Source organism: Chryseobacterium sp. MYb7 (assembly GCF_002979455.1).
Taxonomy (GTDB): domain Bacteria; phylum Bacteroidota; class Bacteroidia; order Flavobacteriales; family Weeksellaceae; genus Chryseobacterium.
On the sequence record NZ_PCOU01000033.1, the window covers coordinates 1 to 57,671 of the forward strand.

General features: G+C 35.6%; 52 protein-coding genes (1 of these 52 running past the window's edge). 35 read left to right on the forward strand and 17 right to left on the reverse strand.

The window, feature by feature from the left end; all coding sequences use genetic code 11:
* Positions 1-137: 137 nt before the first annotated feature.
* Positions 138-1,676 carry a SulP family inorganic anion transporter gene (locus CQ046_RS20375; protein WP_105704027.1) on the forward strand — a complete coding sequence of 513 codons (1,539 nt, stop codon included), beginning with the start codon at positions 138-140 and terminating at the stop codon, positions 1,674-1,676.
* A gap of 161 nt (positions 1,677-1,837) precedes the next feature.
* On the opposite strand, the gene fusA is transcribed toward CQ046_RS20375, so the two are convergent.
* Entirely contained in the window at positions 1,838-3,904 is a 2,067-nt protein-coding gene (gene fusA / locus CQ046_RS20380; RefSeq protein ID WP_105704079.1) for an elongation factor G, read from the reverse strand.
* Between the two features lie 626 nt (positions 3,905-4,530).
* On the opposite strand from fusA, the gene CQ046_RS20385 reads away from it, so the two are divergent.
* The 9 genes from CQ046_RS20385 to CQ046_RS20425 all read left to right on the forward strand — a co-directional run bounded on the left by CQ046_RS20385 (position 4,531) and on the right by CQ046_RS20425 (position 11,867).
* Positions 4,531-5,199 carry an HAD family hydrolase gene (locus tag CQ046_RS20385; protein WP_105704028.1) on the forward strand — a complete coding sequence of 223 codons (669 nt, stop codon included), beginning with the start codon at positions 4,531-4,533 and terminating at the stop codon, positions 5,197-5,199.
* An 8-nt stretch (positions 5,200-5,207) separates the two neighbouring features.
* Positions 5,208-6,032 (forward strand): phosphoribosyltransferase family protein, encoded by an 825-nt coding sequence (locus tag CQ046_RS20390; protein WP_105704029.1) that lies wholly within the window; start codon positions 5,208-5,210, stop codon positions 6,030-6,032.
* Positions 6,022-6,579, forward strand: a complete 558-nt coding sequence (locus CQ046_RS20395) for a TerD family protein (RefSeq protein ID WP_105704030.1) — start codon at positions 6,022-6,024, stop codon at positions 6,577-6,579. Before CQ046_RS20390 ends, CQ046_RS20395 begins: the two co-directional genes overlap by 11 nt.
* Before the next feature lie 2 nt (positions 6,580-6,581).
* A complete protein-coding gene (locus tag CQ046_RS20400) occupies positions 6,582-7,757 on the forward strand; it encodes a toxic anion resistance protein (RefSeq protein WP_185126219.1) in 1,176 nt (391 codons plus the stop codon).
* A gap of 16 nt (positions 7,758-7,773) precedes the next feature.
* A complete protein-coding gene (locus CQ046_RS20405; protein ID WP_105704031.1) occupies positions 7,774-8,721 on the forward strand; it encodes a hypothetical protein in 948 nt (315 codons plus the stop codon).
* A 69-nt stretch (positions 8,722-8,790) separates the two neighbouring features.
* Positions 8,791-9,399: a TerD family protein gene (locus CQ046_RS20410; protein ID WP_047382295.1), complete on the forward strand. Its 609-nt coding sequence runs from the start codon at positions 8,791-8,793 to the stop codon at positions 9,397-9,399.
* Between the two features lie 85 nt (positions 9,400-9,484).
* Complete coding sequence (locus CQ046_RS20415; RefSeq protein WP_105704032.1) at positions 9,485-10,531, forward strand: TerC/Alx family metal homeostasis membrane protein; 1,047 nt, start codon at positions 9,485-9,487, stop codon at positions 10,529-10,531.
* Between the two features lie 391 nt (positions 10,532-10,922).
* Positions 10,923-11,450, forward strand: coding sequence for a TetR/AcrR family transcriptional regulator (locus CQ046_RS20420; protein WP_105704033.1), 528 nt, complete (start codon positions 10,923-10,925; stop codon positions 11,448-11,450).
* Positions 11,451-11,453: 3 nt separating this feature from the next.
* Positions 11,454-11,867 carry a DUF1348 family protein gene (locus tag CQ046_RS20425; RefSeq protein WP_105704034.1) on the forward strand — a complete coding sequence of 138 codons (414 nt, stop codon included), beginning with the start codon at positions 11,454-11,456 and terminating at the stop codon, positions 11,865-11,867.
* 106 nt (positions 11,868-11,973) lie between these two features.
* Here CQ046_RS20425 and CQ046_RS20430 read toward each other — a convergent pair whose 3' ends face one another.
* The gene (locus CQ046_RS20430; RefSeq protein WP_105704035.1) at positions 11,974-12,981 is read right to left on the reverse strand and encodes a catalase; all 1,008 of its coding nucleotides are present in this window, start codon (positions 12,979-12,981) and stop codon (positions 11,974-11,976) included.
* A 297-nt stretch (positions 12,982-13,278) separates the two neighbouring features.
* On the opposite strand from CQ046_RS20430, the gene CQ046_RS20435 reads away from it, so the two are divergent.
* The 5 genes from CQ046_RS20435 to CQ046_RS20455 all read left to right on the forward strand — a co-directional run bounded on the left by CQ046_RS20435 (position 13,279) and on the right by CQ046_RS20455 (position 17,187).
* Positions 13,279-13,713, forward strand: a complete 435-nt coding sequence (locus CQ046_RS20435) for an FKBP-type peptidyl-prolyl cis-trans isomerase (protein ID WP_105704036.1) — start codon at positions 13,279-13,281, stop codon at positions 13,711-13,713.
* Positions 13,714-13,858: 145 nt separating this feature from the next.
* Positions 13,859-14,809, forward strand: a complete 951-nt coding sequence (locus tag CQ046_RS20440) for a hypothetical protein (protein WP_105704037.1) — start codon at positions 13,859-13,861, stop codon at positions 14,807-14,809.
* Positions 14,810-14,874: 65 nt separating this feature from the next.
* A complete protein-coding gene (locus CQ046_RS20445; protein ID WP_105704038.1) occupies positions 14,875-15,285 on the forward strand; it encodes an Rrf2 family transcriptional regulator in 411 nt (136 codons plus the stop codon).
* A gap of 59 nt (positions 15,286-15,344) precedes the next feature.
* Positions 15,345-15,998, forward strand: a complete 654-nt coding sequence (locus tag CQ046_RS20450) for an NAD(P)-dependent oxidoreductase (RefSeq protein WP_105704039.1) — start codon at positions 15,345-15,347, stop codon at positions 15,996-15,998.
* A gap of 16 nt (positions 15,999-16,014) precedes the next feature.
* Positions 16,015-17,187 carry an MBL fold metallo-hydrolase gene (locus tag CQ046_RS20455; RefSeq protein ID WP_105704040.1) on the forward strand — a complete coding sequence of 391 codons (1,173 nt, stop codon included), beginning with the start codon at positions 16,015-16,017 and terminating at the stop codon, positions 17,185-17,187.
* Between the two features lie 218 nt (positions 17,188-17,405).
* Here the strand turns inward: CQ046_RS20455 and CQ046_RS20460 are convergent, their stop codons facing one another.
* Positions 17,406-18,431 carry a M23 family metallopeptidase gene (locus CQ046_RS20460; RefSeq protein ID WP_105704041.1) on the reverse strand — a complete coding sequence of 342 codons (1,026 nt, stop codon included), beginning with the start codon at positions 18,429-18,431 and terminating at the stop codon, positions 17,406-17,408.
* A gap of 224 nt (positions 18,432-18,655) precedes the next feature.
* Between CQ046_RS20460 and CQ046_RS20465 the strand changes: the two genes are divergently transcribed.
* Positions 18,656-19,696, forward strand: coding sequence for an NAD(P)H-dependent glycerol-3-phosphate dehydrogenase (locus CQ046_RS20465; RefSeq protein WP_105704042.1), 1,041 nt, complete (start codon positions 18,656-18,658; stop codon positions 19,694-19,696).
* An 87-nt stretch (positions 19,697-19,783) separates the two neighbouring features.
* Here the strand turns inward: CQ046_RS20465 and CQ046_RS20470 are convergent, their stop codons facing one another.
* On the reverse strand, positions 19,784-20,248 hold the full coding sequence (locus CQ046_RS20470) for a hypothetical protein (protein WP_105704043.1): 465 nt from the start codon (positions 20,246-20,248) through the stop codon (positions 19,784-19,786).
* A gap of 298 nt (positions 20,249-20,546) precedes the next feature.
* Here CQ046_RS20470 and mqo point away from each other — a divergent pair, with 298 nt between their 5' ends.
* The 3 genes from mqo (at position 20,547) to CQ046_RS20485 (ending at position 23,389) form a co-directional block, all read left to right on the forward strand.
* Entirely contained in the window at positions 20,547-22,052 is a 1,506-nt protein-coding gene (gene mqo / locus CQ046_RS20475; protein WP_105704044.1) for a malate dehydrogenase (quinone), read from the forward strand.
* A gap of 67 nt (positions 22,053-22,119) precedes the next feature.
* Positions 22,120-22,521 carry a hypothetical protein gene (locus CQ046_RS20480; RefSeq protein WP_105704045.1) on the forward strand — a complete coding sequence of 134 codons (402 nt, stop codon included), beginning with the start codon at positions 22,120-22,122 and terminating at the stop codon, positions 22,519-22,521.
* Position 22,522: 1 nt separating this feature from the next.
* Positions 22,523-23,389: an AadS family aminoglycoside 6-adenylyltransferase gene (locus CQ046_RS20485; RefSeq protein ID WP_105704046.1), complete on the forward strand. Its 867-nt coding sequence runs from the start codon at positions 22,523-22,525 to the stop codon at positions 23,387-23,389.
* 2 nt (positions 23,390-23,391) lie between these two features.
* On the opposite strand, the gene CQ046_RS20490 is transcribed toward CQ046_RS20485, so the two are convergent.
* Complete coding sequence (locus tag CQ046_RS20490; RefSeq protein WP_105704047.1) at positions 23,392-24,972, reverse strand: GMC family oxidoreductase N-terminal domain-containing protein; 1,581 nt, start codon at positions 24,970-24,972, stop codon at positions 23,392-23,394.
* A gap of 131 nt (positions 24,973-25,103) precedes the next feature.
* Between CQ046_RS20490 and CQ046_RS20495 the strand changes: the two genes are divergently transcribed.
* The 4 genes from CQ046_RS20495 to CQ046_RS20510 all read left to right on the forward strand — a co-directional run bounded on the left by CQ046_RS20495 (position 25,104) and on the right by CQ046_RS20510 (position 29,851).
* Entirely contained in the window at positions 25,104-25,721 is a 618-nt protein-coding gene (locus tag CQ046_RS20495; RefSeq protein ID WP_105704048.1) for a DUF1684 domain-containing protein, read from the forward strand.
* Between the two features lie 4 nt (positions 25,722-25,725).
* Positions 25,726-26,199 carry a GNAT family N-acetyltransferase gene (locus CQ046_RS20500; RefSeq protein ID WP_228407006.1) on the forward strand — a complete coding sequence of 158 codons (474 nt, stop codon included), beginning with the start codon at positions 25,726-25,728 and terminating at the stop codon, positions 26,197-26,199.
* A gap of 73 nt (positions 26,200-26,272) precedes the next feature.
* The gene (locus CQ046_RS20505) at positions 26,273-27,082 is read left to right on the forward strand and encodes a glucose 1-dehydrogenase (RefSeq protein WP_105704050.1); all 810 of its coding nucleotides are present in this window, start codon (positions 26,273-26,275) and stop codon (positions 27,080-27,082) included.
* A 99-nt stretch (positions 27,083-27,181) separates the two neighbouring features.
* Entirely contained in the window at positions 27,182-29,851 is a 2,670-nt protein-coding gene (locus tag CQ046_RS20510) for an MGH1-like glycoside hydrolase domain-containing protein (RefSeq protein WP_105704051.1), read from the forward strand.
* Between the two features lie 14 nt (positions 29,852-29,865).
* On the opposite strand, the gene recO is transcribed toward CQ046_RS20510, so the two are convergent.
* Genes recO through CQ046_RS20530 form a run of 4 tightly spaced genes read right to left on the reverse strand, consistent with a single transcriptional unit; the run spans position 29,866 to position 34,521 of the window.
* Positions 29,866-30,552 carry a DNA repair protein RecO gene (gene recO, locus CQ046_RS20515; RefSeq protein ID WP_105704052.1) on the reverse strand — a complete coding sequence of 229 codons (687 nt, stop codon included), beginning with the start codon at positions 30,550-30,552 and terminating at the stop codon, positions 29,866-29,868.
* 3 nt (positions 30,553-30,555) lie between these two features.
* Positions 30,556-32,808: a hypothetical protein gene (locus CQ046_RS20520; protein ID WP_105704053.1), complete on the reverse strand. Its 2,253-nt coding sequence runs from the start codon at positions 32,806-32,808 to the stop codon at positions 30,556-30,558.
* Position 32,809: 1 nt separating this feature from the next.
* Positions 32,810-33,760: a bifunctional metallophosphatase/5'-nucleotidase gene (locus CQ046_RS20525; RefSeq protein WP_105704054.1), complete on the reverse strand. Its 951-nt coding sequence runs from the start codon at positions 33,758-33,760 to the stop codon at positions 32,810-32,812.
* The gene (locus CQ046_RS20530) at positions 33,760-34,521 is read right to left on the reverse strand and encodes a 5'-nucleotidase C-terminal domain-containing protein (RefSeq protein ID WP_105704055.1); all 762 of its coding nucleotides are present in this window, start codon (positions 34,519-34,521) and stop codon (positions 33,760-33,762) included. Before CQ046_RS20530 ends, CQ046_RS20525 begins: the two co-directional genes overlap by 1 nt.
* A gap of 107 nt (positions 34,522-34,628) precedes the next feature.
* Between CQ046_RS20530 and dapA the strand changes: the two genes are divergently transcribed.
* The 4 genes from dapA (at position 34,629) to CQ046_RS20550 (ending at position 37,522) form a co-directional block, all read left to right on the forward strand.
* Positions 34,629-35,501 carry a 4-hydroxy-tetrahydrodipicolinate synthase gene (gene dapA, locus CQ046_RS20535; protein ID WP_105704056.1) on the forward strand — a complete coding sequence of 291 codons (873 nt, stop codon included), beginning with the start codon at positions 34,629-34,631 and terminating at the stop codon, positions 35,499-35,501.
* Positions 35,502-35,703: 202 nt separating this feature from the next.
* A complete protein-coding gene (locus CQ046_RS20540) occupies positions 35,704-36,216 on the forward strand; it encodes a GNAT family N-acetyltransferase (RefSeq protein WP_105704057.1) in 513 nt (170 codons plus the stop codon).
* A 285-nt stretch (positions 36,217-36,501) separates the two neighbouring features.
* Entirely contained in the window at positions 36,502-37,083 is a 582-nt protein-coding gene (locus tag CQ046_RS20545) for a helix-turn-helix domain-containing protein (RefSeq protein ID WP_105704058.1), read from the forward strand.
* Positions 37,076-37,522: a response regulator gene (locus CQ046_RS20550; RefSeq protein WP_105704059.1), complete on the forward strand. Its 447-nt coding sequence runs from the start codon at positions 37,076-37,078 to the stop codon at positions 37,520-37,522. The genes CQ046_RS20545 and CQ046_RS20550 overlap by 8 nt, the downstream gene beginning before the upstream one ends.
* Positions 37,523-38,131: 609 nt before the next feature.
* Here the strand turns inward: CQ046_RS20550 and recG are convergent.
* The 6 genes from recG to CQ046_RS20580 form a co-directional block, all read right to left on the reverse strand.
* On the reverse strand, positions 38,132-40,225 hold the full coding sequence (gene recG / locus CQ046_RS20555; RefSeq protein ID WP_262498058.1) for an ATP-dependent DNA helicase RecG: 2,094 nt from the start codon (positions 40,223-40,225) through the stop codon (positions 38,132-38,134).
* Positions 40,226-40,383: 158 nt separating this feature from the next.
* Positions 40,384-40,917 (reverse strand): thioredoxin family protein, encoded by a 534-nt coding sequence (locus CQ046_RS20560; RefSeq protein ID WP_105704061.1) that lies wholly within the window; start codon positions 40,915-40,917, stop codon positions 40,384-40,386.
* 41 nt (positions 40,918-40,958) lie between these two features.
* The gene (locus CQ046_RS20565) at positions 40,959-42,470 is read right to left on the reverse strand and encodes a peptide MFS transporter (RefSeq protein ID WP_105704062.1); all 1,512 of its coding nucleotides are present in this window, start codon (positions 42,468-42,470) and stop codon (positions 40,959-40,961) included.
* Positions 42,471-42,554: 84 nt separating this feature from the next.
* Positions 42,555-42,953 carry a DUF1016 N-terminal domain-containing protein gene (locus tag CQ046_RS20570; protein WP_228407007.1) on the reverse strand — a complete coding sequence of 133 codons (399 nt, stop codon included), beginning with the start codon at positions 42,951-42,953 and terminating at the stop codon, positions 42,555-42,557.
* A 58-nt stretch (positions 42,954-43,011) separates the two neighbouring features.
* Entirely contained in the window at positions 43,012-44,766 is a 1,755-nt protein-coding gene (locus tag CQ046_RS20575; protein WP_105704064.1) for a peptide MFS transporter, read from the reverse strand.
* A gap of 132 nt (positions 44,767-44,898) precedes the next feature.
* The gene (locus CQ046_RS20580) at positions 44,899-46,554 is read right to left on the reverse strand and encodes a peptide MFS transporter (RefSeq protein WP_105704065.1); all 1,656 of its coding nucleotides are present in this window, start codon (positions 46,552-46,554) and stop codon (positions 44,899-44,901) included.
* Positions 46,555-46,838: 284 nt separating this feature from the next.
* Here CQ046_RS20580 and CQ046_RS23725 point away from each other — a divergent pair, with 284 nt between their 5' ends.
* From CQ046_RS23725 to CQ046_RS20595, 3 genes are all read left to right on the forward strand, one after another.
* On the forward strand, positions 46,839-46,997 hold the full coding sequence (locus CQ046_RS23725; RefSeq protein ID WP_165790564.1) for a hypothetical protein: 159 nt from the start codon (positions 46,839-46,841) through the stop codon (positions 46,995-46,997).
* Positions 46,998-47,069: 72 nt separating this feature from the next.
* Positions 47,070-48,632: a vitamin K epoxide reductase family protein gene (locus CQ046_RS20590; protein WP_105704067.1), complete on the forward strand. Its 1,563-nt coding sequence runs from the start codon at positions 47,070-47,072 to the stop codon at positions 48,630-48,632.
* A gap of 7 nt (positions 48,633-48,639) precedes the next feature.
* On the forward strand, positions 48,640-49,458 hold the full coding sequence (locus CQ046_RS20595) for a GLPGLI family protein (protein ID WP_165790565.1): 819 nt from the start codon (positions 48,640-48,642) through the stop codon (positions 49,456-49,458).
* 68 nt (positions 49,459-49,526) lie between these two features.
* Here the strand turns inward: CQ046_RS20595 and CQ046_RS20600 are convergent, their stop codons facing one another.
* Entirely contained in the window at positions 49,527-51,656 is a 2,130-nt protein-coding gene (locus CQ046_RS20600; protein WP_105704069.1) for a S9 family peptidase, read from the reverse strand.
* Between the two features lie 223 nt (positions 51,657-51,879).
* Here CQ046_RS20600 and CQ046_RS20605 point away from each other — a divergent pair, with 223 nt between their 5' ends.
* Positions 51,880-52,353 (forward strand): hypothetical protein, encoded by a 474-nt coding sequence (locus CQ046_RS20605; RefSeq protein ID WP_105704081.1) that lies wholly within the window; start codon positions 51,880-51,882, stop codon positions 52,351-52,353.
* An 11-nt stretch (positions 52,354-52,364) separates the two neighbouring features.
* Positions 52,365-52,553: a DUF6496 domain-containing protein gene (locus tag CQ046_RS20610; RefSeq protein WP_105704070.1), complete on the forward strand. Its 189-nt coding sequence runs from the start codon at positions 52,365-52,367 to the stop codon at positions 52,551-52,553.
* Between the two features lie 66 nt (positions 52,554-52,619).
* Here CQ046_RS20610 and glgP read toward each other — a convergent pair whose 3' ends face one another.
* Positions 52,620-54,284: an alpha-glucan family phosphorylase gene (gene glgP / locus CQ046_RS20615; protein ID WP_105704071.1), complete on the reverse strand. Its 1,665-nt coding sequence runs from the start codon at positions 54,282-54,284 to the stop codon at positions 52,620-52,622.
* A 205-nt stretch (positions 54,285-54,489) separates the two neighbouring features.
* On the opposite strand from glgP, the gene CQ046_RS20620 reads away from it, so the two are divergent.
* The 3 genes from CQ046_RS20620 to CQ046_RS20630 all read left to right on the forward strand — a co-directional run.
* On the forward strand, positions 54,490-55,287 hold the full coding sequence (locus CQ046_RS20620) for a hypothetical protein (protein ID WP_105704072.1): 798 nt from the start codon (positions 54,490-54,492) through the stop codon (positions 55,285-55,287).
* Positions 55,288-55,477: 190 nt separating this feature from the next.
* Positions 55,478-57,580 carry a T9SS type B sorting domain-containing protein gene (locus tag CQ046_RS20625; RefSeq protein ID WP_105704073.1) on the forward strand — a complete coding sequence of 701 codons (2,103 nt, stop codon included), beginning with the start codon at positions 55,478-55,480 and terminating at the stop codon, positions 57,578-57,580.
* Between the two features lie 88 nt (positions 57,581-57,668).
* A protein-coding gene (locus CQ046_RS20630; RefSeq protein ID WP_105704074.1) for a DUF1572 family protein crosses the window boundary here: on the forward strand, positions 57,669-57,671 show its beginning. It continues 588 nt past the right edge of the window; 3 of the gene's 591 nt are visible here — the first part of the coding sequence; its start codon is at positions 57,669-57,671; its stop codon lies off the right edge, out of view.

Genomic DNA, 57,671 nt, shown 5'->3' on the forward strand with positions numbered 1-57,671 from the left:
TAGAAGAACTATGGCATTTTGGACAATCCATTTTTTTTATTCCAAAAATATAAAATCTATTTTATTTTAACAATACCAAAAAAGGATAAAAAGAAAAAATTGTATACCAGTGAGACAGTCCATACCTTTGCAAATCAATGAAAAATACTATAAGCTTATTCGACTTTTCGAAAAAAATAAACTACAAGAATGAATTGCTTGCCGGTTTTACTGTGGCAATGACAATGATTCCTGAGTCGCTGTCATTTGCTATTCTTGCCGGTTTATCTCCACTTACAGGGCTTTATGCAGCTTTTATGATGGGACTCGTGACGGCAGTTTTAGGTGGACGTCCGGGAATGGTTTCCGGTGGAGCGGGAGCAACCATCGTTGTACTGATTGCTCTTATCCAATCTCATGGAGTAGAATATCTTTTTGCCACCGTAGCACTTGCCGGAATACTTCAGATGGCTGTAGGAATCTTTAAGCTTGGAAAATTTGTAAGACTGATTCCACAGCCTGTTATGTACGGCTTCCTGAACGGATTGGCCATTATTATTTTTATGGCACAGGTAGAACAGTTCAAAATTACAGACAGCAGTGGAGCGGTAAGCTGGCTGCAGGGAATACCTTTGTATATCATGGCAGGTTTAACTGCGCTTACAATTGCCGTAGTCTATTTTTTTCCAAAAATCACAAAAACAGTTCCTGCCTCTCTGGTAGCCATTATAGTTGTCTTTGCTGTAGTTCTTGGGTTTGATATTCCAACAAAAACGGTAGCAGATATAGCTCATATCAGTGGAAATCTTCCAAGCTTTCATATTCCGCAGATTCCTTTTTCTCTGGAAACTTTACAGATTATTTTCCCTTATGCCCTCATTATGGCTGGTGTAGGTCTTATTGAATCTCTTTTAACATTATCCATGGTAGATGAAATTACCAATACTAAGGGAGATACAAATAAAGAATCCTTAGCTCAGGGGTTGGCGAATATTACCAATGGCTTCTTTGGCGGAATGGGCGGATGTGCAATGGTAGCACAGACACTGGTGAATCTGAATGCGGGTTCCAGAGCAAGATTATCCGGAATAATAGCATCACTGTTAATTCTCATCATTATTTTGTGTGGCGCGCCTGTTATAGAGAAAATTCCTATGGCGGCTTTGGTAGGAGTGATGATGATGGTTGCGATCAGTACTTTCCAATGGGTATCCATCAGAATTGTGAATAAAATGCCAAAATCTGATATTTTTGTTGGAGTTACTGTAGCATTAATTACGGTGATTTTGCATAACCTGGCTTTAGCGGTTTTAATTGGAGTGATCATTTCAGCATTGGTTTTTGCCTGGGATAATGCTAAAAGAATCAGAGCAAGAAAATATGTTGATGAAAACGGGATAAAATATTACGAAATATACGGACCTTTATTTTTTGGTTCAGTGACGGCATTTACAGATAAATTTGACCCAATGAATGATCCGGAACAGGTGGTTGTTGATTTTAAAGAAAGCAGAATTGTAGATATGAGTGCTATAGATGCTCTGGACAAATTATCCAAACGTTATAAGCAATATCATAAAACATTTCATCTGCGTCATCTCAGCGAAGACTGCAGGAAAATACTCAAAAATGCAGAAGCTGTAGTGGAAGTCAATATTCAGGATGACCCTACGTATAAGGTGATGCCGGAAAAATAAGGGGAGAGGTTAATAAGTGAATTTTGCTTCGCAAGTGAATGGTGAATTTTTGCAGTATGGAAACATTGACAAGTGTAGCGAATTGACGATTGACCTTTCACAATAAAACTCCTCAATAACAAGACAAGGACTGTAAGAAAAAATCTACAGTCCTTGCTTGTTTAGGTTATTAATGTATTGATGATAAAATCAGGTACTAAAGCATAGTGCGATAATTTCATGCTGATGGAAGCTCTTCCGCTCGTCAATGTTCTCAGGTCAGAAATATACCCGAAAGTTGAAGCTAACGGAACTTCCGCTGCAAAGATCTTTCTTCCTGATTTTTCATCAATTGAAGTAATGATTCCTCTTCTTCTGTTAATGTCCGCAGTAACAGCACCTGTGTATTCCTCAATACTCTGGATTTCTACCTGCATGATAGGTTCCATCAGTCTAGGACTACATCCTTTTGCCGCTGCTTTGAATCCTTCTCTTGCTGCAATTTCGAAATCGAATGCGGCAGAATCCTGAGCGTGGAAAGAACCATCCAGAAGAGTCACCTTCATATTTTCCAGAGGATATCCTTTCAACGGTCCATGATCCATAGCTTCTCTGAATCCTTTTTCAACAGAAGGAATGAATTCGGAAGGAATAACACCTCCTTTGATTATATTGACGAACTCCAATCCGTATTCATTATCATTTCCTGGCCCGATTTCAAAAGTGATATCAGCGAACTGACCGCTTCCCCCGTTTTGTTTAGAAAGCTTTTCTCTGTGAATTTGGTTTTCCGTTAAGATCTCACGATAAGAAACTTTAGGTTTTCCCTGATTGATTTCAATACCATGATTCAGACGGATTTTCTCCAGTGTAACCTCGAGATGAAGTTCACCCAATCCACTCAATAAAGTTTCTCCGGTCTGCGGGTCTCTCTCCATAACCAATGAAGGATCTTCTTCCTGAATTTTTGCCAGTACCAAACCGAAAGATTTCTCATCACCATTGGTTCTGGGTTCAATAGCAACTCTGATCACAGGAGTCGGAATGGTAATGGCTTCCAGTAAGATCGGCTGTTCTATAGAAGATAAAGAATCACCAGTTTTGGCATCCTTTATTCCCGTTAAAGCAACAATATCTCCTGCCTTAGCTTCATCCAGTGATAACGTTTTATCAGACTGCATCTGTAAAATCCTCGAAATTCTGAAACTTTCACCCGTCCTTACGTTCAATATTGTATCTCCGGATTGTATCTTTCCGGAATATACACGAAGCATAGCCAGCCTTCCCATATGTTTATCAATCACTACTTTGAAAACAAGCCCAGAAAAAGCTGCCATTTCATTTCTTTTCAATGTTACTGTTTCTTCTGTCTGAGGATCTCTTCCCTGCAGGTCAGCGAGTTGATCCGGAGCTGGAAGATAAGTGACCACAGCATCAAGAAGAGGCTGGATTCCTTTATTCTTAAAAGCAGAACCACACAGAACAGGAACGGCTGATCCTGATCTGCACACTCTTTGTACCGCTTGTGAGATCATGTCGACAGTGACTGTTTGTTCACTATCCATAAAAATCTCAAAGAACTTCTCGTCATTTTCTGCCAGGGTTTCCATTAATTTTATCTTGTATTCATCAGCTTCAGAACTATAAAGATCGGGAATTTCTTTTTCCGCAATGGTTTCACCTTTTTCATCGATCCAGTATAATGCTTTCATTCTGACAAGATCAATAACGCCTTCAAAATGTACTTCAGCACCCATCGGAATCTGAAGTGCCAGAGGAAGAGCATTCAGTTTGGTTTTTATCTCATTGAGAACCGCAAAGAAATCTGCACCAATCCTGTCCATTTTATTGATGAAACAGATTTTGGATGTTCCGTGCTTTTCAGCCTGGAACCAAACATTTTCAGTCTGTGGTTGTACCCCTGATGAAGCACAGAAAACAGCGACAACACTGTCCAGAACTCTTAGAGAACGTTCTACTTCCACTGCGAAATCAATGTGTCCCGGTGTATCAATAATGTTGATATTATAAACTTTACCGTCTTTTTTCCATGCTGTAGAAACTGCAGTGGAAGAAATGGTAATCCCTCTGTTCCTTTCCTGAATGTCTTTATCCATGGTGGTATTTCCGACATCTACATTACCGATTTTATGAATGAGCCCTGTGTAATATAAAAGTCTTTCCGTTAATGTTGTTTTTCCCGCATCTACATGTGCTATAATCCCTATATTTCGTGTGTTGTATTTCATTTTGTTCGATTTAAATTGTTGATTTTTAGATCTGTGTTGAGAAAAGATTCTGAAAAAAATGAGCACAAAATACACTCCAGTCTTATAAAGCCGGCAAAACATTTTTCGTATTTCGTATCAAAGGAAAATTTTCAGAGATCTTAACAAACAACAGATTTTTTTGAATTGTTAAAGTCTGAAATCAGGGCAGCAAAAAAGACCTATCCGAATAGACAGGTCTTCAATATATTTTTTAGTATAAAAGATCTATAGAACTATTCAGATAAATATTCAGTGCTGCCAAAGAACACAGCTCTGACAGGATTGCTTAAAGTTATAATATTTATCATTTTTGTTGACATTGTTGATTTTTAATCGGTTGCGAAATTATAATTTTTTTTTGATTTCCAAAGAATTTTTCAAAATATTTTTTTGTGAACGGAAATTAAACGATTCATAAATCATCTTCTGTGGGGCTGTGAAATTCGTCAATTTTCATAAAAATATCTTAAAACAGACAATGAACGTAATGCTTTTATGATAAAAATTTTATCTTTGGGAAGAATAGTCTTGTAAACACTTTTTGATGAATGAAAATTTTAAATCTTTTTCAAGAAGCTAAATAAAAACTTTTAACTTAAAACCTATTGAAAACAGATATCGACATTCATAACCATTGTCATTTTTCCTTTGACCTGTGGCTTACCCTAATCAAATCTCACCCTGAATTTAAAGCAAAAAGAGTTGAGCTGTTCTCCTCATTTTTCAACGTAGATAAACCAATTGAGGAGGTTGCGAAAACCGTAAAATATTATGATGATCTTTGCAATACGATTAATGAGGTTACAGGAGGGAATATTGATACTTTTGAAATTTACCTGATGATTCTGGGTGCTTTGAATGTAGATATAAAACAATTGAATAAGGAAGAACTCAATGCGTTTTACAACAAAAGTGAAGAATTGTTTCTGGAATATAAACCGGTTGTGATTTTTGAAAATGTTCATGGTTTTTTTGAGAATATCAAAAATCAGGGAAAAACTATTAATATTCTGAGCAATACAGGATTTATCAAAGGAAAAACGATGAGAAAATTTCTGATTCATGAAAATCTGGATCAGTACATCGATTTTCATATCTATTCTGATGAAATCAACTGTTCCAAACCGAACCCGCTTATTTTTCAGGAAGTGAAGAATAAGATCAAAGATCAGGACTTGCCACTCAATCAGATTCTGCACATCGGAGATAATCCTGTAGCAGATTATAAGGGAGCAAAAGACTTCGGTTTCAGTGCCCACTTACTTAAACACTAAAAATAAACATGAATACAAGGTATAGCTTACACCACATTCATTCGGCGGTTGAGTTTAGTTTCTCACCTGCGGAATACAGCTATTTCAAGTATGGCGATAAGTCGTATGCTGAAAAATTTGCAAGAGAATTATTTGACGGATTTATTTCCGAAAATGGAGAACTTTTAAATACGGATAGAGAGATTGTCATACTTCCTAGCCCGTATATGGCGATTCCTACAGCATCCAATTTTTTATGTTTTTATTTTAAAAAACATTTGGATTTTTATCTTTTTCAAAAAGGAAAGAAGTCCAGTATTTTATCTAAAATCAATCGTAATCATACGTATATCACAGATTATGGGAATCTTAATTTTGAAGACCGTAAAAATCTGATCGCAAATGATACTTATTATATCGATAAAGATTTTTTGAGAGGAAAACTTTGTATTTTTATAGACGATATAAAAATCACGGGAAGTCATGAATATACAGTGAACAGAATCCTGAATGAATATAACGTTGAGGCTGACTTTATGTTCCTGTATTATGCAGAGCTGATGAATTTTAACCTTGATCCGAAAATTGAAAACTTTTTCAACTATTATGCCGTAAAAAATGTAAATCATGTTGCAGAAGTGATGAATAAAGAGAGTTTTCAGTTCAATACAAGGATTGTAAAATATATTTTAGGCCTGGATTCAAGTAATTTTGATTATCTTACGTCTAAAGTAAAAAAGGAACAGATGGACCTGCTTTTGGAGCTGGCGATCAGTAACAATTATCATTTAATAAAAGAATACGAAAATAACATCAATACTTTAACACAAACGGAATTATATTATGGCTATTAACTTACAAAAAGGACAAAGAGAAAACATTAACGCACCTAAATTTACTGTAGGTTTAGGATGGGATATCAATAATACTTCTACAGGAACAGCTTTCGACCTTGATGCATCTTTATTCTTGCTTGGGGACGATAAAAAATTAGTTTCAGATAATCACTTTATTTTTTATAACAACCTTGAGTCTCCAGATAAATCTGTAATCCACACCGGAGATAATCTTACAGGAGAAGGATCTGGAGATGATGAGCAGATCAAAATTGATCTTACAAAAATAGATGATGCTATCAAAGAAATTGCAGTAGTAGTAACCATTCACGAAGCAGATTCTAGAAAGCAAAACTTTGGACAGGTAAGAAATTCTTTCATCAGAATTTTCAATACAGATACGAATGAAGAAATCTTAAAATATGAATTAGATGAAGATTTCTCAATCGAAACCGCTGTAAAATTCGGAAGAATCTACAACAGAAACGGAGAATGGAAATTTGAGGCTGTAGGGGCAGGACAGAGAGACGGCCTTGAGAAATTTGTATCAATTTATCAGAAGTAATCATGGACAATCAGGAAAATCAGCCCATAGATCCACTAGGATCAATAGAACCTCTTAAGACCTTTGAACCTACTCCAATGGTTCCTCCAACTCCGGCACAGCCTGTTCAGAATGCAGCACCGGCAGTTCTTGTGGATAGAGAGGGAAATGTAAATCTTACTCAGCTGCAGTCAGAAGAACGTGAGAAATATGAAGTTCTTGCCAATTCTATTGATGAAACCAACCCTGGTTCCATCGTGAATTTCGGAGCGGAACTTCAGAAAACATTAACGAATCAGAGTGACAGCTTCTTAGGTAATGTAAGAAGATCAAACTCTGGGGAAGTAGGAGGGCTTATCAATGATCTTTTGGTAGAACTTAATTATGTGGATGTAGAAGAGCTTAATGGAAATAAAGTAAAAAGTTTCCTGAGTAAATTACCATTCATGAAGAAAGTAATGACTCAGGTTGAGAACTTATTTGCAAAATATGATAAGATCATCAACAATATCGAGCAGATCTCTTATAAAGTAAACGCAGGAATCATTACTTCTACAAAAGATAATGCTGTACTTCAGACTATTTTTGAAAGTAATGTAAATTCTATCAAGCAGATTGAAGGTCTTGTGATTGCAGGAAATATAAGAATGGAAAGAGCTGCAGTAGAATTGGCTCAAATGGAGGCCAATCCTCAGGATTTTCAGGATTATCAGATTGCTGATAAGAGAGATTTCATTGCAAGGTTAGACAGAAGAATGGCAGATCTTAAAGTGGTACGCGTGATCATGATGCAGTCGCTTCCACAGATCAGACTGGTACAGAATAACAATGTTTCCATTGCTGAAAAGGCACAAACGATTCTTACCACTACACTTCCTGTTTGGAAAAACCAGCTTTCATTGGCTGTAGCGATGTACAGACAGCAGCAGAATATTGAAATTCAGCAGAAAGTATCTTCTACTACAGAAGAGATCTTAAGAAAGAATGCAGAGCGTCTTGGGCAGAACTCAATTAATGTTGCAAGAGCTAATGAGCAGACTATCGTATCTGTGGAAACATTAAAAGAAACAACATCAATGTTGATCAATACATTGAATGAAGTGAAACAAATCCAAAAACAGGGAGCAGATAACAGAAGAAAACTGGATCAGGATCTTCAGACATTGGAGCATGAACTTAAAGCGAATGTCAGAGGTTAATTTATAGCATACTAAGGTGGGGGATGATGCAGCAACCATATTGTCGCAAAGCAAAAGAAGATTAACAAAGCTTAAGCTTCTCGCTAATTTTTTTGAACATATTGACATTATATCTATTTACATCAAAACAGATATTATTCACAATCTGTTCCAGGAAAATACGGCTTTAGATTACAATAAACTGGAACTTTTCCACCTGCAGTATACGGACAGTCTCATAGAACTTCTGACTAAAATTAAAAAGCAGAAGGAAAATGATATGCTGGCGGTCATCAATGAAATTAACATCAATGGTAAATATATTTCAGGTTTTGAAGAAAGACAGGTAGACAGTTTTCAGACCGACAGGAAAATGTACAGCGGTGTATTTTCACAACATCTTAAAACGTTGTATAAAGATCTTACTGAAGATAGTTTTACAGCCAATTGGGAGAATGTATTGTACTTTCATAAAAAGTATGCCCAGGAATTTTACAGAACAGATGCAGATGAAATGCTACTAAAATCTGGTTCTTTTCCTACCTATCAGTATAAGGATTATTCCATTGAAAGAAAATTGTTGGGAAGGCTTAATATACAGGGATTTAAAGTTCGTTTTGTCTGTGGCTACCTTTTCGGAACCCATGATTATGAGCTTTTCAAAATCTTTCAGTCGGATGATCATTTTATTTTCAGTGTAGACGAAAAGAAATTGTATCTTTTTGACAAAGAATTGGATAAGCTGGATACTTCTGAAAATCAATCGAATCAGAGTTCCATTATTGATCAGCTGAGAAGCAAAAATGAGCAATTGGAGCACAGTATGAATGAAAGGAAACATACGTTACCACCAGAAGTAGAAGGAGTTTTAAAAGATTATATTAAAAACCTGGAAAATATGGACATTATGAGCAAGATATTTGACTTCGATGAAGAAACAAATATTCTGCGCGCAATGCTTAATTTGAATTTGAATAATAACTAGAACGAAATTTGAAAAGCAAAGAAGATTCACTTTTTTGCAAAATAGTAAATAACAACTAAACATAAAAAGATGGCTATCAACTTACAAAAAGGTCAGAGAATAAACCTTAAAAAAGAAAATGGAGCTGAACTTTCCCAGGCTTGTGTAGGAATCAACTGGGGAGCAATTGAAAAGAAAGGATTTTTTGGAACTAAAAAAGAAGCAGTAGACTTAGACGGAAGCTGTATTTTATATGATTCAAACAAAAACGTGACTGAAGTAATCTATTTCGGAAACCTTAAATCTAGAAACGGATCTGTAAGACACAGTGGAGACGATCTTACCGGTGACGTAGACGGAGATGACGGATTGGATAACGAAGTAATCACAGTTGATTTCAGCCAGCTGGAGCCAAATGTAGAGCACGTGGCAATGGTACTGAACAGCTACAGAGGTCAGGATTTTGGAACAATTCCTTTTGCTTCTATCCGTATTTATGAAGGAACACCTACCAATGTAAGAGAAGTTTTTGCAAAATATGATATTGCGAATGATGCATCTTTCAACGGACACGTTGCCATGGTAATGGGGGTTTTCTACAAGAGAAACGGAGAATGGAAATTCAATGCAATCGGAGATCCTACGGCGGATAAAAAGCTGGAGCAGACGATCCAAACGGTACAGATGAATTACCTGTAATCAATTGACAATCAAGAGATAAATAAAATAGCAATATTTGTACGCTGTACATCTATTGCTTTTATCATATAATAACATAACTCAAGTGGATAAACATCAAAGTATTTTAGAACTGCACCCAGGTCTGGTGTGGGGATTCGCGGTAACGGTTGTTATCATGCTGCTCCTGGACTTAGGGGTATTTAATAAAAAAAGTCATGAAGTCTCTTCCAAAGAAGCGACTATCTGGTCTATCGTATGGATTTCACTTTCCATGATATTTTCAGGGGTGGTGTATTGGGTATTCAATACAGACGGGTCGCCTGAAAGTCATGCAGTAGCGGTGGAGAAATTTACACAGTATCAGGCTGCTTATTGGATTGAAAAGGCCTTGTCTGTGGATAACTTATTTGTATTTATCCTCGTTTTCGGGTTCTTTAAAGTTCCGAAATACCTTCATCACAAAGTCCTTTTCTGGGGGATTATTGGAGCCCTGATTTTCAGAGCCATATTCATCTTTGCGGGAGTAGGGTTAATTAACCTGACTTATCTTCCTGAAATGAATATCTTCGGAGAAGCTGTAAAAATAAACGTTGTCATGACATTGTTCGGATTATTCCTTGTGTATGCAGGGATCAAATCCTGGGGCGATGGTGGCGATGATGATGATGAAGATTACAGCAATACAGCAGGAGCAAGACTGATCAAAAGTTTCTGGAAAGTTTCCGATAATTATGATGGAGATAAGTTCTTCACCATCCAAAACGGAATCAAAATGGCAACTCCTCTTTTAGTAGTGGTAGGGGTTATTGAGTTTACGGACGTTCTTTTTGCAGTAGATTCCATTCCGGCGATCTTCGCGATTTCAAATGACCCTTTTATCCTTTATACATCAAATATCTTTGCGATTTTAGGATTAAGATCATTATATTTCCTGTTAGCGAACTTTATTCATATGTTCAGCAAACTTCCATACGGATTGGCCATTATCCTATCCTTCATTGGAGTTAAAATGCTTATTGCACCATGGATTCATATTCCGTCTCCGGTTTCATTGGGAATCGTAGGTGGAGTATTGGTGATTTCTGTTCTTTTATCCATCATCTTCCCTGAAAAAGAAGAAGAGAAGAAAGAAGAATTGGAAGAAAAATAATCATATTTAAAATAAACTAAAAGCCTCTGGAATGTATTTCTGGAGGCTTTTTTGTTCATTAAACTTTTTGTTGGAAAACGCAAAGGTGCAAAAAGGATAAGCATTGTGTCGCTTCTAAGACGTAAGAATATTTCGACTTCGCTCAATATTAGATTTTAGGTAAAGCTTTCGCTTAACTATTTACTTCATTAAGAGATAGTATTAGAGTTATTAAATTTTATTGGAGATAAAATCCTTGCGTCCTTAATATTCTTTATCAATAAAAATCTAGCGCCTTTGCGTTTTCAAACATTTCCCTCCAACATTCAAATAAAATATTTCCAAAATAAAACAGACAGGTCAGTCTGTTCATTGTTTTTTTTCATATATTTGTTCCATAAAAGAGAGTAATATGAAATCTCCAAGAGAAAGAATAATAGAAACCACCTTTCAATTGTTTGCGAGACAAGGTTATAACTCTACCGGAATTAACCAGATTATTTCCGAAGCAGAAGTTGCCAGAGCAAGTTTCTACCAGTATTTTAAATCCAAAGAAGATTTGTGTGTAGAATTTCTGAATGTGAGACATGAATATTGGTTCAGTGAACTCAATACTTTTTTAGCAAAAGAAAAAGATTCAACATCTAAAACAATCAAAGCTTTTGATTTTCTGATCTATATGAACGAGAAGGAAAACTTCAGAGGATGTAGCTTTCTGAATATTCTATCGGAAATACCGATGGATAATACAAAAATCCTGAATGTTATTCAGTCTCATAAAGCAGATCTCAGAAACTATTTTTTAGAATTACTGAATGATAATGAACTTTCGGATCATATTTATATGCTTTTTGAAAGCTGTATCATAGAAAGTCAGCTTTTCAGGTCTAATGAATTAATTGAAAAATCAAAAAAAATAGTCACCCATTTAATACAATAAGTTATGGAACAAAAACACCCGCTTCCGCCTTTCACCCTTGAAACGGCATTGGAAAAAATCCAACTGGCAGAAGATGCCTGGAACAGTCAGGATCCTGAAAAGGTTTCCAAGGCATATACCATCGACAGTGAATGGAGAAATAGAGATACTTTTGTGAATGGTAGAGAAGAAATTGTGGTATTCCTTCAAAAGAAATGGGAAAAAGAACTTCATTATAAGCTTAAAAAAGAATATTGGGCACACACAGATAATCGTATTGCCGTTCGCTTTGAATATGAATATCAGACGAAAGACGGAAACTGGTTCAGAGCCTACGGAAATGAAAACTGGGAGTTTGATGAAAACGGACTGATGGCGAAAAGATTTGCAAGTATCAATGATCTGGCTATCAGAGAAGAAGATAGGAAGTTTAGATAAAATGTAAAGACTGTTATTAGGACAGTCTTTTATTTTTTAGTTGGATAAAACTTTATCACACTGCGTTCAAAAATTCATCACTCATCACTCATCATTTATCATTACACTAAACGTTTTTCCCGTGCAGCAGCTTATTAATCTTCCTCCTTGTCTGCACAGAAACTTTATAAGCTTCATCACGCAGCTTTTGTATTTTTCCTACAGGCTGAAAAAAGATTTTGCTCTCAAAAGGATTGAATGAAAGAAGTTCAGTGGCACAATTATGTGAATCCAGCAATGAATTTTTATTGATTCTCACTTCACCGATTTTAATAAAAGGAGCATTCTTCCATTCAACATTCAGCCTGTTGATGGGTTGGTCTTTCAAATCATTGCAAATCTGTATCAAAACATCTGCTGTAAAATCATTCGTTTGCAGATAATTTTTTAAAGAATCTTTGACCTTTTGCTTTCGTCCAAAATTTTTATCCACAGATTGAGGACATAGTTTTATTTTGATAATCTGGTCTCCCAAACGGTAGGCACCTACAGAATAATAATCAAACGACAGAATAAAATCATTTCTCTTCCCGATAAGCTTTATCATATTGCGGAGCATATCGCCAGTGAATAAAGAAGGAATCATTTTAACCATCTGAATATACATAGGAAATACTTTTCTCCATTGCTTCATATAAAGCTGGTTAATTGCTGTAAACAACTTCAAAAATGTAGAGACAGATTGAATAGGGAACAAAGGAAAATTAACCAGTGGATAATTGGCAAGCAGCACACCGTTTTCATCCTTGATCTGTACCGCAAAGCCATAAGCTGGGATATCTTTTTTTGAGTTTTTGATTTTCAGCTGAGCATTAGAGAAACGTATGGTAAGGTCGAACTTTTCCTTATCAAAAAAAGGTTGCAGTGATTCCGGGATATCGGGTTCTATCCAGAACGTTCCCTTTGCTACGGCATATGTTTTCGCATGGGCATTCCGGGTGGCATAATTGACATCACTGATGGAAGAGGATTGTTCAACAAAATCCGCTATTGTTTTTTTATTGAGTTCCAGAAGTTTTTTTTCCTCCTCATTCAGTTCATCAAACTTCTTATTATATTGTAATGGATTTGGCATTTAGTTTTTAAAATTCAATTATAACGCCAAGTTTTGAAATCTGTGTTAAGCAAGTATTACAATTGTTTGAACTTTGTGGAAAAGATGTTTGAAAATAAGGAAATGTAAGATAATATGATTAATGAATATTGAAAAATAAGCTTTTTAACTTATTGATTGTTAGTGTTTATTTATTTTTAATGAGAATGAATTAAAGACGTCTTGTTTGATAGTGATATCCTTTGGGTTTTTAAACTTCCCTCATTGTGCTCCCATCTTCCAAACCCAAAAAGCCTTATCTTTGTAAAAAATTATAATATGGGAGTAGCAGATATGTTATTTAAACGTAAAAAAGAATTGGCAGAAAAGAACCTGAAAGATGGTAAAGAATATATGGAAGAGTATGGTAAAAGAGAAAGCGTTGTGCATTTACCAAGCGGCTTACAATATGAAATTATTACAGAAGGAGACGGTGCAAAGCCAGGTCCTAAATCTACAGTAAAATGCCACTATCACGGAACTACCATTTCCGGTAAAGTATTCGACAGCTCTGTAAAAAGAGGTACACCTGCATCTTTTCCTTTAAACAGAGTAATTTCAGGTTGGACAGAAGCACTTCAGCTAATGCCTGTTGGAAGTAAATGGAGACTGATCATTCCTCCGCATTTAGCCTATGGAGATCAGGAAATCAGCAAAGAGATCGGACCAAACAGTACGCTGGTTTTCGAAGTTGAATTGCTGGATATTAAATAATCCTTCTTAAAAATAGATTAAAAATTTACCTGATTTCAGGTAAATTTTTTTATTTGTACTATATTCGTATTGGTGAATTGTAAAATGAAAATGAAAGAAGAGTGGATTTTTTACAATATATCCGGGCAACACAAAATATGGCTGTATGAAAAAACTTTTTTACCTTTTTGCTATTGCTGGTTTACTGGTATCCTGTGTTTCCAAAAAGAATCAGGCTATTCAGCAGAATATTCTTACCCTGAAAGACAGCTATTGTAAGGCACCTTTCAAGTACAATTACAATAATAAACTTCCGTCTTATAATTCGGATTCTATTCTGACTGCCAATAAAGATCTGAAGGAAACTTTTACAGATCAGAGTATTTTGATCTTAAATGCTTTGAATAATCTGGATGATGTTCACAAAATTATTCAACTTAAAAAAGATTCTTCACTCACTTCACAGGTTAAAATATTACAGCTTAAAACCAAAATCAACAGCAGAATTACGATTGCATTAACCGAACTGGATGCAGTAGCCGCAGAATTCGATTGTGAAGGAGAAAGAGTAGCACAGATCGGAAACTATGTGGATAACCTGAATTCTTCCAGAAATAATAAACTTATTTTATATTCTATCATTGCCGGAGCAGCTTCTTCCATAGCGGGAGGTATAGTGAAAAGTGACGGTTGGGACAATGCAATAGGTATTGGAGGAGGTATTTTAGGAGCTGGGTTTGGTCTGGCAACCCTTAATCCCAAAGGAAAGAAGGTAGAATTTATTCACCAAAGAAATCTGTTGAGAGATATTTGGAGAGAAAAACTTGAATCTCCCAATTTTCCACCTTTTATCTGGTATATGTATACGGAGAAAAAGTTTTCTAACAAGGAAGAACATTCTATTATCGGAAATATGAAATCGAGATGGCTTCATTATCAGTTTGATGACAGTAAAGAAGCAGCTGATAAATCTGTTATTTTCAGTGATGGAGGATTCTATAGAGCCGATGATCTTCATAACCGCGCTGCCATGCTCAACCAGATGCAATCGGCAACTCGTACCATCAATCAGAACATCAATTATTTACTGCTTGATCTGGATAAATTAATTCTTTAAGAAAAATTTAACTGTAATAAATTTTGTTACATTTAAAAAATGTTTATCTTTGCAACGTAATTACAATGAACAATACAAGATTTGCTACGGCAGTACATATTATGACCTTATTGGCGAAAAGTCCTCAGGAGTGGCTTACTTCTGACTGGATGGCCGGTAGTATCAATGTGAATCCGGTGATTGTCCGAAAGGAGATCAGCGTGTTGAGAGAAGCAGGTTTGATTGTCAGCAGACAGGGGAAAGAAGGAGGAAGCCAGCTTGCAAAAAATGCTGAAATGATCACTATTTCTGAGATCTATAAAGCAGTAAAAAATACAGAAGTATTAGGTAAAAAAAATCAAAATCCTAATCCGGCTTGCAGTGTTGGTAAGGAGATCAATAATCATTTAAATACATTGTTTGAAGAAACAAATCAATTGGTTGTAAACTTTTTAGGAGACAAGTCATTACAGGAATTCGTAGACCAGTTCGAATAAAATTTTTTTAACCTTAAATGTAACAAAATTTATTACAATTTAATTAAAAATAAAACATTATGAAAAAAGTAGCAGTAATCGGTGCAACAGGATTTGTAGGAGCACACGTAGTATCAGAATTAGCAGAAAGAGGATATGCAGTAGAAGCACTGGTAAGAGATGCATCCAAAGTAAAAACACAGGAAAATGTAACCGCAAAAAGTGTTGATGTAAACAATGTAAATGAATTAACTGAAGCATTGAAAGGAAGCGATGCGGTAATCAGTACATTCAACGCAGGATGGACGAATCCTAATCTTTACAATGATTTCTTAAATGGTTCTGAAAATATTCAGAAAGCAGTAGAACAATCAGGGGTAAAAAGACTGATCGTAGTAGGTGGAGCAGGAAGCCTTTACACTCCGGATAATGTACAGATCGTAGATACTCCGGATTTCCCTGAAGCTTACAAACCGGGTGCAACAGCAGCAAGAGACTATTTAAACAAAATCAAAGAAAATAATACATTAGATTGGACTTTCTTCAGCCCTGCTATAGAAATGAATCAAGCCAATGTAGGAGAAAGAACCGGAAAATACAGAACTTCATTAGAAACTCCGGTATTTGATGAAAACGGAAGAAGCCGTCTGTCTGTAGAAGATGTAGCCGTAGTTTTAGTAGATGAATTAGAGCAGAACAATCACATTCGTGAACGTTTTACAGCAGCTTATTAATCCATAAAAGAACAAAATGATACAAAAGAAATTATTGTCGTTATTAACACTGCTGGGATTTATCAGCATATTTGCCGGAAATCTCAAAGTGAAAGTTTATAATCCGGGAACCAAAGCTATTTTTCCTATTACTTCAACCATTATTTATGGTGATAAAGATGCCATCCTTGTAGATGCTCAGTTCCAGAAACAATATGCAGAACAGTTGGTAAAAGAAATAAAAGCAACAGGGAAGAACCTAAAAACTGTTTTTATTTCTCACAGTGATCCTGATTTCTATTTTGGATTGGATGTGATCAAAAAAGCTTTTCCGAATGCTAAAATTATTTCTACAGCACAAACCGCTTACCTTATATCAGCCTCAAAAGATGATAAAATGGGTGTATGGAAACCACAATTGAAAGCAGATGCCCCTTCAGAAATTATCGTTCCGGAAGCAGCTGTTTCAATTCCTGATCTTGAAGGAAATAAAATTGAAATCAGACAAAATCCGGAAGATCCGGCCCATAGCTTTCTTTGGATTCCATCCATCAAAACCATTGCAGGCGGTATTTCAGTTTCTGTTGGTTCACACCTTTGGATGGCAGATACACAGAATGTTAAAGCAATTGATCAGTGGATAGCGCAGATTGATGCTATGAAATCACTGAAACCGGAAAAAGTAATTCCTTCCCACTTTGCAGAACTTTCCACTTCACCACAATCTCTTGATTTTGTGAAAAGCTATCTGGAAAACTATAAACAGGCTGTGACTGAAAATAAAACTTCATCTGCTGTTATAGATTTTATGGTAAAAAAATATCCTAATCTGCCGGGAAAAGATGAATTGGGAATGGGAGCAAAGGTTTTCTTTAAAGAAATGGACTGGGATCTGAAATCTCCATATCCCGCAATCGGACGAAAGGTTGAAGTGGATTTCGGAGCTGTAAAATTCCTTCTTGATTTTAAGGATAATAAAACTATGACATTTACAGGAACAGCCGGAAGTTCAAAAAATAGTACAGATACTGTAGAGTATACTGCTGTGGAAGTAGCAAAGAATGTTTTTATGGTGTACTGGCATGAGCCTCATCTTGGTTTCAATGTAACCCACATTCAGGATTATAATAAAAATATTGTGTATTCAAATATTGCAGGTCCCGATGGTACATTTACTCATCCAAAAGGAACTCTTAAAATTTTGAAATAAGATAAAAAACTATTATCATATGATGGTAGTTTTTATTTTGAACTCTTAAGATTTTTTGAATGATTGAAGTTGATTGAAGGAAGATAAAAGAAAGACTCTGCTTAAAGCGAAACTCATCTTAATATTCTTAAAAACTTAATAATCCTTAATGGTTTAAAAAGATTTCACCAACTTCTTATCATAAGTAAAAAAGGCTGTCGAATAGACAGCCTTTCTTTTTATAAATTCATAAACAATTTCGGATTAACCGGAGTATTGTTTTTGTGTACTTCATAGTGAAGATGAGGTCCTGTAGAACGTCCGGAATTTCCGGATTTAGCAATTACCTGCCCTACTTTTACTTTTTCATTTACTTTAGCAACAAGCTGAGATAAGTGTCCGTATAACGTAGCCAGTCCGTTTCCGTGAGAAACAATCACACAGTTTCCATAACCTCCTTTCTGTCCGGAAAAAATGATTGTTCCAGCAGCGGCAGCTCTTACATCAGAACCATAGGCAACAGCAATATCCAGCCCTTTATGGAACTGCATCTGGTCAGCTTCAGCAGGTGGATTGTTTTTCTCAGCAACAGCGGTTTTGGTTACGGTAGTTCCTGCAACAGTTTTTGTAGCAGCGGGAGAGGGCGCAGCAGCCACAGGAGCCGCTTTTGGAGTAACCATCACTTTTACTTCTCTTTTATTTCCATAGCTGTCAGTAAGTTCTATGATTTTCTCAACAGGTTCAGCTTTTACTTCAGGCTTTACAGCAGCAACTGCTGGTTTTGATTCTGTAGCTGCATTTGTTTTTACTGAAGCGTAAACAGTTTTAAAAGGAATCGGATTTTTTCTTATCCCAAAATTAGAGGAAATATATCCGTCAGTAGGCATTCCCAATGGAACCTGCATCAGTTTTTTCTGAAGATCCATAAGATATTGGCTGTATCGGTTAGCTTGTTTGGAAAGATAAATAGAATTTGAAATACTGTCCTGATCCAGCATCATTAGCTTTTCATTAGAAATGTCTTTAGACTTCAGAAAGGAGTTGAGCTGGCCAACGGTCTGATCTACAAGAGTAAGATCATTTTTCATTTTTAAATAATCTACACTGTCTTTTTCAGTGTTTATTTTTACAAGGTTTACTTCGTAGGTTTTATCATCTCTTTCAGAAAAGAGTTTGGCAATACATACACCTTGTGCAAAAACTACTAGTAAAAGTCCTCCGAGGAGAATGTTTACGTTCTTCTTGCTGTTTAGAAATTTTTTCATATTTCTTCTCTTAGTAAGTTAAAACGGTTTTGAACTTGCAAATTTAATTAAAAATACGTTTTGAGAGTTATTTTTAATTAAAATTCAGTTTTTTCTGTATTTAACGGTTAATTAGCTATTTAATTGTATTGGAATGTTAATTTTTTCAGAAAATGGCTTTTATCATAGTTTCAAAGCCTGCGTTACGTCTTTGTTTTAATATCTTTGCAGTTCACATTCCAATTATGGCTAAAAAGAAAATTATTTCAGAATCTTCGAATCCAAAAAAGAATAAAAAGGATATTTCTGTAGGAGTTGTAGGAAGCGGAAGTTTTGCAACCGCGATCGTAAAAATGCTTGTTGAAAACTGCAAAGTAGTACACTGGTGCGTAAGAAGTGAATTTGTAAAAGGAGCCATTGAGCTGCGTGGGCATAACCCGACTTATCTTACAGCTGCACACTTTAATCTGAAAAGTTTGAAACTGACAACGGATATCAATGAACTGGTTGCTGCCTGTGATGTTGTTGTTCTGGCAACTCCGTCTATTTATCTTTCCGATACATTAGATAAGATGACCTGTGACTATTCTGATAAGATCTTTATCTCTGCAATCAAAGGGATTATTCCTAAAGTAAATGATGTAGTGGCGCATTATCTGCGCGATGAATTTAAAATCGGTTTCAGAAATCAGGCTGTAATTGCAGGACCTTGCCACGCGGAAGAAGTGGCGATGGAAAGACTTTCTTACCTTACTATTGCTACTGTAGAAGATGAAACTGCTGAAAAACTTGAAGGTATTTTCAGTTCAGATTTTATCAAAGTACAAACAAGTAAAGATATTTTAGGAAATGAATACAGCGCTATTCTTAAAAATATTTTTGCAATCGGAGCAGGAATTGCAAGCGGATTAGGCTATGGAGATAACTTTACAGCAGTATTTGTTTCTAATGCAATCCGTGAAATGGAAACTTTCCTTGAAGCTATCTATGAAGCCCCAAGAGATGTGAATGAAAGTGCTTATCTAGGCGACCTTTTAGTAACGGCATATTCACTTTTCTCAAGAAACAGAAACCTTGGAAACCTTATCGGAAAAGGATATACAGTAAAATCTGCTATTCAGTCTATGAATATGGTAGCTGAAGGATATTACGCTGCTGATTCTATCTATAAAACGGCAAAACAGAAAAATCTTAAGCTGCCAATTATAGATACCGTATATGCTATTCTTTATGAAGGTAAAAGTGCAGAGAAACAGTTTAAAAAACTGACGGCAAAACTGAATTAATAATAAAAAAAACAAGGTTTTATTAATAAAACCTTGTTCATGAAAAAAAAATCTTTTAAAACTTAAGTAGGTATGCTTAAGTATTTTTTATTGAGCCATCCTTGTAATAACAAGTGATAACGATGCTCTTACATTAAGATTACTGAACGTGAAACCATTTCCTGTATCAAATTCAAACTTCTGACGAATCGTAGTAGTAGCAGGCAATGTTAAATAAAAACTTCCCTGATAAAATGTAAAAGAATTGGACATTTCACACATTCTGTTGACTTCCGTAATCGTAGCACTGGTAGCAGCATTAATCAGATAAGATCTTGTACAAGTTAAATTCTGACCAGCATACTGTGTATTGGCTGTACCGTTATTGGTATTGGAGTTACTTGCATCCACGGAATAACGAATAATATACGTTCCGGCTGGTAGTGTAATGGTTGAATTATCTGCAGCAAGGGATGCACCGGTAATTTTATTGGATGTTAATGTAAAACTACCCAATATATTATTTGTGTTTCCGGCTGTAATTAATGTTGATGGACTTTTGGACAGAGACATGAGCTGAGGTTCACTTCCGGAAATAAGCGTGCGCTGCCATTCTTTTTGCCGGATTTTGAAGGAAAAAGATGGTTGAATTATTTACCTAATGGTGAATTAAAAAAATGAAAATTTAATTTTATTTTAATGTAAATCGTGATATTATCAATCATTTCGATGATTGTTTATTGAAATTTTCCATGGCTTTTTGTTGTGTGCTAAAGAAGTGTTTTTGACACAAAAAATAACGTGTTAAAATCGTTAAACGCGTTCCGGTTTTTAAAACTTTTCACGAAATTTGAAGTAAAATTTTAAAATTATGTCACAATCGCTTACAAGCAGAACACCGAAACCTAAATACGACGTTGTACTGATAGGGGGCGGAATCATGAGCGCCACTTTAGCAACGCTTCTTCATGAATTTGATCCAAATCTTGAAATCGCTATCTTCGAAAGACTCGGAAGGTTTGCCAAAGAAAGTACAGCGGCCTGGAACAACGCCGGAACAGGGCACTCTGCTTTTTGTGAGCTAAATTATACACCGGAGAAACCGGATGGATCTATTGATATCACCAAGGCAGAAAGTATTGCAGAACAGTTTGAAATTTCAAAACAATTCTGGTCTTACCTGATTACCAAAGGATATATTCATGAGCCAAAAGAATTTATCAATTCTTGTGCGCATATGAGTCTGGTATTTGGAGAAAAAGATGCTGAGTATCTTAGAAAACGTCATGATAAAATGTCAGAATCTGTGCTTTTCTCAGGAATGGAGTTTGCTACGGATCACGAAAAACTGAAAGAATGGATTCCGTTGGTAATGAGTAAAAGAAATCAGTCTGAAGTAATGGCCGCAACGAAAATGGATATGGGTACGGATGTGAACTTCGGAACATTGACAAGAAAAATGGGAAGACACCTTCTGGAAGATTCCAATGTTGAGGTATTTTTATACCATGAAGTGAAGGATATCAGCCCAAGAGAAAGCGGTAAATGGGAAATGAAGGTAAAAGACAGAATTCATAGCCACAAACAGGAAGTGGTAGCAGATTTTGTATTTATCGGCGCTGGAGGGTATGCTCTTCCATTATTGGACAGTTCCGATATTAAAGAAAGTGAAGGATACGGAGGTTTCCCGGTTTCAGGACAGTGGCTGGTAAGTCATAACCAGGAGCTGGTAGAAAAACACCATGCTAAAGTATATACACAGGCTACAGTAGATGCTCCACCAATGTCTGTTCCACACCTTGACCTGAGAATTATTGATGGGAAAAAAGCACTACTTTTCGGACCTTTTGCAGGATTTTCAACAAAATTTTTAAGAGAAGGAAGTTATCTGGACCTTCCGGAAAGTGTAAATACGAAAAACTTAAAATCACTTTTCGGAGCATGGTGGCATAATATTCCACTGACGAAGTATCTGATCCAGCAGGTTGCGATGACGAAATCTCAGAGAATGCAGCATTTGAGAGAGTTTATCAAAGATGCCAAAGAAGAAGACTGGGAATTGAAAGTAGCAGGACAGAGAGTTCAGATCATTAAAAAAGATGAAAAAGAAGGGGGTAAGTTGGAATTCGGAACTGAAGTGGTGGTGAACAAAAGTGGAACAATTGCCTCTCTGTTAGGAGCTTCACCGGGAGCCTCTACAGCAGTATATGCCATGTTGAATGTGCTGGAAAAATGTTTCCCGGAAAAACTGCATGGAGAATGGAAAGGAAAACTGCTTGAAATGGTTCCTTCTTATGGACAAAAACTGGCTGAAAATCCTGAATTGACCCATGAGGTTAGGAATTATACAAAAGAGAAATTAGAATTAGAATATTAACATTAATAATGAGCAATGAGTGATAGCTGCTATCACTCATTGCTCATTACTTATTACTCATAAAAAGGTGGAAGAAGTAATTGTAAAACCAGTAATTGCAAAAGAAATCCTGGAATCTCTTCAGACTAAAATAGAAGAGGAGAAGCAGGTTATTGTACACTGTTGTTTTCCGGCATCACCGTTTTTAGGAAACCTGATCAGGATCTGGCATTCAACCTATCTTTTTGACAACCAGTCTGAGCATAGAAGCAAAATGATTCATGTGGAAAATATTTCAATTTCCCCATACTGGACACCGGTTCCCTTTATGAAAGACTTTTGGTTTACCCTTATATTTTCCGGTCTTCCAAAAGATTGCAAAAGTTTTGATTTGAAAGAAGTTATCCCCGAAGAAGGAGGCTTTTTTGTAGAATCAATCAAGAGAAATTCCTCTGATGTGTATCGTGTGAAAATATCAGAATCTTATTAATATGAAAGTGAGGGACGAAAAACTGGAACAGATTATTCATTGGGCTGAAAAAAATCCTGATATCCGTGCAGTTCTCCTGACCAGTTCACTGGTAAACCCTTACGCTCCTGTGGATGATTTTAGTGATCTTGATGTAGAACTTGTTTTTGAAAACAGGGCATCTTATGAATTGGGAAATGAATGGATCGGTCTTTTTGGAGATCCTATTTCCATGATTGAAGAAGATGACAGCGTTTTTGAAGGAAAGCATGCTATGAAAATGGTGTTGTACAAAGATCATGTGAAGGTTGATTTTAAACTTTATCAGGTGTCAGAGTTTATTGAAGAAATCAATGAAGAAAACCTTCCCGAAGATTGGGATGTAGGTTATAAAGTTTTACTGGATAAAGATAATTTGACCAAAAATCTAAAACCTCCAACTTACCAGTCAATCATGATTCAGAAGCCCACGGAAAAAGAATTTCAGCAGTTGGTGAATGACTTTTGGTGGGATACAACGTATGTTGCAAAATGTCTGAAACGTGGAGATGTTTTTTATGCTAAATTCATGTCTGAAAATATTCTGCGTACAGACTATCTTGTCCCTTTGATTGAATGGTATATTGCCGGAAATCAGGAATGGAATAATGTTACAACCAATAAACACGGAAGACTTTTCAAAAAATATCTGCCCGATGATCTTTGGAGTAGGATGGAAAGCACATTTTCAGGAAGTGATATTGAAGAAAACTGGAAAGCCTTGTTTGTCTTTGCAGATCTGGTACATGAGCTAGGTACTTCATTGGCAGAAAAACTTCATTTTATCTATCCGGTAAAGCTAGAGGATGATATCAGAAATTACCTTAAGGAAGTACATACGATGTCTTAATTTCATACAAATTCATTCTGTTTAATCAGATTTTCGATACAGTATTCCGCAATGGCCGTAATGGTTACAAATGGATTTACTCCAATAGTTCCCGGAATTAATGATCCATCCAGAACAAATAAATTGTCATGATTCTTTAGTTTTCCATATTCGTTGGTGGCTTCACCAAGGACACACCCTCCAAGCGGGTGATAACAAATATCTGCTCCAAAACCATTATTGAAAAGCAAATGACTTCTGGTACCGCCATTAGCTTTATTCATTTTCTGAATAAAATATTGGGCATTTTCTTTCATTTTGACCGTATTACTTTCGTCCCAATTCAGTGTAAGAGATTGGCTGGCTTTATGGTAAGCTACTTCACCTTTTTTCTCAACTCTGTTGATCAGCAGGTACAAAGCGGTAGCAACATCCATACCCATAGGCAATGGGGCAATTTCTGTGAAAAACGGATGTTCAGGATCATCCCAATTATCAATTCCTCCCACGGGAATCGTTGATTGCTTAGCTCCTGTACCACCAGATAAAGGCTTAACCCAGTTTCTTCCGGTCATGAAATTTCCATTGTTCCCCCAGTTTTTTCCAACCTTTTCATGAACAGGAAGATTGTTCACCGCCTGAGATTGCAACAGAAGCTGTAAAGTGCCCATTGTTCCTGCAGAAAGAATCAGCTTTTTACAGGTGAAAACTTTGTCGGCAATTAAAGCTCCGGAAGTATCAATCTGCTGAACATGTAAAGTATAGCTTTTGTCATTATTCAATTGAATGGTCTGGACACAATGAAGGTCAAGGATTTCTAAATTTCCCGTTTCCATCGCTTTTTTGAGATACGTTTTATCCAGACTGTTTTTCCCATAATTATTTCCATAGATCACTTCTGTATTAAGAGCAGAGCGTGGAACTTCATTACGGAATTCTTTTTCCATATACTTAAAATCATACACGTTAGGAACTCTCATCGTTTTAAAACCAGCTTTGTGAGCCTCTTCTTCACCCACCCGTGTGAATTTATAATAAGAACAGTCTTTCAGAAACTGTTCATCAATCACATTTACTTTGAGCTCTTCCTGTACCAGAGGGAAATAATGATTGTAAAACTTTTCAGCATCAAGATGAGGGAAAACCTCTTTGAAATAACTTTCTTTGGGAGTAACGGCCATCCCGCCATTTACCAGAGAACCACCTCCTACACCTCTTCCTACCCAGATCTTGATATGATCAAAATCCAGACGATCCAGTGCTCCGGTAAAAGGAGCCAGAGAAAAAATATTCATAAAAGGAGCTATACTTTTCTTTTTCAGCCATGCAGAACTTTCCCCCGGTTTCAGCAGATTGGAATAGGGAATTCCTGATTTTTCCCAATTAAGCCCCATCTCAAGCAGTACCACTTTTTTTCCGGCTTCACAAAGACGCAGTGCAGATACAGCACCTCCATATCCGCTTCCAACAATGATAATCGGAACATCGAGGTTTTCTTTTATATTGCTGTTTTTTCTTTCTGCAACATGGAATAACCCGGATTGGAGAAAATAAAAGCCGGATATCGCCAATGTACTGATCTTAATGAAATTTTTTCTGTCCATGACCTTTGATTTTCAAAAAGTATGCTAGATTTTCGGGTGCTTATTTTATTTATTACAGATTATATTTTTTTATTACAATTTTAACTTTTGTTGTTTCGAAAATTCATAGTTTTACTTATAATTTTAAACTCATGAAAAAATATATACTCCTCTTTTTACTCCTTCCATTATGGTTTTTTTCTCAGAAAAAGATGTCAAAGGAAGAAAAAGAGGTACAGAAATTTCAGAAAGAACTGAATGCTGAATATCTCAATCCAAAGGAAACTCCATTAAGAGGAGATAATTTTAAAAACTTTAAACAACATCCTTTCTTTCCTTTTGATGCTAAATATAGAGTAACTGCAAAATTTGTTAAATCAAAAGATACCCAGGCTTTTGAACTTCCTACCTCTTCAGGGAAGACAAAAACGTATCAGGAATACGGAAAAGCAACCTTTACATTGGAGGGTAAACCTTACACGGTAACATTGTACCAAAGTCTTGCTTTGATCAAACAGGAAAAATACAAAGACTACCTTTTCCTTCCGTTCCGTGATGCGACTAATGAAAAGGAAACCTATGGAGGAGGTAAGTACATGGATCTTAAAATTCCGAAAGGAAATACCATTTTGCTTGATTTTAATCAATCTTATCATCCTTTCTGTGCTTATAACGCTTATGATTACAATTGCCCTGTTGTTCCAGAAGAAAATAAGCTTCCTGTGGAAATCCGTGCCGGGGTAATGTATGAAGATATCTACCATCACTAATACTATGATACATTTAGAATTATTTAAACAGGAGGATCTCTCCGGGGTAAGTTATACTTTGGATGGAAACCAAATGAGGTTCACAGCAACTGCACTGCAGGCTTTGCAAAACATCAGCGAACGGGATGACGATGACGCATTTCCGATAACCATATTTGAAAATGATACACCAGTTGGATTTTTTGTACTAGATTTTGGAAAAGATAAATTGGAGCTTACCGATAATGAGAACTCAGTTTTAGTACGTTCTCTATCTGTGAACCCTCAGATGCAGGGAAAAGGAATTGGAAAAGCGGCTATGATGGAGGTGAGTGATTTTGTCAAAGATCATTTCAATACCTGCAATGAAATTGTACTTGCAGTCAACCAGAAAAATGAATCTGCTTACCATATTTATCTTCAGGCAGGATATATTTACGATGGCAAAACCAGAAACGGAAGAAGCGGACCTCAATATCTGATGTACAAAAAACTTTAATAAACTTTAAGAGTTATAATTTTTTATCTGCTGATAACTTTCCATAAATTTGAGTAACAACAAACTACAAAAGATGGAAATATCACTTAAAAATCAGGTAGCCGTAGTCACAGGAGCTTCCAGCGGAATCGGATCCGGAATTGCAAAATCATTAGCGTCAGCAGGAGCAACGGTTATTGTGAATCACTCTTCAGAAAGATCTCTGGAAGAAGCTAAAGCTGTTTTAAAAGAAATTACCGATGCCGGAGGAAAAGGAATGACTTATCAGTGTGATGTTTCCAAAGAGGATCAGGTAGTTAAGATGTTTCAGGATGTAGTTGCTGAATATCAGACCGTAGATATCCTGATTAATAATGCAGGAATTCAAAAAGATTCAAAATTTACCGAAATGACTATGGATCAGTGGAATGCTGTCATAGGAGTGAATCTGACGGGGCAGTTTCTATGTGCCAGGGAAGCGATTAAAGAATTTCTACGACGCGGAATAGATCCCTCACGTTCTATTGCCTGTGGGAAAATCATTCATATCAGTTCAGTACACGAAATTATTCCTTGGGCGGGACATGCAAATTATGCTTCCAGTAAAGGGGCAATCAGAATGTTGATGCAGACTCTTGCACAGGAATATGGTGCAAACAAAATCCGTGTGAATTCAATTTGTCCGGGAGCCATTCAGACTCCTATCAATCAAAATGCATGGAGTACTCCGGAAGCACTCAATTCTCTTCTTACTCTTATTCCTTATAACAGAATCGGACAGCCGAAGGATATTGGAAATTTAGCGGCTTTTCTAGCCAGTGACCTTGCAGATTATATCACGGGGACAAGTATTTTCGTTGATGGTGGAATGACTACGTTTGAGAGTTTTTCTACGGGAGGATAGGGGAGTAGTTTAAAGTTCAAGTTTTAGGTTTTCCTCATCACTTTAAACAGTATCAAATATTACTCATTGCTCATTATTCATTACTTATAATTATCGTTTATGTCGGAAAAACAGAGAATTTCAGATGTGTCATGGAAAAAATGGGGTCCTTATGTAAGTAACCGCGAATGGGGACTTGTTCGTGAAGATTACAGTGAAAACGGAGATGCCTGGAATTATACCAATCATGATACTGCAGAAGCTAAAACATACCGTTGGGGTGAAGAAGGAATATGCGGAATTTGTGATGATCTTCAGAAACTTGTATTCTCTGTGGGATTCTGGAATAAGAAAGATAAAATGGTGAAAGAGCGGTTCTTTGGTTTGACGAATGGACAAGGGAATCATGGGGAAGATGTAAAAGAATATTTCTATTATCTGGATTCTACCCCTACGCATTCCTATATGAAAATGCTGTATAAATATCCTCAGAATGCTTTTCCCTACGAAGATCTTATCAAAACAAATGCTGCAAGAGGTAAAGATGAAACAGAATATGAGCTGATTGATACTGGTATTTTTGATCACAATGAATATTTTGACATCTTTATCGAATATACAAAAGAGAGCCAGAATGATATTTTGGTCAGACTAACAATTATCAACAAATCTGAAAAAGAAGCTCCTCTTTTACTATTGCCAACTCTTTGGTTCAGAAATACCTGGAACTGGGGATATGATGATTATAAACCCCAGCTGCACGCTGAAGATGCTGATCGTATTCATGTGAATCATCAGGATATTGAGATTAAAAATGTGTATGCAAAACAATCTTTAAAGACGCTGTTTTGTAATAATGAAACCAATAATGAAAGGCTCTACCGGTTTTCCAATGAGTCAAAATACTGTAAAGACGGGATCAATAATTTTGTAGTGACGGGAAATTCTCAGTTCGTGAATCCACAAAATATAGGAACCAAAGCTTCTTTCTTTATTGATGAAGATTTTAAGGCCGGCGAATCTAAAACATTTGAATTCAGACTTTCAGATAAGGATCTAAGAGAACCATTTAAAGATTTTGACACACTTTTTGAACAAAGGCAGAAAGAAGCAGATGAATTTTATGCTGATATCCAGAAAGGAATTTCTTCGGAAGATGAAAAGTTGGTACAAAGACAGGCTTTTGCTGGAATGCTCTGGAACAAAATGTATTACCATTACAATGTAGAAAAATGGCTGAAAGGAGATCCGTCAGAAATGCCTCCGCCAAAGTCCCGTGAAAAAATAAGAAACTACGACTGGAAGCATCTTAATAATGAACATATTATTTCCATGCCGGATAAATGGGAATATCCATGGTATGCCACCTGGGATCTCGCATTTCATACCATCAGTTTTTCCCTGATAGATCCTGATTTTGCAAAGCATCAATTAAAACTTTTCCTGTTTGAATGGTATATGCACCCTAACGGACAGCTTCCCGCGTACGAATGGGATTTCAGCGATGTGAATCCTCCTGTGCATGCATGGGCTGTTTTCAGGGTATTTAAAATTGATGAATATTTAAAAGATAAACCCGATCTGGAGTTTTTGGAAAGTGCTTTCCAGAAGCTATTGATGAATTTCACCTGGTGGGTTAATAAAAAGGATCTTAATGGTAATAATATCTTTGAAGGAGGATTTTTAGGACTTGATAATATTGGTGTTTTTGACCGAAATTCCGTTTTACCGAACGGAGAACAGCTGGAGCAGTCGGATGGGACGAGCTGGATGGCCATGTTTGCCTTGAATATGATGAGAATTGCCCTGGAACTGGCACTTTACAACAAAGTGTATGAAGAAATGGCGATGAAATTTTTTGAACATTTCTTATCAATTGCCCATTCATTGGATAATATGGGTGATGAAAACTTCAGTCTTTGGGATGAGCAGGACGAATTTTTCTACGATGCCATAGCTTCCAGTGATGGAAGTCATATGTATTTGAAGTTAAGAACGATTGTTGGGTTGATCCCGATGTTTGCCGTTGAGGTGATTGATGATGAAATGATTGAAAATCTTCCCAATTTCAAGAAAAGAATGAAATGGGTACTGGATAACAAACCTGAGCTTGCTTCTCTGGTTTCAAGATGGGAAGTTAAAGGTCAGGATTCCAAACACCTTTTGTCTCTGCTTCGGGGACATCGTTTAAAAAGGCTTTTAAGCAGAATGCTGAACCCGGATGAGTTTTTAAGTGAGTATGGAGTGCGAGCTTTATCAAAAGAATACGAAAGTAATCCTTATACATTAACTTTGAATGATACGAATTACAGTGTAAAATATACCCCTGCAGAAAGTGACAGCGGACTTTTCGGAGGAAACAGCAACTGGCGCGGTCCCGTTTGGTTTCCAATAAATTTCCTTATTATAGACAGTCTGCAGCGATTTTTCTTCTATTACAGCCCTGATTTTTTGGTGGAATATCCTACAGGAAGTGGAAATTATTCAAACCTTGATCAGATTGCAGATGCTTTAAACAAAAGGCTAGCAAAGATATTTTTAAAAGATGAAAATGGGAAAAGACCCGTTCATGGACAGTATGAAAGATTTCAGACCGATCCGGATTTTAAAGATTATGTACTCTTCTATGAATATTTCCACGGAGATAATGGCCGTGGAGTAGGAGCTTCCCATCAAACAGGGTGGACGGGACTTATTGCAAAAATCCTGCAGCCTAGATTTTCCAAGAAAGAAATAGCAGAATCTGAAACTGAAATGCCGGATGATGTTAAAAAGACAAAAGAGAAGTAAAAAACAAATTTATTTTATTCAAATATCTGCTGAATAATTTCTAATGATGTCGGAGTTTTGAAATCTGTGATGTGATAATGATAATACACCAAAAGGCTGTCCAGGAAATCTTTTCTTAAGGAAGAATGGATCTTTGTTGCATAAAAATCTTCTGCACATAGCGCTTCTTTCCATAGTGTAGATATTTCTTCATTGAAAAGCTGATGACAGATTCCAAGGGAGAAAGTTCCGGTTTCCGGATCTAAAAATCTACCTTCACTCAGCAGGGGAGCAACGCCCTGAATTTTTAAAAAAGCCAGTAAAAACAGAAGGTGAGCCTGATAATTTTTTTTGGTCAACTCATTGATAAAGTGATCAATGCCGGAATAAATGGGAATATTCTTATTCTCATATTTAAGAATATTGCTCAGGAAATCTGAGATAAAGAAAATAACAGTATTGACTTTTATATCGGTATAGATGTCATTATTCTTTACCAATTCAAATTTTGAAACAGTTGCAATACCATTACCCCTTGATGGATTTACAGAAAAATTAAGCTGGCTTAGTGGCTGCAACAGGGCTTTCTTTTTGTTCTTTTTAGCATAGATTCCTTTCAGAAAATAGCTTTGAAAACCCTCTTCTTCTGTAAAACAATGCAGTACAGCATCATTTTCTCCATATTTGATAAATGAAAGTAAAAAACCGTTTTGTGAATTCATTAATTAATTGACTACTCCTATTTTGGCTGTAGCTTTGTCAGATCCGTCTTCATTAGTCATCAAAACAAAATAAATCCCTGATGCTACTCTTGTTCCTTTTTGATTATTAAGATCCCATTCATAATAACCTCCTCGTGCTACTGCAGAATGTACTACATTTCCTGCAGCGTCTACAATTCTTATATTGGTTTTTTCTGCAAGACCTTTAATGGTTACTTTCCCTTTGAAATTGGAATAAACAACAGGGTTAGGATATACCACAACATCACCAAAATTAGACGTTACATCAGCAACATCACCTTGATAAGTTACAATACCATTATAAGTTACAAAATATACTTTACCGGTTTTCTTATCAATTTTGATGTCTGTGACACTGTTGGTAGGAAGAGGTGAGTTTTCTTTGGTAAAATGCTTGATGGTTTTTTGCCCGTCAGAAGAAAGATAATATACACCACCACCGTCAATAGACACCCATTTGTAATCTCCTGCATCTACGGCAATCTGAAGAATAGCAGATTCTCTGAAAAGTTCTTCGCCCAGCCCGTTTTGTTCAATGACTATAGGCTCTACTTTGGGTTGTGAATTTTTTATTTCAGAGGCTGCATTAGGCATTATTCTTAAGCCTCCATCTGTTCCTATCCATGCATCTCCGGATTTATCAAATGCTACAGATAAGATTCCTCCTGAACCGTTGAATCCATTAGACGTACCCAGAATATAATCTGAATCATCGGAAAGGTTGAGAGCACTTTTATAATCATACACCCAGAAGTTATTAGATCTAGGCAGTGGAGTCCATAGCATATTTTCATAGAAAATAGACTTCTGTATACCATCACTGGCAAGAATAATTTTCTTAATAACAAAATCATCTGCTGCTTTATCATAGATGCCTACGGAAGGATTTCCATCATTAAATCCAAAAGATACAAAAATGTTATTTTGAGGATCTGTAGTAAGCCCAACAGGACGTCTGTAATAAGGCTGTGCACCAAGATTATAATATTTTACCAACTCAAAATCCTTAGTTGCTGCATTATATTTCATTCTATAAACCCCATTCTTACTTATTGTATAATTAGTATAAAGAACTTCGTTACTGTTCAGTGGATTTATGATAGTATCCAATACATTAACATCGTCCGGATTATTATTGAAATAAGAAGGATATATCCATTCTGTACCATTGAAATAATAAAAGCCCGGTTTTTTTGGATTAAAAACAGGGAAATTGTAGTTATCTAGCCGTGCTCCAGTAGAAACAAGCATCTGATTGTTATCAAAAAGATTGATGTTATAAGCAATATTGAAATAAGGCCCCGATGGTTTATAAGTATTGTTACCTTCATCTTTTATCCCTGACAGTACCGTTCCTCCCAATATTTTTCCACCAGCAGTCAGCGCTGTATTGCAAGCTTCACCAAGACTTACTGCATTCTGAGAAACTCCGTTTATTCCATAGGTATAAACTCTGTTGTCTGTAACAATAATAGTATTAGATGTAACAACAACATCACGTATATCTCCGAAATTAGTAGGAAGCTGTATTGGTGTACCGTTGTTGTAAGTATAGGCAGCTGTAGCATTGGAAAATACGAGCTCAGATTCTGAATCTATATGTTTAAAAGCTCCGGGAATTTCAGTGGTCCATGTCGAATACACAGGAAAAGTAGTATTCATTTGATGGCTTTTTAATCCTGTATTGGTTACAGAATATACCTTATTCCCAAAAATAGTAGCTTCATTACTTGCTTGATATACTCCACCTGTCAGGAAGAATGCAGAATCTCCGAATTCTTTATTGGTTAGATTAAAAATGGAAAGTCCGTAACCTACAGAAATTACAGCCTGATCTCCCGTAATAGAAATATGGTTGATCTTTTTATTACCGTTGTAGCCTGTAGCAATAGGGATATCAACAATGTATTTGATTTCCTGTGGTGTGATGACATCCATAGAGCCATCTTCATAACCGATAAGCCCAATTTTAGTCTGTGGGTTATAATCGAAAGCTGTAATTCCAATATTATGCAGACCATTGGCCTTGGACAACTTCGTAATTTCTCCTGTTGCAATTGTATAATAGAATATTCCGTTTTCTGTGGCTGCAATAATTTTCCCATTGTCTTCTTTCATAGCGAAAACATTGTTGTAGGAAAACAGATCTGCCCATTTTTTTGATGAAATGACCTGCGCTTTTGTAAGCTGAAGAGAGGCTAAAATACCAAGAGAAATTAGAGAGAGTTTTTTCATATTATGCGGTTATGCTGCTGTCTATTGCCTGGTTGTTCCAGGAAATATGCTGTACGTTTTTGTTTATATCAAAATAAAAATCTATTCTACCCAAAAGAAGTCCTGCCCATCCAACTTGGTTCACCAGTACATTTTTGCCCTGTCTGTTGGTATAGGATTGAGGTTCCGGTAAGAATGTATGAGTGTGGCCGCCTAAGATCATATCAATATTTTCTGTACTGGCGGCTAAAATTTTATCACTTATTTTATTCGGTTCATCTTTATAATCGTAACCGATGTGTGAAAGACAGATCACAAGATCACATTTCTGATCTTTTTTAAGGAAATTTGAATAATGCTGTGCTACATCTATCGGATTGGAATAAACGGTTTCTCCATACTGTTTTTTACCTACAAGGCCATCCAGCTGAATTCCTACTCCGAAAATCCCTACTTTGATTCCATTCTTGTTGAATATCTTATAGGGGGAAGTTTTCCCGTCAAGGATAGTGTTTTTAAAATCATAATTGGAACAGATAAAAGGAAACTTTGCATTAGGAAGTACTTTTAAAAATCCGTCAAGACCGTTGTCGAAATCATGATTCCCCATGGTAGAGGCATCATACTTCATCATGGACATTAATTTGAATTCCAGTTCTCCTCCAAAGAAATTGAAATAAGGAGTTCCCTGGAAAATATCTCCTGAATCAAGAAGCAGTACATTGCTTTCCTGACTTCTGATTTGCTGAATTAAGCTTGCCCTTCTTGCAAAACCTCCCTGATTAGGATTTCTTGTATAGCTTGCATCGAAAGGTTCTATTCTGCTGTGTTGATCATTAGTATGAAGGATAGTGAGTTTATTTGCAGATTTTAAGTTAAGAATTTTTAATTCTTCCGCCATCATCATATTGGGAGCTAAAGCCATTGCTAAAGATCCACCGCCTATTGCTTTTAAAAAACTTTTTCTATCCATTATTTCTTCCCGATAAAATTTAAACGAACATCAGAATTGACCACAACTTCAGGGGTTTTCTTAAAATAATCAATAAATAAATCTCTCATTTTAATCCCTGTTGCTATTAATTCTCCTTTTGCAAAGAATTTCATATTGTCTCCACCCAGAGCAAGATAGTCTGAAGTGGCAATATAATAGTCTTGAGCCGGATCCACTTCTTTACCATTGATTAATGATTTGATGACCTGTCCGTTCTTGGTCTCAATATACAAGTGAGAAACTGGGTTGTTGACCTGCGTTTTTGCATAATACTCAAAAAGTCCCTGTACATCAGCTCCTTTCATTTTCACAATAACCACCTCATTTTCGAAAGGCATTACTTCAAATACATTTTTGAGTAAAATATCTCCCTTTCCAATAGTAGTACGGATTCCTCCGATATTGATTAATGCAGCATCTACGTTTTGCTTAAGATGAGTCTTTATCCATTCATTACCTCCTTCAAACGTATAATCAGCTAAAAGATTTCCTAAATTGCTGTTATCACCCTGTTTGGTAAGATCTACATTGGTATGCGAGATCTTCTGGTTCATTTCTTTATCCAGTTTTTGTTTATAGGGCTCAATAAATTTTACAAACTCCTCTTCATTTTTTAGCTCATTATTAATAGAAATGTTTTTCTGAGTCTTTACAGTCATAAGCTGCTGCGGTGCAGAAGCCGTTTTACATGCTGCAAGGGACATCAGGGCAATTCCTAGTAATAAGAATTTATTTTTCATAATATCTTTTAGTATATGCAAATATAACTATATGTATAATAAAACATTATTATTTATTGTAAATTCTTGGTGTAAATGACTAAATTTGGCAAAAATAATTCTAACAGATGAGCATTTTAAAAGGAGTAGGTGTTGCATTGGTAACACCCTTTAATGAAGATTTATCCGTTGATTTCGACAGTTTAACAAAACTTGTTGAATACAATATTGAAAACGGAACCAATTATTTAGTAGTATTGGGAACTACGGCAGAAGCCGCAACGCTTTCTGCAGAGGAAAAGAAACAGGTAATTGAGCATATCATTAAGGTGAATAATAAACGTCTTCCTTTGGTTTTAGGAATTGGCGGTAACGATACTCTTGACGTCAAGAAACAGATAGAAGAAGCAGATCTTTCAGCATTTGAAGCAGTACTTTCAGTATCTCCATATTATAATAAACCTAATCAGGAGGGTCTTTATCAGCACTATAAAGCATTAGCTTCTACAGGGAAAAATATTATTATTTATAATGTTCCTTCAAGAACCGGACAGAATGTAGAAGCAGATACGACACTTCGTCTGGCAAAGGAATTTCCTAATTTATTCCTGATTAAAGAAGCTTCACCTAATATTTTACAATATTTTGATATTCTGAGAAAGAAGCCTGAAGGATTTTCTCTGGTTTCAGGAGATGATGAATATACATTACCGGTAACTCTTGCAGGTGGAGATGGAGTGATTTCTGTAATTGGGCAGGCTTATCCTAAAGAGTTTTCTACCATGGTACAGCTGGCTTTTGAAGGTAAAGTAAAAGAAGCCTATGAAATTCACAATAAGCTGGTAGATATTACCCGTCTTATTTTTGAAGAAGGAAACCCTTGCGGAATTAAAGTAATTCTGGCTGAAAAAGGAATCATTAAAAATTTCTTAAGACTACCTTTAGTAAAAGCTTCAGAGGGTCTTCATGCTAAGATTAAAGCTGAAATGGCAAACATTTAAGAATGATTAAATACGTTTCTGGAAATAAATTCTAAATTTTTCAGTAACATTTTAATCTTACTATAAACTTATTAAGGTGAACAGTTAAACGCTTTTCACCTTTTTTATTTTCCCATAATCGGGAAGTAGAAAACATCTGTAAGAGTAAAAAATAAAATATTCAGGAAGAATTTTTGTAAACTTTGTGTTTAAAATTAGAATAATGAAATTAATAGAAGCGAAAGAAAAGGATATTCCTTTGATCCAGAATTTGGCAAGAAGATCGTGGGAGAGTGCATATGTAGGAATTATCTCCAATGAACAGATTAATTATATGTTGAACGAAATGTATTCTCATGATGAAATTTCAAAGCATCTGGAGAATCCCAATTATCATTATTATTTAATTTTTGATGAAAATAATGAATCTTTTGAAGGCTTTATCGGCTATGAGCATGCTTATGAAGAAGAAACTACAAAACTTCACAGAATTTACCTTGTTCCGGAAAGTAAAGGAAAAGGCTTCGGCAAAGGGGCACTTGACTTCTTGAAAACAAAACTTTCCGAAAGCAACGACAAAAGAATTATTTTAAATGTAAATAAAGATAATAACGCAAAAAAATTCTATGAATCTCAGGATTTCAAAGTATATAATGAATTGGTTTTGGATATTGGGAATGGTTTCGTAATGGATGACTACCAAATGGAGTATATAATTCACTTTGATTTGACTTAAAATTCTGTAACATTTAATTATAATTCTATAACAAGTGATGTGTGTTTTTGATTCATCTTTGCTTCAGAACCAAATCACTTATAACAATACATTCATATGCTTGGTTTTGAGCTGAACAGCTTTTTATCAGTATATTTTTTTCATCCTTAGTGTTTAAATTCCTGTATTCAATGATACAGGAGTTTTTGCGTATATATGTCAAAATAAAAAAATAATAGCTATTTCACTTTTAAATGAAATAAATTGTTATATTTACTAAATAATATTGGCTTATATAATACTAGGATGAAAATGTATGTTAAATTTGATTTCAATGCCCTTTGCAAAAAGGTATTGGACGAGAAACTTAAAGAACACGGACTGAAGTACAGGTTGCTGAACTTCGGTGAAGTGGAGTTCTATGAGCCCCTTACTCAGGAACAGCACAACCTTTTTAAAAAGAATCTGGAAGATTATGGTATCGAAATCATAGAAAGCCAGAAAACCGCACTGGTACAGAAAATAAAAGATGCTATCGTAGAATTGGTCTTTTCTGATGAGATTATACCTGTAAAAGCATCTATTTACATTTCTGAAAAATTGAATCACAGCTACGGATACCTTTCCAACCTGTTTTCAGAAGTTGCATTTACTTCTATCGAGAATTTTATTATTCTGCAAAAAATAGAGCATGCAAAAGCTCTGATCATACGAAACAAACAAAGCCTCACAGAAATTGCACATAAGCTGAACTATTCCAGTGTGGCGCATTTGAGCACCCAGTTTAAAAATACAACAGGAATCACACCCTCTCAGTTTCAAAAGATTATTGGCAAACGAAGAAGAGCCCAAAGCGCGGTAATAAATCCAAAAATGCAGTATGAATAAAGAATTTCTGAACGTAATAGTAGCAGATAACGATGATAGCACCTTGATTATTTTTAAAAATATTTTAAAAGACCTGAAAATTTCTATAAAAGTCCAATGCTTCAACAACGGGAGAGACCTGATGGAATATCTGAATAATGAAGATGCAGTAGTTCCGGAAATTGTTTTCATCAACTATACAATCTCTGGAAAAGAAAGCATGGATTGCCTTGAAGAAATTAGATCCCATTCAAAATTCAATAATATGGTGACTGCTATTTTTTCTGAACCAATTTCGGAAAATGAAATAGAAGATATTTTTGTAAAAGGAGCTCATATTTTTATGAAAAAAAGCGAATGTTTTGAGAGTTTCAAAAAGGTACTTACAGAAGTTATTACGATCAATTGGCAGTATCATACTTCCGGCTTAAATAAAGATCATCTCATTCTAAAAGTTTGATTAATAAAGGATTGTTAATTTAATATTAATAAATCATAAATCATATTTATTGCATACTATTCACAAATAAGTGATAATTTTATAACTAATAATTAAAATAATATAAAAAGGATCTGAATTAATATACTGACATTTGTAAAAGTAAACTCAGACACAAATTTCATTATATAGTAGAAGATACGAATGAATGAAAAGTAATTGTTTCTAAAAAACAAAAAATTATATAAATCACGATGTTAGTTAAACAAAATGGATTATAATAATTTTCCAATTTTAAAGCACAGAAGATCTTTAAACAAAACGGTACAATCATGAAAACTCAAAAGTAGTTGGAGATATTTTTATTCGTTTCATTCCCTCATCTCCACCGAAACACAGTTAGTTTTTATAATAAGCAAGTTGGAAAAATAATTCATTTTGTTTTTTTATAATTTATTTTAATAGTTATGGTTTTGACTCATTATTATATTGTTATATAAATATTTTCACACCACATCACAAAATATTAAGCCATAACTATTAAAATGGATTTTTTTGGACAGACCAAAAGTAATTTCTTCTAAATAACAGTTTTATAAGGGGGCCGCAGGAAAGTTTTCTGCGGTTTTTTTATGATATTTTACTCCACTTATTTTTTCCTTTGTAATATCTGATATAATAGTTTTTAATAATCAGATTGTCAGGTCTGGAAAGCATTGGATCCGCTTCCAGAATTCTTTCTACTGTATTTTTCGTAGTTTTAATGATTGCTGAATCATTGATCAGATCCAATCTCTTAAAATCTACCACACCACTTTGCTGAGTACCCAGAATATCTCCCGGACCGCGAAGCTGCATATCCACTTCAGAAATTTTAAAACCATCATTGGTTTCAGTCATTGTCTTGATACGTGTTCTGCTTTCCTTAGACATTTTATCTGAAGTCATCAGAATACAATAGCTCTGTTCTGCACCTCTTCCTACACGTCCTCTTAACTGGTGAAGCTGTGAAAGTCCAAATCTTTCCGAGCTTTCAATTACCATGACAGAAGCATTGGGAACATTTACTCCCACTTCAATTACTGTAGTTGCTACCATAATTTCCGCTTTTCCGGAAGCAAAATAAGCCATAGCCGCATCTTTTTCGTCAGGCTTCATCTTTCCATGCAGCATGGTTACGTTATAATCTGAGAAAAACTCCATAACGTGTTCCAGTCCTTCCATTAGATTTTTATAATCCAACGTTTCAGATTCCTCAATAAGAGGATATACGAAATAGACCTGTCTGCCTTTTTTAATTTCATCTTTACAGAAATTATACACATACAATCTGTCTTTTTCACGTCTATGAGCAGTAATAATAGGTTTTCTTCCTACAGGCATTTCATCAATTACAGAAACGTCCAGATCAGAATAAAAGCTCATTGCAAGCGTCCTTGGAATGGGAGTAGCGGTCATCACCAGAATATGCGGCGGAATTTTATTTTTAGCCCAAAGTTTAGCTCTTTGAGCCACTCCAAACCTGTGCTGCTCATCAATAATAGCTAATCCAAGATTTTTAAATTTGACCTTATCTTCTAAAACAGCATGGGTTCCAACCAAGATTGAAAGGGAACCGTTTTCAAGTTCCTCATGTATAATTCTTCTTTCCGCAGCTTTGGTCGATCCGGTTAGAAGACGAATATTGATTCCTGCTTTTTCTAATAATTCTTTGATCCCGTTATAGTGCTGCTGGGCAAGAATTTCAGTAGGTGCCATCAAACAGCTCTGGAAGCCGTTGTCCATCGCAATAAGCATGGTAAGAAGGGCAACCATCGTTTTTCCGGAACCTACATCACCCTGCAGAAGTCTGTTCATCTGAATGGGTCTTTTCATATCCAGACGAATTTCTTTTAATACTCTTTTCTGCGCATTGGTAAGCTCAAAAGGAAGATGATTTTCATAAAAATCATTGAAGTGGTCGCCGATAATAGAGAAAGGATTACCATACGACTGTGTTTTGTGATGGAGTTTCTTCAAACCATACCCCAATTGAAAGAAGAATGATTCTTCAAATTTCAGTCTGTAATCTGCTTTATCAAAATGTTCCTGATCTTTAGGAAAATGGACATTCAGAAAAGCATGCTGCCTGGACATGAATTTAAATGTTTTCATCAGGTATTCCGGAAAATTCTCTTCAATAAGACTCGGAATCTCTTTACAGACGTTTCTTAGTGCATTCTGAAAAAATCTTTGATTTAAACCTCTCTTCGTTAGTTTTTCAGAACTTGGATAAATCGGCTTAAGGCGCGTGTCACCCTCTTTATTTTCTTCAGCTTCTATTTCCGGATGAGCCATAGAAAACTGACGGTTGAAAACATTGATCTTCCCAAAAATATAAACCTCTTTGTTAATAGGAAGCTGCTCTTTCAGCCATTTGGAATATTGAAACCAAACCAGATCCATGCTGCCTGTTTCATCATTGAATTTTGCAGATAATCTCTTGGTCTTTCCGGTCTGTATTTCTTGTACGTGAGTGATTCTTCCCTTCAATTGTATTTCCTGGCTGGTCTCTTCCTTCAGCTGAGAAACAGTATAAATTTTACTTTTATCCAGATAGCGGATAGGGTAGAAGTTCAGTAGATCTTCTACGGTAGATAAGCCCAACACACTTTTGATGAGTTTGGCTCTTTCCGGGCCTATTCCTTTTACATATTCTATGGAGGTTTCGAGATTCATTTTCAGATATCGGGATGCAGTTTTCGAATTTTTTGAGCCTTATTTAGGTCAAAAGAAATAAAGGCTCGAATTTCGGTAAAATAAAAAAGACTTCCAAAAAAATTGGAAGTCTCTATAGTGAATTTTTAGAATTGAACCTTACAATCAGGTTTCAAAGTTCTAAATTAATCTTTGATTCTAGATTTGAATTTTTTCTGGTAATCTTCCCACTGTTCTCTCGTTTTGATCTTTTTGAACAAATCTTTTGAGATCAGTTCAAGATAAGGCTCCAGTTCTTTTGCTGAAAGCTCTCCCTGAAGAATGGTGATAGGATCTCCATGTCCGTCCAGAAATACTGTACTTGGGACGGCTCCTACATTCATATATTGTGTAAACTCATGGAGAGAGTTTTTCCCTTTTTTATGCTCAGTATCAGGGTTGGAAAATGTCCTTCCAAAGATCTCGATGCTCTTTTTTTCTTCTGCATTGAACTTTACAGGATAGTAATTCTCATTTAAAATCTGAGCAATCACAGGATGCCCGTAAGTTTTTTTATCCATGATTTTGCATGGGCCACACCAGTCTGCATAGAAATCAATCAGTATCTTTTTTGGACTTTCCTTTTGGGCTTTCAAAGCTTCCTCAATGGTCATCCACTTTACCTGGGCAAAACTAAAATTCAATAAAAGTAAGAGTACTATGCTTAAAATTTTCTTCATATTGTGATATTTAGGTAAAAATAAGCATAATTACTTATTTTTTATTTTACATCCTGCATTAATTTTTTCACGTACGGAGATATCAAAATTAATACCACTCCGGCAATTACCGCATATAATCCCAATTGTTTATATCCATCAGTATAAGTGATCGATTCATCATAGTTGGTAGATCCTTTTTTTGCGGTAGCAAGACTGGCTCCGATAATCCCTGCTACATACTGTCCATAGGCTGAAGCGAGAAACCACATTCCCATCATCATTCCCTGAAGATTCTTTGTAGAAAGCTTGGTCATGATGGATAATCCGATAGGAGAGAGGCACAATTCCCCAAGGGTAATGATTAATAATGCCAGTGTGAAGAAATTCAGTGAAGTGATTCCTTGAAGATCTGCAAACAGACGGGTCGCAAATAAGACATAATACCCTAATCCTAAGAAAATAAATCCTAATCCGAATTTGATAATCGTGTTGGGTTCAATTTTTCTCTTGTTTAGCCAGATCCAAAGAAGTCCAATCAATGGAGCAAGGAAAATAATGAAGAAAGCTCCTCCTGAGTTATTCACCCCATTTGGGTCTAATCCTAAAAGGTCTTTGTTTAGATTTTTAGCCGCGAAAATACTTAAAGAACCTCCACTTTGTTCATAAATTCCCCAGAATATGATGGAGAATATAATGAAAACTAAAGCTGCCCAAAGCTTTTTACGCTCTGAAGCTGTTACTTTAGACATTTCATAGAATAGATAGATTAAAGTTAATGGCCCAATTGTCCACATAAAATAATCCGTATATTCTGTTTTAGCAACCATTGTCATAATGATCGGTACAAAAACCAATGACAAAATATAGACTCCATATTCTTTCCATTTTGGTATTGGTGCTGTTTTTTCTTCCGCCAGAGGATGTCCTGGCTGTAGCCCAATAGTACCCAATGTTCTTTGAGTAAATACAAAGTTAATTAAGCTTATTATCATAACAATTGAAGCCAGTCCAAATGCAATGTGCCATCTCATTTCTTCTGCAATCACATTACTCAGGAATTCTCCTTTACCGATGGCAATACACAAATAACCTCCTAATAATGCCCCAAGATTAATTCCCGCATAGAAAAGTGAGAATCCTGCATCCGCTCTTGAATCATTAGGTTTATAAAGTTGACCTACCATAGATGAAATATTAGGTTTGAAGAAACCTGTCCCTACTACAGTGAATGCTATTCCTAAGAAAAAGAATTTGTGAGGATCTGTGGCAAGAATTAAACTTCCTACGATCATTAGAAGACCACCCCAGAACAGGGATTTTCGGAATCCTAAAATTTTATCGGCAAAAAGACCTCCAACAAAAGTGAAGGCATATACGAAGGCCTGGGTTGCACCATATTGAAGGTTAGCTTCTTTTTCATGGAAGTTAAGCTGTGAGATCATAAAGAAAACCAGCATTCCACGCATTCCGTAGAAACAGAAACGTTCCCACATTTCAGAGAAAAACAGGCTCCAGATTTGTCTGGGATATTTTCCTTTGAAATTTTGTATTTCATCTAAAGTTAAGCTCATAATGATATATGATTAAGTTCTAATTAGGGTTTTTATTTTCCTGATCCAGTTCAAAACGAATTCTATCCTGATCAATAATTTGTTTTAATTCTTCTTCTTTTGGGAGGTACAGCAGGTATTTGCTGGCAAATAAATTGTTTTGATCATTTTGAGTTGGAAAAATATGTAATAAGTCCAACTCAATATGTGACGCAATGCGTCACATATTGGAAATGCATGATAAAATGAATGCCTATTTCTTAAGTTACTTTCATCAAAACCTTTTCCAAATTCCAAAGTGAGTTTTTCAGAAAGCTTTTTCAGTGTATACTTTCCATATTCTGCGCGTTCTTTTCCCTGTTGTTCATCTTCAACAATAAGTTTTCCAATTTCCCAGTAGGTAAGCAGTAGCGTAGAATTCGCTATTCGAAAAACCTTTTCGCGCGACTGTCTAATGATTTCCTTTACGGATTGGAATAAAGAATCTTCGGAGATTTCCATCATACGAAAATAAAAAAAACCTCTGACTTGGCAGAGGTTTTATTATATTTTGTTGATACAATTAGTTTACACCGTGCATCATTTTCTTTAAGATCGGTGAAATTAAACCTAAAATCACAGAAGCAATACCACAAAGAACTACGAATACCATGAAGAATTCGAATAGATTGTGAATTTCAAATCCTACAAAAGTAGGGTTGTGTAACGGAAGCTGGGCTTTATCGAAAGCGGCTATCTGATCAGCTGTCAAGGTCACTTTTTTATCCAAAACATCCTGTAAGTTAACTCCCAATTCTTCAGCTTTCTTGAATTTATCACCTGTTGCAGGGATAAGCGCTCCTAATGAACCTGCCAATGCATAACCAGCAGCATTAGAAATGAAGAAAACACCATATAGTAATGAAGCAAATCTTTTTGGAGCAAGTTTACCTACCAATGATAAACCAATTGGAGAAAGGCAAAGCTCACCACAAGTCTGGATGAAATATAGTAACATTAACCATTTGATGGCTAATAATCCTGAGTTTCCAAGATCTTTTACATTGTGTGCAATGATGAAATAAGAAAGAGCAATTAATGCTAGTCCCATTGCTTGTTTGAACGGAGATACCGGTTCTTTTCCTTTAGCTCTTAACTTGTCCCAGCATAAACTGAAAGGAACCGCTAGAAGAACTACAAAAATACCGTTGAAGATCTGAACCATTGAAGGAGGCATATTCCATCCGAAAATATTTCTGTCTGTCTGGTTATCTGCAATAAATGTTAAGGAAGATCCCGCTTGTTCAAATGCAGCCCAGAAGAAAATAATAAAGAAAGATACAATATAGATTACCCAGATTCTCTGTCTTTCTACTTTATTTTCTGCAGAAGACATGATTAAGAAGGCAAGAGCAATACCAGCTGAATAAATGAATGGATAAATGATTCCTTTGATCAGTTGTCCCATTTCTACGGAATTGAATCCAAACTCACCTACAAGAAGGTATCTGAAAACAAAGAATAAAACAACAAATATTCCTCCTGTAATTCCTAAAGCCTGACCTGAAAATTTAGCAGTTTGTGTTTCTCCTTCTTCAAAGTCAGCACTTGTATTATTTTTCGGTAACCCTCCGATAGGTCTTCCTTCCGGAGTTACTACATATTTGTTTTTAAGGATAAAGAATGTTACAGTTCCGATTACCATTGCAATAGAAGCTGCTAAGAATCCCCATTTGAAAGCAAAGATATCTCTTACTCCAGTTGTTGCATCTTTTACGTCTCCTACGTATGGACAGATAAACTGGCCTAAGAATGCTCCGATGTTGATCCCCATATAGAAAATGGTAAAAGCAGAATCTAGTTTAGACTTTTCCTGCTTAGGATAAAGGCTTCCTACCATTGAGGAAATATTCGGTTTGAAGAATCCGTTACCAAAAATAATAACGAATAATGCCAGCCACATGATCATTTTGGAACTACCCAAATCTGCGGAGAAGGTAGAAGCACTGATGAATAATAAGAACTGGCCAATAGCCATTAATGATCCACCAATGATGATGGCAAATCTGTTTCCTATATATTTATCAGCAATAAATCCTCCCAAAAGAGGTGTTAAATAACATAAAGCTAGAAATCCACCATAGATGATCGCAGCATCAGCTTCTTTTATTAATAAGGAATTTACCATGAAGAGCGTCAAAAGAGCTCTCATTCCATAAAAGTTGAAACGCTCCCACATTTCTGTTCCGAAAAGAACCCATAATCCTTTAGGATGCCTGGAATTCTTATTCTCTACAAATTCATCCGGTTTCGGACTCAATGCTTCAATATTATCCATTTCTATTGTTAATTTTTGTTAAGACTGACAAATATAGTTTATTTTGGGTTTTTGGCAAGGTTTTAATTTTATTTTTAAATAAAAAAGCTGCGGAACTATTCCGCAGCTTGCTAATCGTTATAATATCAAGGATTAATGTCCTTTTTCTTTCATGATTTTGTTCAGTCTTTTTAACATAGAAAGACCTAAAAGTGTAGCAAATATTAACAAAGCGAAGTTCACCAGGAAATAATTTGTCTTGTTTTCGTAGTTATACCATGTACTTGCAAGGATTCCCGAAAGCTTATTTCCAACAGAATTGGCCAGGAAGAAACCTCCCATCATCAATGCTGTAATCCTTGCAGGAGAAAGTTTGGATACAAAGGAAAGTCCCATAGGAGACAGACATAGTTCACCGATAGTAATTACTCCATAACTGGCTACCAGCCATAATGGAGATACTTTCACAGCTCCGTTATCTCCGGCCATTACAGCTAAAACCATCACCAGACAGGAAAGTCCGGAAATGAATAATCCTAAGACAATTTTTGTAGGTGTCAGCGGTTCTTTGCCTTTTCTTCTCAATAACGCCCAGAATCCTACAATAACAGGAGTAAGAGCAATTACCCAGAACGGGTTGATAGACTGGAATAATTCCGTATTGTACAGGTAGACTTTATTTTCAGGGTTTTTCTCAAGGGCAGCACGCTGCTCAGGTGAAATGTTTTTAAAATAAACATCTTTCCCCATTTCTTTCTTCGTTTCCCCGTTATCATCTTTTTGAGAACGGAACTGATTATCATAAACAGGTGTTTCTTTGTCTTCATAGCTTTTTCCGTCCACCATATAAATTCCTTCCAATGGTTTTTCAAGAGAAGCAGGAACACTTCTGTCTGTATAATAATTGGCCCATCTTGTCAAAGCTGTTCCGTTTTGTTTGAAAACAGCCCAGAAGAACATACTGATCAGGAATACGGATAATAAAGCTCCTATCGATGCTTTTTCATTAGGTTTAGCTTTAAAGTAAAGAGAGGCATAAAAGTAAATTACAGGAACACATGCAAAAATAAAAGCATCCGTACTATCGCTTCCGAAGATATTATTAGGAATAAACCAACCTATGGCTCCTGCAACAATAGCTGGTACAAATACTTTCAGCATAATTTCTGAAAGCTTTGTATCTCCTTCCTGTACTGGTTTCATCTGTGCAGCATGAATGTAATGCTTTCTACCGATCGTAAAAATAACCATCCCGATCAACATTCCAACTCCGGCAGTGATAAAAGCCTCACCCCAGCCGAATTTATTACGCATGAAAGCGGCAATAATGTTACAGATAAATGCTCCGATATTGATTCCCATATAGAAAATATTATATCCGGAGTCTTTATTGGCCTTATAAGGTTCCTCAGAATAAAGGTTTCCTAATAAGGTTGAAATAGTAGGTTTAAAGAAACCATTTCCTATTATAATTAATGCTAAAGAGGCATAAAATAATGGTAAATCTTTAAAAACACCCATTCCTATATATCCCGCAGCCATTAAAAAACCACCCAGATAAATAGATTTAATATATCCCAACACTCTGTCTGCCAGGAATCCTCCAATGAAAGGGGTCAGATAAGTTAAGGCAATGTAAGTTCCGAAAATATCATCAGCAGTTTTGTCTGGCAGTCCAAGCCCTCCCTTCATACCAGTAGGCTCAATAACATACAGAACAAAGATTCCAAGAATCAGGTAGTACCCGAAACGCTCCCACATTTCTGTAAAAAAGAGAAAGGGCAGCCCTTTAGGATGTTTAGTCTTCATATATTCAATTTTCAAATTTCCCAAAAATAGGTTTTTAATTTCAATTGATAAAATAAATAATATAGACGTATATGATTAATGAAATGAATAGGAAATATGAATGTGCGTAACTGTTTTCTATATATAAAAATCTGTACACATCCGGCAATTTAAAGGAAAGTCAAAACGCAAAAAATATACATATGTATTTCCTTTCATAGTGATATTTGTTTTCTACTTTCGTCAATGTCAATAGTGGCATATCATTAAAAAACATTTTTATGAAAAAACTTGATTTAAAAAAGATGAAAGGAATTTTATCCAGAGATGAGCAAAGAAAAATTAAAGGAGGAATGGTCGCTCCTAGTGAAGGCGTAGGATGTGGATGTACGAATGCAGCTTGTGCCAACACGCATAATGGAAATGGTGATTCTTATTGCAATGGTACTTTTTGTTGTGGATAATTGGTATAAATCTTTTAAAATGGCAACAGGAAACTGTTGCTATTTTTTTGAAATGTAAAAAGAGATATTAAAATGACACGCAAAAGTTATACGGCTGTTATCAATTATCTGGATGATCATAAAATATATATTGATAAGGATGAGTTTGAACTTCAACTGGAAGGGCATCCGGATTTCCCAAGCCTTCTGGCATTTTCTGATGCTTTAAACTTTTTCAATATTGAAAATTACAGTTACAGAATTGACAATGATGAAAAAGATATTTTACCTGAGGATTTTTTGGCTTTAGTAGAAGGAGAGCTAACTGTTGTAAACAATAGAAATAATAAAATAACAGTTAATGGTTCTCCAACGGAAAATTTTTTTTCAGAATGGGAAAATATAATACTGGTTGTAGATCCATCTGAAGAGCAGCTCCACACAAAATCAAAATTTCAGTATGCCTCTGTTAATTGGGGAATTGTAGTTTTGTTATTTCTGTTTCTTTTCGGATATGATTCCTCTAATCTGGTTTTGAAATTAATCTTTGCAGCTACTGGTCTTATCGGATTTATCTTTGCCTATGAAGCTTACAAAAAAACTCATGGAAAAGGAACATTCATACCGGTGGGAGTATGCAAAAGTGATTATCTGAATACAGATTGTGACCTGGTTTTTAATTCAAAAAAATGGAAAGTTTTTAATAAGATAGATTTATCTGAGATTTCACTTCTGTTTTTTACCAGTCAATTAGTATGTTTTATTGTATTGAGTCTGATAAAAAATATTGAATTCTTTTTTGAGGTCTATCGGTATGGGTTATTTGCATTCATACCCGTAGCTCTCTTATCATTATTCTACCAGATGTTTGTGGTTAAAAAATATTGCCCTGTCTGTCTGGTAATCATAGCTTCTGTTTGTATTCAGTTGATCGCATCTAATCTTATTTTCTTTAGAAATAAACCAATTGAGAGCAGTGCTGTAGCCTTATTTATCATTGGCTGTTTCGGTACACTCATCGTTTTGTTGAACCTTCGAGCAAAAAATAAAAATGCACAGAAAGATGAAAATACCCTTAAAAGAAATTTAAAATTCAGAAGAAATTATCAGTTTTTCAAAAATAATTTGTCTTTGCAGAAAAGGTTGACAAATAAAGATTTTTCAAGCGCTTTTGTATTTGGAAATGAAAATGCAGATCAAACTTTGACCTTTGTTACGAATCCTTTTTGTAAGCATTGTAAAGAATTTTATCCTGTTTTTCTGAAGCTGGTCAGGAAGTACTCTGATGAACTGAGAATTAATATTTTCTTTGATGTAGACCTTAGCAGAGATGATTTGGATAACAGAATGGTTCATATAAATCTCACTAATATTTATATCAATAGCGAAAATAAAATAGAATTTCTGGAAGCGCTAAACGGTTGGTATGATGTTCAAGGGTATAGTGAAAACAAAAATGGATGGTATAAAAAATATTCTAAATATTTTGGAAGTTCAGAGAATGCGCTTGCTGTATTAAAAGGACACGAAAAGTGGGTAAGCAGCAATAGTGTGCATTTTACGCCTAATATCTTTATGAATGATATGGAATATCCGATTCAGTATGAGAGAGCAGATCTGGAGTTCTTTATCCCTGAATTTTTATCTGAAAATTAAATTAATTATGAAAAATTTATTATTTCTATTTCTGGGAACATGCATGATGTTTTCTCAAAACAACAGGTTTATCTATGAGGTGAAATACAAGAAAGATTCAACCTTAAAAGATATTACTAAAGAAAATTACTATCTGGACATCACAAAACGAGATATAACCTATTATAACAGGTTGTATTATATTAGGGATTCTGTGTTTACCATTACCGGACAATCTCCAATTAACAGACTGACCTCTTTTCTCATCAAAAAAAAGAATAATTTATCCTATCAAAACTATGAATATATTGGTGATGTGAACTTCTATAAAATTAACGGAAAAGCAGAACAGAGTTGGAAAATTTCAGATAGTATCAAAACATTTGAAGGTTATCACGTTCAAAGAGCTGTAACGGAGTTTGGTGGAAGAAGTTGGATTGCTTGGTTTTCCAAAGATATCCCAATTTCTTACGGACCCTATAAATTCAATGGTTTACCCGGATTGATTATGGAGCTCTATGATACAAAAAAAGATTATTACTTTAAAGTCATCAAAACTGAAAAAATTCCGGAAGGTTATCAGCATATTTCACTAGAAAGTTTTACCTCCAGAGCTATTCCTGTTAATGAGAAAGAACTGAATAAATTGAAATTAGATCTTTATTCCAATCCTTTTAAATATGTTTTGAATGGAAATCTTACAATTCCTGAAGGAAAAAAGTTGCTGCTTGATGACGGAACTGTTCTTTCCAAAGAGCAGCTGAAGCCTGCAGAAGCCAACGAAAGAAAAAAAATAAAAGGCTTTAATAATCCTATAGAACTGGATAAAGCTGTAAAATATCCTTGATAAATATGCTATTAAAAATCCCTTTCAGAACTTCTGAAAGGGATTTTGTTAGGTGTAAATTTGATATTTTATAGATTATTCAGGATAAAATCCGTCATTTTCTGATACAGTTGAGGTCTTGTCTGACCACCATAAATTCCGTGGTTTTTATCAGGATAAGCCATGAAGTCAAACTGTTTTTTGTTTTGAATCAAAGCTTCGGAGAATTCCATAGAGTTCTGGAAGTGAACATTGTCATCAGCCGTTCCGTGAATTAATAAGAATTTTCCTTTCAACAGATTAGCATATTCCGTAGGAGAGTTTTTATCATATCCATCAGGGTTTTCCTGAGGTGTTCTCATAAATCTTTCGGTATATACAGAGTCATAATATCTCCAGTTCGTTACCGGTGCTACAGCAATTCCCACTTTGAAAACATCAGCTCCTTTCGTCATTGCTAAGCTGGTCATATAACCACCGAAGCTCCATCCGAACATTCCGATTCTGCTCTTATCAACATAAGATTGGTTTCCGAACCACTTAGCTGCTGTGATCTGATCTTCAATCTCATATTTTCCTAAGTTCATATAGGTTACTTTCTTATACTTTGCTCCTTTGTAGCCAGTTCCACGTCCATCTACGCAGGCCACAATATATCCTTTTTGTACAAGGTGGTTGAACCACATTGCATTTCCGTTGTCCCATGAGTTGGCAACCTGCTGAGATCCTGGTCCTGAATATTGGAACATAAACAGAGGATATTTTTTATTCGGATCAAAGTTTTTAGGCTTCATGATCCAGGCATTCATTTGGTCACCTACAGCATTTGGAATGGTGATGAATTCTTTTTCTACAAAATTATCCGTTTTTAATTTCTGTAACTGATCATTGTTGTTCTGAAGCTCTTTCACTGCTTTTCCGTTTCCGTCTTTCAAAACATAAGTGTAAGGTCTTGCAGCAGTAGAAGAAGTTTCAATGAAGTAATTATAGTTTTTGCTGAAATTAGCAGAATTGTTTCCTTCTGCATTAGAGATCAGCTGAGATTTTCCGTTTTCAATATTTACTTTGGAAACTACCTTATTAATACTTCCTTTTTCAGTAGTCTGAACGTAAATTTCTTTGGATTTTGGATTAAAACCATAATAATCCGTTACCTCCCAGTTTCCTTTTGTGATCTGTTTTTTAAGCTTACCATCTTTGTCATACCAGTAAAGGTGGCGGTTTCCGTCTCTTTCAGAAGACCAAAGGAAAGAATCATCCTCAAGGAACTCTAGAGTAGGGCTGTCTGTATCAATCCACTTATCATCTGTTTCGGTGAATAATTTCTGAACAGCTCCTGTTTTAGTATTTATTTTTAAAATATCTGAAGCATTCTGAATTCTTTCAGATGTAATTAAAACAATCTCGTCCGGTTTTGCAGTCTGGAATACATTCGATATGTAGTAATTTTTGAAAGAACCTAAATTCAGCTGCATTGTTTTCCCGTTATCAAGACGGTATAGCTGTGCTGAAACCACAGAGTTTTTCTCACCTGCTTTTGGATATTTATAACGCATTTCAGCCGGGTAAAGGCTTTTTCCGTAGATTGGAATATAGATTTCCGGAACCTGGCTTTCATCAGATTTTACAAATACGATAGCATCAGAATTCTTTGTCCACTCATATTGTCTTGCGTGTCCGAATTCTTCTTCATAAACCCAATCTGCTAACCCATTCAGAATAGCATTCTTTTTACCGTCAGTTGTAATCTGAGTGATTTTTCCTGAGGTAAGATCCTGATAGAACAAATTGTTGTCAGAAATGAATGCCACTTTTGTTGCATCTGGTGAAAATGTTGGCTCCTGTACCGTTTTACCTTCATTCAGGCTGATTACTTTTCCGGATTTTAAATCTTTTACATCAAATTTTCCTAAGAAAGAATGTCTATAAATAGGCTGGCTTCCTGTCTGTAAAAGAATTTTAGATTCATCATCAGAAAAAATATAACTTTCAAACTTTCCGTCTACAAGATTTCCTTCTTTCTGCGAAGTTTTGTAAGAATATTTTGCAATCCCCGATGGTTCAATCACAAGATAATTTTCTCCGTTTTTCATTGAAGTAATCCCAGCGATCCCTTTTCCACGGTAATATCCTGAATATATTTTATCTAAAGTAATTTCCTGTGCTGACACATTTTGAAATACCGCAGCCACAGTAAGAGTTAAAAGGAGTTTTTTCATTTTCAATTTTAATGATTCCAAATTTAATAATTCTTACTTACATAACCATATAAAATAAAAATCAGAGTTAGGTGTCATTTTTTCTTCATCTTTCAGGGAAAATGTTTTTTCAGTTTTCGAATCTGGAGTAATTGAAAATATTCATTAATGAAATTTCTTAAAAAAGGCAATTTGGCAAAAAAATTGAATATATAATAAGTATAAATCAAATCAAATGATAATTATGGAAACGAATGCATATAACCAGAAACTGAATCGTTATGTATTGAACGATCAGATTATTTATACAGGTTTTTCCAGCTTTAATGATGCGGAAGAGTGCGCTCATAAGAAAGGAGGAACATTGGTGGAAGTAGTGTTTAGAGACGGAAATGATAACCCCGAAATTACTGATGAAGCAGGTTTGATAGAGAAAAAACTTCATTACCATGTAGATGCAGGTGAAGAATACAAATTTATCCATTCCTCAGATCCGGGATTCCGGAAATATGCGGATGAACTGCAGAAAATAAAAGCAAGAAATGATAAGACAAGTCCGGATGAGCGGTATTTTGCCAATTTTGAAATTGAAAATATAGAAGACCCGATTATTGTCATCAAAAATGATCATTTTGAATCGGTAACATCGAGAGAACGTTCAAAGTATTTGAAACATGCCTGTGTATATGAACTAGGGGTTTCCCTGCCAAAATCTTAAAAAATCAGATCATGAGCAAAACAAAATATTCAGACAAAGCTCAGGACAAAGTAGGAAAAGTAATGCATGAATTTAAGGAAGGAAAACTGAAATCTTCTTCCGGACAGAAAGTGACCAACAGAAAGCAAGCCATTGCCATTGGTATTTCTGAAGCAAGGGAAGAAGGTTTAAAGGTACCTCCAAAGAAAAAAAACAACTAAACTTCAATAGAAAATGCCCGGAAATATTTCCCGGGCATTTTTATTGAAAAACGAAAAGCAAATGGGTTATTTCGCTTCGTTGTAAAGTAGTCTGTAATATTCATCAGCCATTCTGTCGCTGTTGAAATGATCTTTCACATCATTCATTGCATTGTGCTGGATTTTTCTCCACTCGTCAGGCCGGTCGTAATAGGTTGGAAGAATTTCGTTTTCCAGGATTTCGTATAGTTTGTTTAAATCATAATTATCCTGCTCATAAATACTCATGTTATGATAATCTGCTTTAGGAACTACGAAAGAATTTTCTCCATGTTTAGCAAATTCAGGGATCCAGCCGTCATCTGTAGATAAATTTACTGAGCCATTCATAGCAGCCGTCATACCTGATGTTCCCGAAGCTTCTCTTGGAACTCTTGGATTGTTAAGCCATACATCAGAACCTTGTTTTAAAGATTTACTTAAAGAAAGCTCATAACCTGTCAGAACCGCTATATTTTTATGATATTTACTTTCTTCCACCAAAGTATTGAATGTAGAAATAGCAGAGTAATCCATTGGGTAAGGTTTTCCAGCCCAAATTATCTGTACCGGATATTTCGGATTGTTCAAAAGCCTGTAGAATCTCTCTTTGTCATGTAAAAGGAGATCAGCTCTTTTATAGCCTGCAAATCTTCTCGCCCAGACAATTGTGAAGACATTAGGATCAAATAAATTCCCTGTCTGATCCGCAACAATGCTGAAAAGTTGTTTTTTTAAATGCTTTTTACGGATGTCGAAAACAGCTGCCTCATTCTCGTCTTTTGCATTGTATAAAGGTTTATCTGCCCAATATTTAAACTCCTGAGCATTGGTGATCGACGTAATTTCGCAAATGCCGGGATATTTACTCCACATCGCTCTGGAAACTACCCCATGAAGCTGGGAAACTCCATTCGCAATTCTTGCCATTCTTAATGCACAAAGAGAGTGATTGAAACGGTCGTCATTGGAACCTTCAATCTTTTTTACCTCTTCCATGCTGTAACCGGAGAAATAAGACATGTCATAACACAGTTTGAAATTATGTTTTTCATTTCCTGCTTCTTCCGGAGTATGGGTGGTGAAAACCAGTTTTTCTCTGACTTTGTTAAAATCGCCGTTGTATTTTCTTAAAAGATGAAACGCTGCCGGAAGTCCGTGAGCTTCGTTAAGATGATACACATCTCTTTCTGCATTCATTTCGTCCAGTAGCTTAGCACCTCCCTTTCCTAATAAAATATATTGTGCAAGCTTAGTAGATTCATTGGCATCATACAGCTTGTGGCAGATTGTTTTGGAAACATGATCGTTTTCCGGAACATCGGTAGAAAGGAAAAACATGGGTGCTGTATTGAAAATCTCCGGATCAAGATACCATACTTTTACCCAAACCGGAGCACTGTGGATTTCGATCTGAAATTTTATTCCAGTATCTTCAAGAAAGCTGTACATCTTTTTTGTCCATACTGGCTGTAGCGTCTGATCATGATTTCTTGCCTGGTCATAATAACCAAATTTCCATAGGATACCGATTCCGATAAGGTCCTGCTTAAGATTATAAGCACTTCTCATATGAGATCCTGCCAGGAATCCAAGTCCTCCCGAGTATATTTTTAGTACTTGCTCAATGGCAAATTCCATTGAAAAATAGGCGGTTTTTTTGGAATATTGGGGGTTGATATTGTAAGGTATTCTGAAATTCTTAAAATCCATAAATAAGTATTTGTGTTTAAAAAAGGCAAAGGTATTAATTATGAAAATAAACTTTACATTAATTAATAGATAAATTAATCGTAAAACTAAGTATTGAATAGTTTTTTTACTTACCTTTAAGTGTGTAAATTTTTGATTATCAAAAACTTTTAACGATGAAAGCCCATGGCTGCATGTGTTCTTTAATTAAATAAAAAAATCACACATGAAAAAGACGTTTTCTGAGGAAGATCTGATAAAGAATCTTAGCTTATACTACCTGAACAGGCATTTGAAAAAAAAGCCGATGGAAAAGTATCATCGTACGATAGACGAATCTCCGCTTCATGATCGTGAAAAATATAGAAAGAAATCAGAGATTCTTCTACTTAACTCCTTTATGCATCATTTCCCCGATGTGAAATTTGAAAACCTTACCTGCGAGAGTCCGGACTTTATCGCAAAATTAAACGACAAAAAAATCGGAATAGAATTGACTGAAGTAATCAACCATCTGGAAATGAAGAAAGTGGAGAGTACTTTGAACAAGATGTTCCGTCAGGCAGAAATATTATTAGAACAGGAAGACACTACGAAATATCGTGGTGTTTATTTTTTAGAATTCCATCCGGAAACAAAATTTGATAATCTGGAAGTACAGCAGGAAAATATTATTAGTATCTATAAAAGCATTAAAAAAAATAAAGCGATAGGCTGCGTAAAAAGCATTAGAAAATCCTTCCACCGAAGAAATGTTTTCATCACTCATGAATATAATATGAACCTTTTTGATGAGCTATGCTCAGAGAAAATTCTGGAACTCATTGAAAAGAAAAATGAAAAATTTCCTTACTATGATACCTCTGTGGATGAATGCTGGCTGGTGATTGTTTCGGATATGAATTCTATCGCCTCAAGATATACTTTTATTCAAGATAAAGAGCATTTGAAAGAAGTAAAAAGCCCTTTTCATAAAATATTCCACCTCGAAAACCTGTGTGGAAATATTACAAGTATTAAATAAAGTTTTGAGTTTGGTTATTCTTCGCTTTAATTTGGATTAAGATGAATAATATTAAATCATTTGATGTTTTAATTTAAAATAGTTTAAAATTATATGGATTTTGTTGTTTGTAATTAAAATATAGGTATATTTGATGTACGTTGAATATCAATATGATGTATAACTAATAAACCACAAAAACATATAATCTATGAGAAAACTTTTACTCTTCATACTTCTGTGTATCTCTCATGTTTATTATTCTCAGGCAGATTGTGCTACGGCGCTTTCAGTTTGCGGAAACTCAAATATCACTTATAGCCCTACAGGATACGGTAACATAAAAGAATTGGTGAATTCCGGAAGTTGTATAGATTTTACCGGAGAGCACAACTCAATCTGGTATAAAATTACAATAGCTACCGGAGGAACACTTACTTTCGATCTGGTTCCCAATAATCCGGATGCCGATTATGACTGGGCCATTTTTGGTCCTAATGTAACCTGTGGAAGTTTGGGATCACCTATACGATGTAATGCCGCAACCGTTATCGGGCCGGGTCCTGCAACGGGATTAAATATGACCAGTACTCTTTTAAGTGCTGCCGGAGGTTCTCTGACTCCTTATTGCAGATACCTGGACGTTTTGCCGGGACAAACTTATTATTTGTTTATCGACAACTGGGTAAGTGCCACAAGTTCTACAACAGCTCCATTTTCTTTAACCTGGGGTGGAACTGCTACGCTGGCTTCCCCATTTACAGACCCAGGTATTCAGACCCAGCCATTTATTCCTCCTGGAATTCCGGCTGCAAATCCTGCAGACCCAAGAGAAGTGGTAATATGTTCTCCTACAACTTTATTTGATTTTTCTACATTATCCGCAGGGATTCTCAATGGAAATCAGAACTTTGGTGTAAGTTATCACCTGACTCAGAATGATGCCTTAACGGGGAATAATCCTATTACAACTCCTATAACAGTCAATACAACTACGGTTTATTATTACAGTATCAATTATACCGATCCTACGAACGCAACCAATCCGCTTAATAAATGTAAACAGGTTGGAACATTTAAATTCAAAAACGGAGCTATAACAGTTAAAAATGTAACATTAACTGCCTGTAACAATAATAATGCAGGAACTGCTTTATTTGATTTAACAACGGCAGACATTATCGCCAACCCAAATGTTACGAAGAAATATTATCACACGATGGCGGATCTCAATGCCGGTATCAATGAAATTACAATTCCTATGGCTTTTGTATCTGCGGAAGGGGTTATTTATGTAAAGGTAATATCTGAGTTTGGCTGTATTGCCATCGCACAGATTACCCTGAAATTTAATCCGGTAGTGATAGTGAATGAGGTTACCTTGAGATCATGTTTCATCGAAGCCAATCCATCCACAGCCTCTTTCAATCTCGTAAATGCGTCAGTAACAGGACAGACGAATCCTACAAAGAAATATTATCCTTCATTGTCAGACGCTATTAATCAAACCAATGAAATTCTGAATGCCAATAATTATATTGCACCTAATGGATTTGTGTATGTAAGAGTTTCCAATGCTCAGGGATGTTATGCCGTAGCCCGTATTACTTTAGTCGTTATTGCACCTGTATATTCTGATACGCTTAAGGATGTGACCATTTGTGCAGAAGACCAGACAACGCTGGATGCAGGAGCCGGATTTAAAAGTTATGAATGGAGTACAGGAGCTACTACAAGAACCATCAAAGTAGGAATCGGAGTATATTGGGTAAAACTGAAAACCGGAGAATGTATTACGACACAAACGGTGAAAGTACTTCCTTCCGATCAGCCTGTTGTTTCCGGTATTGATATTTCAAATAATACCATCACAATATCTGTTATAGGAGGAAATCCTGCTTATAAATATTCAATTGATAATATTATCTGGCAGGACTCCAACGTATTCAATAATCTTTCAAGAGGAGATCACAAAGTATATGTAAAAGATGCCTACGACTGCGATCCTATAGAAATAGGAATTGTAGTGCCAAATTTAGTCAACGTGATTACCCCTAATGCCGATGGAGTAAATGATATGATCGATTATTCAGCATTAGCCAATAAACAAAACCTGATCATGAATGTTTTTGACCGATATGGAAACAAAATCTTCCAGGCAGACCGATCAAACGGCTATAAATGGGATGGTACCCAGGGCGGAAGAAGAGTGCCTACCGGAACATACTGGTATTCTATCACATGGAATGAAAATGATAAGAAGAATACGCCCATCAAATTTAGCGGTTGGGTACTCGTAAAAAACAGAGAATAACAATCAATAAAATACATAGATAAAACCACTTCATCTGAGGTGGTTTTATTTTTCTAAAGGTGTTACATTAGATAGCAAAATAGAAAGCATG

Coding starts and splice junctions, on each gene's coding strand:
- CQ046_RS20375 (WP_105704027.1), top strand. CDS start 138: ATGAAAAATACTATAAGCTTATTCGACTTTTCGAAAAAAATAAACTAC.
- fusA (WP_105704079.1), bottom strand. CDS start 3,904: ATGAAATACAACACACGAAATATAGGGATTATAGCACATGTAGATGCG.
- CQ046_RS20390 (WP_105704029.1), top strand. CDS start 5,208: ATGAATACAAGGTATAGCTTACACCACATTCATTCGGCGGTTGAGTTT.
- CQ046_RS20395 (WP_105704030.1), top strand. CDS start 6,022: ATGGCTATTAACTTACAAAAAGGACAAAGAGAAAACATTAACGCACCT.
- CQ046_RS20400 (WP_185126219.1), top strand. CDS start 6,582: ATGGACAATCAGGAAAATCAGCCCATAGATCCACTAGGATCAATAGAA.
- CQ046_RS20410 (WP_047382295.1), top strand. CDS start 8,791: ATGGCTATCAACTTACAAAAAGGTCAGAGAATAAACCTTAAAAAAGAA.
- CQ046_RS20420 (WP_105704033.1), top strand. CDS start 10,923: ATGAAATCTCCAAGAGAAAGAATAATAGAAACCACCTTTCAATTGTTT.
- CQ046_RS20425 (WP_105704034.1), top strand. CDS start 11,454: ATGGAACAAAAACACCCGCTTCCGCCTTTCACCCTTGAAACGGCATTG.
- CQ046_RS20430 (WP_105704035.1), bottom strand. CDS start 12,981: ATGCCAAATCCATTACAATATAATAAGAAGTTTGATGAACTGAATGAG.
- CQ046_RS20435 (WP_105704036.1), top strand. CDS start 13,279: ATGGGAGTAGCAGATATGTTATTTAAACGTAAAAAAGAATTGGCAGAA.
- CQ046_RS20440 (WP_105704037.1), top strand. CDS start 13,859: ATGAAAAAACTTTTTTACCTTTTTGCTATTGCTGGTTTACTGGTATCC.
- CQ046_RS20445 (WP_105704038.1), top strand. CDS start 14,875: ATGAACAATACAAGATTTGCTACGGCAGTACATATTATGACCTTATTG.
- CQ046_RS20450 (WP_105704039.1), top strand. CDS start 15,345: ATGAAAAAAGTAGCAGTAATCGGTGCAACAGGATTTGTAGGAGCACAC.
- CQ046_RS20455 (WP_105704040.1), top strand. CDS start 16,015: ATGATACAAAAGAAATTATTGTCGTTATTAACACTGCTGGGATTTATC.
- CQ046_RS20460 (WP_105704041.1), bottom strand. CDS start 18,431: ATGAAAAAATTTCTAAACAGCAAGAAGAACGTAAACATTCTCCTCGGA.
- CQ046_RS20465 (WP_105704042.1), top strand. CDS start 18,656: ATGGCTAAAAAGAAAATTATTTCAGAATCTTCGAATCCAAAAAAGAAT.
- CQ046_RS20470 (WP_105704043.1), bottom strand. CDS start 20,248: ATGTCTCTGTCCAAAAGTCCATCAACATTAATTACAGCCGGAAACACA.
- mqo (WP_105704044.1), top strand. CDS start 20,547: ATGTCACAATCGCTTACAAGCAGAACACCGAAACCTAAATACGACGTT.
- CQ046_RS20485 (WP_105704046.1), top strand. CDS start 22,523: ATGAAAGTGAGGGACGAAAAACTGGAACAGATTATTCATTGGGCTGAA.
- CQ046_RS20490 (WP_105704047.1), bottom strand. CDS start 24,972: ATGGACAGAAAAAATTTCATTAAGATCAGTACATTGGCGATATCCGGC.
- CQ046_RS20495 (WP_105704048.1), top strand. CDS start 25,104: ATGAAAAAATATATACTCCTCTTTTTACTCCTTCCATTATGGTTTTTT.
- CQ046_RS20500 (WP_228407006.1), top strand. CDS start 25,726: ATGATACATTTAGAATTATTTAAACAGGAGGATCTCTCCGGGGTAAGT.
- CQ046_RS20505 (WP_105704050.1), top strand. CDS start 26,273: ATGGAAATATCACTTAAAAATCAGGTAGCCGTAGTCACAGGAGCTTCC.
- CQ046_RS20510 (WP_105704051.1), top strand. CDS start 27,182: ATGTCGGAAAAACAGAGAATTTCAGATGTGTCATGGAAAAAATGGGGT.
- recO (WP_105704052.1), bottom strand. CDS start 30,552: ATGAATTCACAAAACGGTTTTTTACTTTCATTTATCAAATATGGAGAA.
- CQ046_RS20520 (WP_105704053.1), bottom strand. CDS start 32,808: ATGAAAAAACTCTCTCTAATTTCTCTTGGTATTTTAGCCTCTCTTCAG.
- CQ046_RS20525 (WP_105704054.1), bottom strand. CDS start 33,760: ATGGATAGAAAAAGTTTTTTAAAAGCAATAGGCGGTGGATCTTTAGCA.
- CQ046_RS20530 (WP_105704055.1), bottom strand. CDS start 34,521: ATGAAAAATAAATTCTTATTACTAGGAATTGCCCTGATGTCCCTTGCA.
- dapA (WP_105704056.1), top strand. CDS start 34,629: ATGAGCATTTTAAAAGGAGTAGGTGTTGCATTGGTAACACCCTTTAAT.
- CQ046_RS20540 (WP_105704057.1), top strand. CDS start 35,704: ATGAAATTAATAGAAGCGAAAGAAAAGGATATTCCTTTGATCCAGAAT.
- CQ046_RS20545 (WP_105704058.1), top strand. CDS start 36,502: ATGAAAATGTATGTTAAATTTGATTTCAATGCCCTTTGCAAAAAGGTA.
- CQ046_RS20550 (WP_105704059.1), top strand. CDS start 37,076: ATGAATAAAGAATTTCTGAACGTAATAGTAGCAGATAACGATGATAGC.
- CQ046_RS20560 (WP_105704061.1), bottom strand. CDS start 40,917: ATGAAGAAAATTTTAAGCATAGTACTCTTACTTTTATTGAATTTTAGT.
- CQ046_RS20565 (WP_105704062.1), bottom strand. CDS start 42,470: ATGAGCTTAACTTTAGATGAAATACAAAATTTCAAAGGAAAATATCCC.
- CQ046_RS20570 (WP_228407007.1), bottom strand. CDS start 42,953: ATGATGGAAATCTCCGAAGATTCTTTATTCCAATCCGTAAAGGAAATC.
- CQ046_RS20575 (WP_105704064.1), bottom strand. CDS start 44,766: ATGGATAATATTGAAGCATTGAGTCCGAAACCGGATGAATTTGTAGAG.
- CQ046_RS20580 (WP_105704065.1), bottom strand. CDS start 46,554: ATGAAGACTAAACATCCTAAAGGGCTGCCCTTTCTCTTTTTTACAGAA.
- CQ046_RS23725 (WP_165790564.1), top strand. CDS start 46,839: ATGAAAGGAATTTTATCCAGAGATGAGCAAAGAAAAATTAAAGGAGGA.
- CQ046_RS20590 (WP_105704067.1), top strand. CDS start 47,070: ATGACACGCAAAAGTTATACGGCTGTTATCAATTATCTGGATGATCAT.
- CQ046_RS20595 (WP_165790565.1), top strand. CDS start 48,640: ATGAAAAATTTATTATTTCTATTTCTGGGAACATGCATGATGTTTTCT.
- CQ046_RS20600 (WP_105704069.1), bottom strand. CDS start 51,656: ATGAAAAAACTCCTTTTAACTCTTACTGTGGCTGCGGTATTTCAAAAT.
- CQ046_RS20605 (WP_105704081.1), top strand. CDS start 51,880: ATGGAAACGAATGCATATAACCAGAAACTGAATCGTTATGTATTGAAC.
- CQ046_RS20610 (WP_105704070.1), top strand. CDS start 52,365: ATGAGCAAAACAAAATATTCAGACAAAGCTCAGGACAAAGTAGGAAAA.
- glgP (WP_105704071.1), bottom strand. CDS start 54,284: ATGGATTTTAAGAATTTCAGAATACCTTACAATATCAACCCCCAATAT.
- CQ046_RS20620 (WP_105704072.1), top strand. CDS start 54,490: ATGAAAAAGACGTTTTCTGAGGAAGATCTGATAAAGAATCTTAGCTTA.
- CQ046_RS20625 (WP_105704073.1), top strand. CDS start 55,478: ATGAGAAAACTTTTACTCTTCATACTTCTGTGTATCTCTCATGTTTAT.